Here is a 57,671-nt window from a genome sequence, read left to right on the forward strand (position 1 = left end):
GCTGAAAGCTTGCGGTAGGATAAATGGGATGACAGCGAAACCGGATGATGGTCTGCCTGAAACAGTTCTCCCTCGGGTGCTGTCGTTCCTTGCGTATGCAGCACGGAGCTCAGCAGCTGGTTTAAATCCTGAAGCAGCTGTGCGGACTGGTTTTCCTTCTTGGAATCCGGCTCGATCAAGGCAAGGATTCCTTCGCCCAATCGTTTGAACACGGGAGCGCGTTCTCCCAGCTGTTGAAACTGCGGCAGCAGCCGCTTCAGGCGGAAATCGCCTGCCGCGAGCTCGCTGCCGGCGATATATAAACGCCTAACCTCTTGGTTAAGCTCCTGCAGTAATGCCGTACTCATGTTCGCTTTCCTCCTTCGTTACCCTGCTTAGTACAATAGCCGGATGATTTCGTTCGTCGTAATGATGCTTAGCGGCTGTGCCCAGAGACGGCCCGTCGCAAGGTTGTGCTCAAACATAACCAGCATGGATACGCCGCTCAGCTTCTCCTCCGGCAAATACCGCAGCATCGGCACGGTTGGTTCCATATACACATCGGCCAGCCCGATCGACTGCCCGGATTCATCCGTAATGGCATATTGCCCTTCAGCGTTCCGGCCGATCCCGGATACATGCAGCAGCATGACGGGGTTGCTGTCGCTAAGCGGATTCTTGAGCTGGTTCTTCACCTTTTTAACGGCTTCAGCATAAGAACCCGCCGCATGGTTGCGAATCCATTCCAGATCCTCTTCCGTTACCGGACTTGAGGTCATTTCTTCAAAGCGAACACGCCGGTTCATATCACCCGGGTAGCGATACAGTACAGGGACATGGGCTTTATCAAAGAAGCTGTCTTCTTCCCGCATCAGCTTGGCGGCTTTGTAAGGACGGTACTGGATCGTTCGGTGAATTTCGCCGCTGTCCTTCTGGATCCAGTACCCGGTATCCACATGCTCCAGCCGCGCATCGTCGGCATAACTCAGAAAAGAAAGCTGTACCAGCTCCGCTCCTTCGCTCACTAACCCATAGCTTTGCAGCTCGGTCAGCTGCCATGCATGCCCCAGCCATTCCTCTATCGTCGACTCGTGGTCCAGCCTCATATCCGGATCCTCAAGTTTTGTGGTCAGGTACTGTCTGCCCTTCTTGATCATTGCGTTCATGACGGCAAGCTGCCCCACCGCATATGTATAAGCTTTCTCCTGGTCTTCGGATGACAGAACCAGCGCCAGGCGGCGGAGTTCCGTCTGAGCACCCGATAAGTAATAATTGCCCATCTGCTTCACATGCTCCTGGATCCGCTTATGTTCTTTTTTGTCCAATGTCCCGAGACCGTTCCGGATCAACGAGTGTATAAGCTTTTCCAGTACGTCCAGGCCTTCTAGCTGGGCATGGAGTTTCTTTTTTAACGCCGATTTGTTAACCTTCTTCGGTTTGGGTGCTGCTCCTTCGGCTGCTTCTTTGAGCTTGCGCTCTTCCCGCTTCTCCGCCTTCTCCCGCTTGGCGGCCAAATCCTCCGGCACCTCGGCGGGGGTGAACGACGCTCCGCCCGCATAAGCATATAGCAGTCCAAGCACATGTTTGCACGGAAACTGCCGGCTCGGGCAGGTGCACCGCATGACCGGCTTATCCGGCACCGCAAAATCGGCGGACGGCTGGTAATCGGAACTTCCGCTGCCGGCACAGGTGCCGAACAACACGGCTTGATCCTCGGAATGATGCAGCTTGAGGAATCGTCCTTTTTTTACTAGACCTTGCCCGTTCTTAATGGCCGCGCTATTCGGCGCCTGCGAATCGATCCATGTCTCTGTAATCTCAACCAAACTCATACCCTCCTAAATCAAATCGCTGCGTTCAGAAAACAGCAATAATATCCATTACGTTTAATCATATCGAATCTTCGCCCTGCTCCCTACCCTTCTAAAGACCTATTTAAGAACACCCATTCCTATTTATTCCGTCATCCTCCTCCTTAAATGGAACATATTGTTATACTATGCTGCCGTTAAAATAAAAAAGAGCCGGCTAAGCCGGTTCTTCGAAATTTGCTATCACCCAGGAGTAGACGAACACGCGCAATGCGGACTTAAAGATCGCCTGCGGCGTTCGCTTATCCCTTTTGTCTCCGATGCCGTTAGTCTTTTCGCGCTTGATACCGCCCTGTTCGAATCTCGAGAATATACGATTCAGGGTGGGGCATGCCGGACTCCAACGCATCCTGCACGGCTTGTTCGATCGGATACGGCACACGGATGCATTGAATGTTTAACGGCGCGGGATCTTCGCTTCCATAGACTCCCTCCAGAACGACGTAAGACGCCTCGGGCATTTCAAGTGGATTGCCGACGCTGCCGGTATTAAACAGCGTTCTCCCGTCCAGATGCTGGTGATAGGCATTATGGATATCGCCGTAACCGGCGACGTCCGCGATTCTCGGGCTGCCGCACAGCGGGGAGCTGTGAAACAAGGTAGCCCGCTTCTCCTGGTCATCCCAGGGCTGGATCCGTTCGTACACGCTTCGCGGCGAAGCATGAAACAGCCGGACCCATTTACCGCTCATCATGAATTCTATGACATAAGGGAGGCCGGCAAGATATTGCAGCCTCTCGCTTCCGAGTCTATGCTGATGCCATAGCAGCGACGGATCATCGGTCTCATTGCCAATAAAGTCGTCCCAATTCCCCTTAATGACCTGCTGGCAATGGGTTCGTACCATATCCACCGCCACATCGCCGTGCGGGCCCTTGCCGATCAAGTCGCCCAGGCAATAGATGGTTTCTATTCCGCGGCGTTGGATATCCCTAAGAACTGCCTCCAGTGCAGGGATATTTCCGTGTATGTCGGAGATTAATGCAAATTGCGCCATCAGCCGGCCTCCAAACTTTGTTTATTTCGGTTTGCTATGGTTATGGCGGAGTTGCTTCCGTATATTCATCCTATGTCTCTTTTTAGCCAGGGATGAACCCGTTCAGCGATTCACGCCGTGCCCCAAAATCAGGTCTTTGGATTTACCAATCCAGCACTTCATTTTCCATACAATATTAACTTATAATGAAAATAGTTTGAAGCTATTCTATAAGAAAGTCACAGGAAGGAGGTTATGCCGTTCCATGCATTGCCGTCCGGAAGCGTTCGGGCACGCGATGCGTGTTTCAACTACATCGGCAGTACATAACGTGCATTGGAAGGAGGCAATTATACGCCGGAACGTGCCAAATCCTTATTTTGGATGTTTTAATTTTTAGTCTATTGTATTAAGGTAATCATATATTTTTACTCACGCAAGCTAGGTAACTGAATAAGATTTAAGCATCACCGACTTCACCACGTTAGGAGGCTGACGATAGTGAATACACGCAGGATGGTTAGCTTAGGGTTACTGATTCTTGTCTTGATCATCAGCGGTTGTACGGGAAATGCTTCAACCGAAAAAACGAAAACGCTTACACTTTGGTATTGGAACCGAAGCCTGGACGATGAGCTGATTAAGTCTGTTGAAAAGGAGTTTCCGGGTATCCGCATCGACGCGCAAAAAATCGGAGGCGACTTCAAATCGAAATTAAAAACAACGCTGGCCGCCGGCTCCGGAGGGCCGGACATCGTCGCATTTAACGACTGGGTGGCGGAGCTGTTCACGAGTTCGGATCGCTTCTACGATCTGTATGAGCTTGGCGCCAAAGAAATCGAACCGGATTTCCTGGATTGGAAATGGAAGCTCGGCGTTACGCCGGAAGGCGCCATGATCGCCTTGCCGATCGATACGGGGCCAACGGCTTTATACTACAGAGCGGATTTGTTCGAGGAAGCCGGACTTCCGACCGAACCGGAAGATGTCCACGAGCAGCTCGGCACCTGGGATCAATATTTCGAGGCGGGACAGAAGCTGCAGGAGCATTTTGATCAAAAAGTGAAAATGCTCGATAACATCACGAACATTTATACCCAAATCAATGCCCAATCCGATCGCATCTATTTTGCCGAGGATGGAACGTTCATCGGCGAGTCCGCGGAATCTTCGATGAAAACGGCCTGGGATACGGCGGTAAAGGCCTCCCAAATGAAGCTGAGCGCCAACGTCAACACTTCTTCCTCAGAGTGGAATGCCGCCATGAACAACGGGCGGGTCGCTTCCTTTGTCGGTGCGGTCTGGATGAAGGAAATACTCATGCAGGCGGCGCCGGAGACCACCGGAAAATGGAGGGTAGCCCGTGCACCTGGCGGTGACGGCAACAACGGCGGTTCCTTCCTTGCCATTATGAAGACGAGCAAATATCCGCAGGAAGCATTTGACGTTATGAAATACATTCAGAACCCGGAAAATCAGGTTCAGTCCTTTAAGAAGATCAACCTCTTCCCATCCGCCAAGGACGCGCTGGATGCACCCGTCATGAAGGAACCCGAGGAATTTTTCGGAAATCAGGCGACCGGCGAGGTGTTCTCGGAATCTGCACGAAACGTCAAGCCGGCTTATTTCGGCGGGAAGTTCGCGAATGTCAACGGCATTGTCAATCGAGAGCTGTCCTCGGTTGCCCTCCAGGGCAAAAATCCCGATAAAGCCTGGGCTGACGCGCTGGCCAGGGTCAAAAAAGAGCTGCTGCGCTGACCATGGTTCTTGTTTTGCGATATATGGCTTTTTCGATTGTTAGGAGTACTTAAATACCAACCGCTACAGGAGGTACAGTACGATGGATAATCCAATGCTGAATCGCACGCCCGTGGAACAGAAGCCTGTTCCCAAGCATCCGAAATCCCAAGACCGACTGTCTGCACAGATCTGGAAGCACCGCAAAGAATATTTGGCGATATCCCCTTTTTACATTCTATTTGCCATCTTCGGGCTGTTTCCGATCGCCTTTTCCATGTTCCTGTCCTTTCAAAAATGGGACGGCATCGGCGAGATGACCTATAACGGTCTCAATAACTATCAATTCATGCTGACCGATCCGGAATTTTGGAGAGCCGTCGGCAATACACTGCTGATCTGGATTTACTCCACGATACCGATGCTCTTCATCGCGCTTATCGTGGCTTTCCTGCTAAATGCATCGTTCGTCCGATTCCGCACCTTCTTTCGCATCGGTTATTTCCTGCCCAACGTCACCTCGCTTGTTGCGGTTGCCATCGTGTTCGGCACGGTCTTCTCGAACAACTACGGTCTCCTCAACTATATGTTGTCCTTGCTCGGCCTCAACTCCGTCGAATGGTTGAATACGACGTGGGGCATTCAGTTAGCCATTTCGGTCATGGTTATATGGAGATGGGCGGGATATAACGCCATCATCTATCTTGCCGGGCTGCAGAGCATCCCGACGGTTCTGTACGAGGCAGCCAAGATCGACGGAGCCACCGGCATTCAATCCTTTTTCAGAATCACCATTCCCAATCTAAGGCCCATCATTCTCTTTACGGTCATTACGTCAACCATCGGCGGCATGCAGATCTTCACCGAGCCGCAAGTGCTGGTCGGCAATGACGGCGGCGTAAGCGGCGGCGGGATGACCATCGTCCTCTACCTGTACCGCGAAGCCTTCGTGAACAACTATTTCGGATATGGCGCTGCCGTCGGCTGGGGCATGTTCCTGCTAATCGCCCTCTTTTCCATCGTGAACTGGAAAATGGTGCAGGGCAGTCCTTCCAATGACTGAAAATGGGGGTGAATCGTATGTTCAAATGGAAATCCATTCTGCTGCACATCGGGTTGATCGCCGGACTGATTTTATCCATCTTTCCCTTCTACTGGCTGCTTGTGATGGCGACGCGCACCACTTCGGATATCTACAGCTTTCCTCCGAAACTATGGTTCGGTCCGCACTTGCTGGATAACGTGTCGAGGGTGCTGAGCAGCATCGACTTCTTCGGCGCCTTCTGGAATACCCTGTTCGTCGCTTCCGCTTGTACGCTGCTGGTCTTATTCTTCGATTCCCTGGCCGGATTCACGTTCGCCAAATTCCAGTTCCCGGGCAAAAAATGGCTGTTTGTCCTGCTGCTTGCCACCATGATGGCGCCCGCACAATTATCCTTGGTGCCTTCGTTTGTCATTATGGCAGAATTCGGATGGGTGGGCACCTACAAGGCGCTGATCATTCCGGGAATGGTCAACGCTTTCGGAATCTTCTGGATCAGGCAATATGCACAAGAATCGGTGCCTTCGGAGCTTCTCGATGCCGGTAAAATCGACGGCTGCGGTTTCTTCCGCCTCTATTGGAACATATCGCTGCCGATTCTGCGGCCCGCTTTATCGTTCTTGGCCGCCTTCACGTTCATCGGGGTATGGAACGACTATCTGTGGCCGCTCATCATTCTAAATGATGAGAACAAGTTCACCTTGCAGGTTGCGTTATCATCATTAAACGGAATATATACCACCGACTATTCGATGGTCATTGCCGGCACGCTGCTCGCGGTCATCCCGCTGATCGTCATGTTCTTGTTCATCAGCAAGCAATTCATTTCCGATATCGCCGCAGGCGCGATTAAGAGTTAACGGCAAAGGAGCTGCCTCCAGGTGTTATGCCTGGCAGGCAGCTCCTTTCTATATTCCGGTCCATGACTTACGCGCTACGGCACCATGACCAGCTGTTCATTTTCTTTCGTTCCTGTCTCTTCTGCTGAATCGGCTGTCTCCTCCCTTTTCAATTCTGCCGTTTCATCCAGCTTTTTGCGTCCCATTAAAGTTGCTGCCAGAAGCGCTAACGCTGCAGGAACGATAGCCCAGGCAAACGTAGCCGCGATGGAGGAAGCGAGCGTGTCCGAGATCGGCTTGAGCAGGTCGGACGGAATCCATGATCTCGTCTCCGGTGCCAATAAGATGTGAGGATCCTTAAGATCGAATCCTTCAGGAAGCCCACCGGTGTTCATCACGTCCGATCCCGATGTTAAGGAACCGGTGAAGGATCGGCTCTGGATCAACCCGAACACCGTAATGCCAATGGTCATTCCAAGCGACCGCGTGAAGTTGAAGGTCGAGCTCGCCATCCCGCGCTGTTTATAGGATAAGCCATGCATGACCGCCGTTCCCAGCACGGAGAACGATCCGCCGATGCCAAGCCCGATCAGAACCATGTACAAGGTAACGATGAACCTGCTGGATTCCGCAGTTAACGTCGAAGCGAGCACCATCCCTCCCGTAAACAGGATCAGCGTCGGGATCATGATGCTGCGATACGAGATTTTACTCATCAGAAAACCGCTGACCGTCGCCGTGACGACCGAGCCCACCATCATCGGCAGCAGGACCAGCCCCGAGTTCGTGGCGCTTCCGCCGAGCACGCCTTGAATGAAGATCGGAATGTAAACGGAAGCCACGATGAAGGATCCTCCGCTAAACAAGCCGCACAGCACGCTTGAGGTATAGAGTTTATTCTTGAATAAATGAAACGAGATGATCGGCTCCTCCGCCCTTCTCTCGGCAAGCACGAAGAGCACAAGCATGACGGCGGCAGCGCCAAACAAAGCCAGGATGACCCAGGAATCCCATGCCCATTGCTTCCCTCCAAGCTCAAGCGCGAACATGAAACAGATCACGCCCGCAAGGAGCGTGGTTGCTCCCTTCCAATCGATCGGCTGTTTGGAACGTTCATGCGATTCCTTATAGAATATCGTCACCATCAGGAAGGCCACGATGCCGATCGGCAAATTAATATAGAATATCCATTGCCAGGTAATATGATCCGTAATATAAGCGCCTGCGAGCGGCCCGAAAATGCTGGATAATCCAAAGACGGCTCCGAACAAACCGGTGAGCTTTCCGCGCTTCTCCAGCGGCACGGTGTCGAACATGATCGCGAAAGCGATCGGGATGAGGGCTCCGCCCCCTACGCCTTGCACGGCCCGATACAGCGCCAGCTCCGTGATGGAGCTTGCCGTACCGCACAGCACGGAGCCCAGCATGAATACAATCATCCCGAACACAAAGAATTTTTTGCGTCCATACATATCGGACAGTTTGCCGAAGATCGGCATCCCCGCAAGCTCGGCAACCATATACGCGGAGGTCACCCATACGAAATGATCAAGTCCTCCGAGCTCCCCGACGATGTTTCCCATGGCGGTTGCTACGATCGTATTGTCCATGGAGGCCATCAAGATGCCGAGCAGCAGGCCGGCAAGCACGATGGGCAGTTTGTTTCTGTTGGCTGTTTGTGTCTTCAAGTTCTCATACACTCCTTCTAAGTAGGTTTCCTTAGTACTGCAGTCATTGTAATTCGAAAAGTATGACAGGTGACTGTCACACTTTTGTCCCCGATTCCGTTATTTTTTATCAAACGCTCTTATTCAAGCAGCCTAATGGCTTTATGTTCGCATGCGGGGTAGCGTATAATCGGTTTATCTTAGCTCATGCCAAGGAGGTCAAGTGATATGAAGATCAGTGAATTATCGCAGCGCAGCCAGGTCAGCGCACGCTCGATCCGGCATTATGAACAAAAAGGCCTGCTGGAAGCCGACAGACTCGATAATGATTACCGCCATTTTAACGCGTCCGCCATCGAACGGGTCAAAATGATCCAATTGTACTTAAAGCTGGGCTTGACCACGGATCAAATTCGCGTATTGTTTCGCGGTGAAGTCGCTTCGCCGGACGATTATGAATATTGCGAAGAAATGCTTTCCTTTTATGAGGACAAATTAAGCAGCGTGGACAGTCAGATTGCAGCGCTCCATGAATTGAAACACCTGCTGGAAAGGCAAATCTCCCGGACCCTTGGCAAAAAGAAGAGTCAGCAGCAACCCTCCGCAACGTGATAGAATGAAGTGTACATCTGAAATGGAGGATATCTACATATGGACAATTTCGAGAAAAATCTGGAGAAATACGCGGAGCTGGTCGTTAAGGTAGGCGTAAACGTTCAACCGGGCCAAGTGCTGATCATCAATGCCCCAATTGAGACCGTAGAGCTGACACGCCGCATCGTGGCCAAAGCATATGATGCAGGCGCCAAATATGTGCAAGTCGACTGGGAAGACGAAAAAATCACCCGAATCCGCTATGAGAAGGCACCGGAAGATTCCTTCCATTATTATCCGCAATGGCAGGCCGACGCCATGCAGCAGCTCGCTGAAGGCGGAGGAGCCATTCTGCGCATTAAGGTTCCGGATCCCGAACTGTTCCGCGGCATTGATTCGGTAAAAGTATCTACAGCCGTTAAGGCTGCTGCCGTGGCTAACGAAAAATATCAGGTATACGTCCGCAACAATAAGATCAGCTGGTCGCTGATTAAGGCGCCTACCCGAGCCTGGGCCAATAAAGTATTCCCGGACCTCCCCGAAGAAGAGCGCATCCAAGCGATGTGGGATGCCGTATTCCTGATGAATCGGGTAGGCAGCGAAGATCCGGTAGCCGCGTGGCGGGATCATATCGCCGGACTGAAGCTGCGCCAGAACCACATGAATGCCAAACGCTACAAGAGTTTCCACTATCGTGCGCCGGGAACGGATCTGCGCGTCGACATGCCGGAAGGTTATCTCTGGCTCGGCGGCGGTGACGAGAATGAGGCCGGGGTGTATTTCGTAGCGAATATGCCCACCGAAGAAATCTATACGATGCCTCATCGCACGGGCGTGAACGGGACCGTATCCAGTACCCTTCCGCTGAATCTGAACGGCCGCCTGGTGGAAGGCATAAAGCTCACGTTCAAGGACGGTAAGGTTGTTGCATATGAAGCCGAATCCGGACGGGAGCATCTCACGACGCTGCTGGAAACGGACGAGGGCGCCTCGTATCTTGGAGAGATGGCACTTGTGCCGCATGATTCGCCGATCTCGCAACTAAACCGCGTCTTCTATAACACCGGCATCGATGAGAACGCCTCCTGCCACTTTGCGCTGGGAAGCGCCTATCCCGTGAATATCGAAGGCGGCACCAAGATGAGCAAGGAAGAACTGCTGGCTCGCGGAGCCAATGTCAGTCTGACGCATGTCGATTTCATGATCGGTTCCGCTGAACTGGACATTGACGGCGTGCTGGCGGACGGTACGATTGAACCCGTATTCCGCGGTGGACGGTGGGTCTAAAGTTCGTTTGGGTAAATTGGGGCTCCTTAGCGTGCCGTTTGGCGACATATGACCGGGGGCAGCCCTTTAAGCCTTCAACTGTAAAAAAGGCGGACACTGGAGCAATTGCTCCATGTCCGCCTTTTTCTATGTTCTACATTCGTATGGTTACTTTACTCCGCATGCTCCAGCATCCGAAGTATCATCATGACCGCTTCCGCACGGGTCGCAGATTCCTGAGGAGCAAACCGGTTACCCGAACGGCCGTTCACGATGCCGGCCTCGGCCGCGGCTGCGATTTCCTTCTCTGCCCAAGCCGGAATATTCTGCTGATCGCGGAAGTCCGTTCCGGCACCTGGCTGGGTAAGGCCTAGGTAGCGTGCGATCATCACCGCCATTTCCGCACGGTTAACGGATTCATTCGGTTTGAATGTCCCATCTTGATATCCTTTCACGATGCCTTCGGATACGGCCCATTGAATCGCTTCAAGCGCCCAGGATCCGATGGAGGAGCTGTCTTTGAAGCTCAGTTTCTCAGATCCCGCTTGACCTTTCAGTGCCTTGGCCATCATCACCATAAATTCGGCACGCGTGACCTGACGTTCCGGTTTGAAGGTTTGATCCGGATAGCCGCCAACGATGCCGAGCGAAACCGCCTGCTCAATCGCAGATGAAGCCCAATGTCCGCCGATGTCGGTTAACAGCACCGACTGGGGTTCCGGTTTCGGTTCTTCTGTCACTGCTTTCACCTTACGGTGAATGGTTAATTGATAGGTTTTGGTCGCACCGTTCTCGGCCCGAACCACCAGCTTCAGGACGTTATCCCCTTCCTTCAGCCCGATGACCTGATCATTCTTCAGAGGCTCTCCTTCCAGGAGGACAGCGGCCTTGCCATGCGCCGCCCCAACGCGAAGCTGTACGGATTCCGCATCCGTTTCAAGCCGGTACTCCGTCGTGCTTTCGTTGAACGCAGGGGTTAATGCAGCCGCTACGCCGCCAATGATGACTTCCAGCGCTTTTAATTGATTGTTTCCTGACAATGGGACTCCACCGCCAGAGGATTCCGATCCCGATCCCGATGACGGAGGATTCTCGGATGAAGGGATCACCGAAGCGTTATAGGCGCGGATCGCGGCTTGCAGTGCGGTCATTGCGTCCTTGACATCCTTCGCAGTTGCATGATCCTGCTGCGCTATGGCGCTGGCGTTTGCAATCGCGTCACGGAGCGCTGACCTTGCGCCTGCAGGATACTGCCCTGGCGATGAGCCTTCCCGTGTTTCGTCGAGCCTTTGCTGCGCCGAGGCGATTAATCCGATTAACTCGCTCTTGTCCACTCCTGCAGCCGAAGTCGTGACCGAGTTATGGAGTCCCACGCTCTCACCAGCAGCGTTATAAGCTTTGACGGTAAAATGATAACGCGTATCCGGCGTAAGCCCGGCTGCGGTATGCGAATACACATCGCCGGTTACGGTCACCACCGGTTCCTCCCGGCCTTTCAAATATACGCGATATCCGTCCACGCCATCGCTTGCAGCCGCCTCCGGCCAGCTCATGGTTACACGGCTCGATGTGATCTCCGAAAATTCCAACTCCCCGGGCGTCCATACCGGCGCACCCGGTACGTCTACAGCACTCGTGATCACCGTTAAGATCTCGCTTGGTGGCGATTCCGCTCCATGCTGATCCGAGGCGGTTACTTTGAATTCGTACGGCGTATCCGGCGTAAGCCCTGTCGCTTCGTATACGCTGTCCGTAACGGTAGCCACTTGCTGTCCGTCCTGATACACATGATAGTTCACGACTTGCTGGTCCGGACGGTTCACAGGGTCCCAACCGATTTGAACCGAGGACGACGTGACCTGAAGTGCTTTCAGATTGGTTGGGGCCGCGAGATCCCCTTCATCCGTTGTGAATGTCCATACGTCCGATACCGTTCTTCCCCCGAATTCATCTTGGGCGACGGCATACCAGGAATAGGTTCCGTTGGATAACAGTCCTGCCCACGGCTGAGTAACTTCCGTGCCGCTCGCTGCGTTTTGCGGCGTACCGATGGCCTCTCCTCTCAGATGATTCACCTGGATCGAATCGGTGGCTACCCGCTTCAGTTTCGGCTCAAGATCCAGGTTCATCGTAAATTCATCCACGCCCGGATTCGTATAATAATTGTACTTATCCAAATAAGGAGAGTACGTATTCACGTAAATCTGATTGCTTTCCTTATCAAAATGCAGCAGTCTCAAATATCCGCTGCCGCCGTCCGCATGTCCTTGATAGTCCGCCAGCATCTGATACACGGTTCGGTCCGTATTGCCGTCGCCATCATCGTCCAATTCGTTCTTAAGCAGGCTGGCTCCCGTGTAATGGCCGCTCAGTACGGCAACCACGTTCGGATTAGGGACGACTACTTCCTTGTACAACTTGTTGCCTACGCCGGAACGCGTTCCGTTCGCGAGCATGTAATCATGGAAATTCAGGAATGCCATATAATCCGGATATTCAGCCAAAACCTCGTTCATCCACTTGATATCCTCGTCTTCGATGCCCCATCCCATATACATCATGATGAAGTCGTTGCCTTCGACGGAGACCAGATCGTAATGTCCCCGGTTGTTCTTGTAGGAGCCTCCGTAATAGGGCTGATCCTTATAACGGTCTTCCCCGAAATATTGACCGTAAGTTGTGTAATCCCAATCATAGCTGCCCACGTCATGATTGCCGGCAAGCACGCCGTGCGGCAGCTTGGCATCCTCCAGCATGTTCATGTATGCATCGGCACGTTTCCATTGGTATTCGGCTGTTGGGTCATTCACGATATCACCGGTATGGAACAAATATTTGATGTTCATCTCATCGATGGAATCAACGATCCATTCGAACTGCTTTTGCTGAATACGCGGATAGAGCTCCGTCAAGAACTGCGTATCGGATACCCATACAAAGGTGTAATCATAATCCCCTCGGGAAGGAATTTCATCCTGTACGATCACATCAACTTTGTTGTTCTGTACATAGTCCGCTGCCGTCAGTTCGCCTCGAAGCGTAAAATCATCTTCAGACTGGGCAATATGCTTGGTTATTTCCGTCCATTTGCTCAGCTTGTGGTTCCACGCATACATTGTGACCTTGCGGCCGGACACCGTGTGTCCTTCCCAAGCGACTTCGACGCTGTCGCCAGGCTCAACGGCATGCTCCAGCTCTGCCTCGAACCGGATGTAAGGGAAATGAGACGTTGAATCTACGGTGACATATTCATCGTTGGATTCGGATACCCGCTTCAATTCCTCTTCGGTCAGCACAGTTTCGCCCGCAGGGAATCTATCCTTTGGCGGTTCTTCGTCCGAAGCGTTCTTGGACAATTTCACCCGATACCCGCTTAAAGCATGATACGAATAAGCCTGATGGAAGGAGACCTCGAGCTCGTCATCCGATGGATCGCTGACTTGAACCTTCAGCTCCGGCGACAGCCCGGTGCCGCTCTCCTTATCTGCCGGCGACACCAATACAGGTTTATTCGGATGCTCCTGAGCCGTGTTAAACGTCACGGTTCGTTCCGAGCGGTTGCCGATCTTGTCCACTGCGCGAATTTCCAGCTTATGACCGCCTGGTTCAAGCTCAGCCGAGGAAGTATTGTACGGCAACTGGATGGCGCGTCCATCAAGCGTAACCTCGACCCGGTCTACGCCCGATACGCGATCCGTGGCGGTCACATCGATCGGGATGCCGCCCTTGTAACTCTTGCCCTCTTCAACGGTTGCGCTAATTTCCGGTCCGTTGTTATCTACCAGAACATCGGCAGCTGCTTCAGACTGACCTTTGACCTTCAATTGAATGGAATACGTTCCGTCCGAGACGGCCGAGGTATCCCATGCGTAGGACAATGCATTTACTTTTTCGGCAGGAATGTCGAATTGAAAAGTTACGAAAGGCAGGAAACGTCCATCGTCGCCAAGGTCATGGATCCGTGCGGGATCGCTATATTGCGGATCCCGGATTTCCGTTCCGTCACCCAAGCGCAGCCGCACGTTGCGCGCATTGAAATCATCCATATTGCCCGTCGGCTTGTCGTCTTCGAAGTAGGTCTTCTCGTTATCGCCGGCCCGAAGGGTAATTTCGTTCGATCCGCTTGTCAGCCACTGCGGTTCGATCGGGAGCACGATGGTTTGATAACCGTCAATGTTCGCCTCCGTCTCGAAAAGAACCTCCTTGCCGATGGTTACCGTGTTGATCCCATCGTCAATGCCGTCGCCTTCAAATATAAAATAGGCGGAATGCTCCATGGCGGGATTACCTTGAACCGGCGTTCCGTCCACTTGAAGCTCCAAATCGGAAGGCCCAGCCCCATCAGCTGCACCCCGAATATACGTGATGCCCGTAACCGTTTGTTGATCTTTAACGTTCAGGCTCGCGCTTGCACCGCTGCCCGTGAGATCAACCTCATATTTAGGGCTCTCCGCTTTCTTAAACGTGTTGGACACCGTGAAGAAATACTCCAGCTTGGCATGTCCCAGCAGCTCCAGATAAGGTATCGTATGATGATAGCCTTGCTGTCCTTCCTGAAGCTGTACGACCTTGTAATCGTTCTGTCCGTCGACACGATACGATAACGCGAGCGATGTCACCATGCGGTCATCGTGCGCTTCCGCGGCGATTTCCAGATTGTCTCCCGGCTCCACGTTCGTGGTGGTCGTCCGATTAACAACGGACGGCTCCTTGGTCACGTCGATATGTACCGGCCCGGCGGGCACTTCAGAATGCGCTAGCGAACCCGGCGTAGCCTTATGCTCCAGCTGGGAGATCCGCTGCATTTTAAGGCTGCCGTCTTCAGGATATTTATAGAAGATTCCCTGATCGGGGCCGTTATGAACATCACCGTCGTTGTAAAACGCGGACACGATCGGGCGGCCGGTGTTCGTCACGACCACAAGCTCCCGCATGCGCGAATTGGACATGCCGCCTGAGAATATTTTGACGACATCGGTGTTTTCGTTCAGGTTGGTACCGTAATTATGATTAAAATCAGCAATCGTGGATTTGCTGTTCTGGCCGTTAATGATCCAGAATACCAGCGTGCCTCCGGATGGAATGGTCACCTCGTCGGGTACATGAGCCCACAGGGTGTCGCTCTCCAAGTAACGGTAGCGTATCTTATAATTGCTGAAATCGATGGCTTGATCGGTATTGTTGTAAACCTCGATAAATTCGTAACCGTCGGCGGTTCCTACGTTCGTGGAATCAGGCACAAGCTCGGTGATCAGCAGCTCGGGCACGGGGTTAAGCGCGGTGGATGTCTGGGCGGAAGCTTGTCCTGCGAGAGCAGTAAACGAGGCAGACATAACGATACAAAGAATCAAGAAACAGGAAATACATCGTTTAAGGACGATCTTAGACATGGAAAACCTCCTAGAAATGATTTTTTGAGCAATCAATTCAGTTTCCCAATTCTCCAGGTCTCCATGGGATCTCCAAATGATAATTAAAGCGTTTTCAACATAAAATCCCTCGCGATTTCAACGTAGGCTTTTTCCCCTTGAGGGGTCCTTTTCCTCTTCACCTCCTAAGATCAATAATTGCATATTCCGATCGTTTTTTAAACCACTTTATGTAAAATTTGATAAATGATATAAAGGTCCCGATATTTGCTGAACATCTAGTACAATAGGACAACTTAATGCCGCGTCTTTCTGTCCATAGCATTTGATCACCTGTTTCTCAAGGTACATATTTCAGGATCAAAATAACCTTTATTGTTCGATACTTCAGCACTACGAACGGCTTATTTTCAATTCATCTTTGAGCAACATCTTCCCGCTCCGGCGTATCTTACATCCTGCACCTACTGCTTAATCCGCACAAAAAAAGACCCCGCGAATGATATCGCAGGATCCTTATCAGTGGGAAGCGATTTTATTATTCATTATGCAGCAATTTTCCAATTGCTAGGGTGCCTTACCTGAAAAGAATCGAAGAAACTTCGCTCTCCTTCTCCTTTTGCGAGTGTTCATGGCGAATCAACTGCCTTTCGGAATGACATGATGTTCTTCCGTCCGTCGATTGACAATACCACTTCCCACTTGTTCTATATTTACCCGGTCCACGGGAAGTGAAACACGCCGGCCCAAATTTCCTTCGAAATGGATGCCGCCTATGTCTACTCCGTCACCTTGAATCCATTATCGCGGCTGTTCATTTTGCATCGTTCGGGACAGCTCTACCAGCTTGTTCATGGTTTTCCAATTCCGCATCGTCATCGGTACGCCGAACTTTGCCATTTGCGCCGCCAGCTTGGAATTCCGTACGCTTTCCTTAAACAGTAAATAGATTTCTTCTCCGATCGCTTCAAAAGTTTCTTTATCGTTCACGTAGAGCCTCAATTTCTCAACGTCATCGGGAGCTGGCGCTTCCGGCAGCATGGCAACATAAAGACTCTCAAACTCCGATGCTGCCTCCGCCGCACGTATCGTTTCTTCCGAAAAAGGACAATGTCGGACGATGCCCTCGATTTCCTGCGAGGTTCTGAGTATCACGGTTATCGGGAAGCCGAACGCTTCTTGTATTCCTTGCTCCAGTTGGACCTGCAGCGTTTTCTTGGAGTCCGCAGATTCGAAGAGTACGTTTCCGCTCTGAATGTAGGTCTGTACCCGGGCTAGGCCCATGCCTTCAAGCTTCTTTCTTAAATCGGCCATTTTGATTTTATTGTGTCCGCCGACGTTGATTCCTCGAAGCAAAGCGATATAAATGGTCATTTGAGCATCCTTTCCATAATCATGCCTGCCGTCTTCTCCCCGTTCGCGATGCAGTCCGGGATCCCCACGCCATAATATGAGCAGCCGGCAAGCATCACGTTAGGATAAAGGTCTTCCATTGCGTGCTCCAGCGACTCCACGACCTGCCTGTGCTTCAGATGATAGTTCGGCATATTCTCATGCCATTTGGTAACTTCGCAGGACACGGGTTCAGCCTCTAAACCTAAGCTGTGACGAATATCCTCCATCCCGACATGCTTCAATTCTTTGTCCGACAATCGAATCAATTGGTCATAATGCGGACTGGAGCTTTTGTAGAACAATCGCATCAATAACCGATTATTCTCGGAGGTATGCTCCCATTTCCGGCTCGTCCATGTGCATGCGTCACACTTCAGCTTCGTCCCCTTGGCCGTAATAAACCCCGTACCGTCGTATGGGAGCTCTTCATCTCGAATATCATAGGCCAGATACACGCTGATGAGGGACTTGGTATACAATTGGTCAAAATCCTCATGAAGCCGCGGATCTTCCAGCAGCTCCTTCGCGCTTGATCCCAGCGTGCTTAAAACTACAAAATCCGCTCCCAGCTGTTCGCCGTTCGCCAGCATCAATCGATAGCCGTTAGGCGTTCTCTCCAGCTTCTCTGCGGCAACGCCCTTGCAAATCTTCGCGCCTGCTTCTGTCAGGCTCCGTTCCAGTGCGTCAATCAACACCGAGACACCGTTTTTGAAGGAAAGGAATTTCTTATTGCCGGTGCCTAGGAACTTCTGTTTATTTTCGGCCAAACCGCCCATGATGCTGCCATAGGTATTTTTGTACTCCAGCAAATAAGGGAATGTGGACGCGATGGTCAGGTCATGGAGCTCCCCGGAATAGACGCCCGATATGACCGGAGCGATCTGGTTCTGAACGATTTCCTTCCCTAGAAAGGACTCCAGGAATTCTCCCAGGGAATCATGCTTGGTGAACGTCTCATTCGGCGTATAATAGTCCTTGAGCGCCTCCACCTTCCCCTCCGCGGATACCAGCTCGCTTTCGGCCAAGGATTTCAAGCTAAGCGGTATGCCAAATACGCTCTCCTCGGGGATTTTTTTTAGGCCGTCGGTTGTATATATGAAAGAAGTCCCCGTGGCATTGTACACAACCTGGTCCGTTAACTGAAGCTCCTCCAGAAGCGGCGCCACATTCGTTTTCCGGGATACGATCGAATCCGCTCCGGTTTCCATAATAAATTCACCGTTCTGGACGGTTCGGATTTTGCCTCCCAGCGCCTCGCTTGCCTCAATCAGCACCAAGTCCATGTCCCGTCGATGTTGTTTTAGCTCTTTTTGCAGATAATATAAGGTCGAAAGTCCGGTAATGCCGCCGCCGATGACTACGGTAGTTGTCACTGTACATACACCTCTATTATGTAGGTTTATATCAATAATATATAATGTTACGTTACCATTGTATCCAATTCCTAAGTATATCATAGTGACCGTTCATTCGTTGGGGGCCATTCCCTCAATATTGTGAACAGAACCGTTCACACAGCAACCGGTTTCCCGGACATCACCCCTGAACAATCCATACATTGTGCGCGCTGCACTCATGATCCAGGTGCTGGGATGGTCGTCGACAGCAAAAAACTCCGCGAGATCACTCGCAGAGTTTTTTTCGTGGGAAGCGGTTATATCCATTCTGACGCTATCATTCCATTGCTTTAATAGCTTAAGGTGTACGCCGGAATAATTCAGGCTGTGCCGTCCTTATTCCTTGTTACGTTGTACATGGGTATCAAATCCTTTCGGTAATTCCGACTTAACGTCTTGTTATCCGTCTGGTGTTGATGTGTTTCCACTTCCCACTTAGGATATATATACCCGGTGCATGGGCGATGAAACAGGTCAGGCATTCCTTTTTTGCGCCGCCCGGGTACGTCTTAATTATCCTCGGTCAATACTTCGAGCAAGCCCGCCGGGAGCTCATACTTGCGGTTGTTGATCTGGATGCTTTTTAATTCCTCAAGAAGCGAATCGTCGCTTTCCGAATCCTTAATGGCCTGCACTTCGCGGTGCAATTGCTCCATCTGACGGTCCAGCGCGTTGGCGGTATCCGCCGCCTTCTTAAGCTCTTCGAGCAGGTGCTGGGGAACCGACTTATTATATTTGTAAAAGATTTTATGCTCCAGACTCGCCCAGAAATCCATGGCAATCGTTCGAATCTGGACTTCAACGCATACCTTCTCCACCCGGTCAGAGAAAAAGACGGGCACCTCCACTAACAGATGCAAGCTTTGGTATCCGTTCGGCTTCGGATTCTTGATGTAGTCCTTGACGTTCAGGACCGTTAAATCGCTTTGATTCTGCAGCATGTCGCTGATTTTGTAAATGTCGGTAATGAATGAACAGGTGATTCGTAAACCCGCAATGTCCTTAATGTTATCTTCTATGGAACGGAGCGATATGTTTCCGCCCTTGCGAAGCAGCTTCTTCATGATGCTCTCCGGCGATTTCAAGCGGGATTTCGTGTGCTCGATCGGGCTATAGTCATGAAGAGCCTGAAACTCTTCTTTTAATATCTCCATCTTGGTTTCGATCTCATCTAAGGCGAATTTGTATTTCATCATGAATCGGGTAATTTCGTTCCGAATGATTTTGAGCTGTTCGATTTGCAAAGAATTCATGGGATACTTCCTTTCGATTGTGTGATTCAGAGCCGTGACGACTCGAGTAGTAAATAAAAACAAAACGCGTTGCTAACATTCTAGAAGTTCTGTCCCTCTTTAAATAGTAGTTGATATTGAGGTGCGACTGCAACTTTAGTGCAATAACGTCAAAAAGACGCCGCAACTACAAACGTCGCGGGCGTCTTTATCTTATGCTTATTCATTCCAATCATTGCGGCAAGGATTAAGCCGCTAAACCAACCTGGATTCAGGAGGACAGTGTAGAAAACATCTGGCCCAATTTCGCAGCAGCTTCGATCTCCAAGGCCTTGATCTCCTCTACCAGCGATATGGCTGTTGCTGCTTGTTCTGCCGAATTAGGCTCGCCACCCTTCGGAAATGGAAACATCCCATGCAGGACACTGAACTTCTTGCAGATCTCCGTATACAGCGCGGCGGCATCTTCGAACGATGTCGTCAGATCCGGACCGTCCTCCATGGCTTTCGGCCAAGCGGTCACCAGTTCCTTGAAGAACTCGGCGGCATAGTACCGGGCATCCCGCAGCACTTCGATGTTGTAAGCATGACCATTCGGCTCTATTTCACGACCATGCAGCGATTCAATCCAAGCATCGTAGGCCGCAATTCCCTTCACAGCCGTCGGCACCGCGTTTTCCTTTCCTTCATATAACTCGGTGGCGGTTTCGAGTGCCAGTCGCAGCTGCTGCCGAAGCGTCAAATCCACGGAACCCTCAATCGCCAGGACGAATATTTCTTCCAAGACGCTCTTGCCTAGATTTTCGTAAGGCAGCGTATCAACTCTTCCGCACTCCTCCGCATATAAGGTTCTCGTCTCGTCATCGTACCCGTACAGCGTTCCGAACTCCGGAAAGAAAATATCCCAGGCCAGGACGGGATATCCGCGATCCAATGAGGCATGGATCAAATCAAGGGCTCTTGGCAGCTCTTGATGAATGCTGCGTTTATTCATTGCTCCCTTTTCCATAAGGGCAGGATCCAGCAGATTGGCGTTTGTCCCGATGCCGTCCGACATGCCGTCGACGAATTTGGAATGGAAGCCGATATTATGAAGGCCGCGGGATAAAGATTCGCCGAAAAAATAGGCGGTCGGGCCCGCGATATGGACATCATTCGGTATGATATTGATCCGGAATGCATGCCCTGTCAGCCCCATGACGATCGGCAGCGATAGCTTGCGGTCTGTAAACTGAAGCATTTTGAACGTGGCATCCGCTGCGGATGTCCAGGTTTTGGTTTCTTTCATCGGTCCTTCGTAAGGCAATATGTTCTTCTTCATAATTCCCAGGTCCCTTCTCGTCTTAATATAAGAGTCAACGGTAACGCGGATTTTTTCTTGGATCACTTTTTTCCGTGATCTCGAAATAATCTGATACACATTGGCCGAAGAGAGCTGAAACAAGTCGGCAATTTCCTGCGGGGACAGCTGATCAAAAAAATGGGATTCGAAAACAAGCCTCTCGCGCGGCTTCAGGCATTGAATGATGCCGGTTAAAGCACGCAGCGTTTCCTGCTGCACGATACGCTCCTCCGGTACGTTAGAACCTGAGGCCGATTCGCTTGCGGAATGGTTGAGCCTGCCCAGAATGCTGTCCAGATCGTTCCATTGCTCCAGACTCCCTGAACCGTTGACCCTTCCCTTGCCTTCTAACTCGGTGAATGTCTGCTCTTTGCACGCGGAGCTCCCTTTAAGGCGGGTATAGGCCTGATTCCGGACGATGCGGTGCATCCATGGAAGGAACCGCCGGGCATCCACCAATTTGCCAAGATGCATGAATGCTCGGATCAGGGCATCTTGCACCACGTCTTCTGCTAAGTAGGACTCCCGCGTTATCGCTCTGGCATAGCCATACACCTTGGAGCGATGGCGCCGAACAAGCTCCCCGAATGCTTCCCGTTCCCCTGCCTGCGAGTATTTCACCAGCTCGTCATCTTCCATCTCATCCCATTGAATCGCGCTGTCTGTTGTCGTTTCCAATTGCTCGAACCCTCTTTCGTATCGTTGACTACTTATATGACTTGAGAAGATCGTCATTTCTGACAATATCACCCGAGAAATAGTATAGCTTTTTTTGCATTTGAAGCGACAAAAAAACGTCCCAAGCTGACCTGAACCCTCGGTCGCTTGGAACGTTCCCCGGCTTTTCACGCTTATATGGCATCCGCGGCGGCCTGTTGAACCTCCCGGCGAAAATGTCCCGGTTCAGGACGCGTTAGGCCCAGATGCTCCCTCAGTGTATGGCCGCTGTATTCGGAACGGAACAGGCCCCGTTCTTGCAGCACCGGGATAACCGCATCCACGAACTCGTCCAGATCTCCCGGCAGCACCGGAGGCATGATATTAAATCCGTCGCAGGCATAACCTTCGAACCAATCCTGCATCATGTCGGCCAGCTGCTCGGGCGTCCCGACAAATGGCATATGACCTCTCGAGGTCAGTATCTTTCTTCCTAACTCTAAGATCGACAGATTATCCTGATAAGCCATGTCCATATATAACTGGACCCGGCTTTTCATGCCGTTGGATGCGGCCACGGGGTCCGGGATGTTTCTTGGCAGCGGCTGGTCCGGCGGATAACCGCTCAGGTCGTAATTCAGGAACCCGGACAGAACGGCGATCGCCGAAGCTGGCGGAATCAATTCCAGCAGTTCTTGCGCTTTGCGCCGTGCCTCCTCCTCGGTTGAGCCGATGACAGGCGACAGGCCCGGCATGATTTTCAGGCTTCCGCTCGCTCTTCCATATTGGGACAGCTTCGAGTGCACGCTGGCGTAAAACGCCTGCGCTGCCTTCTTGGACTGCTGTGCCGTAAAGATGACCTCGCCATATTGAGCGGCAAAGTCCTGTCCCGGACCGGAAGAACCGGCCTGTATCAGGACCGGGTAGCCTTGCGGCGGCCTCGGAACGTTCAGCGGGCCTTTCGTGGAATACCATTGCCCGTTAAAGTCCACGGGACGCACCTTCGCTCCATCGGCAAATTTCCCGGACTCCCGATCCAGCACAAGCGCATCGTCTTCCCAGCTGTCCCATAACCGGGTAACCGCTTCAACAAACTCGCGTGCCATTTCGTAACGCAAGCCATGCTCCGGATGCTTCGCCTTGCCGTAATTGTGGGCTTCGATGTCCAGCTGGGACGTCACGATATTCCAGCCCGCTCTTCCCCCGCTGATCCAATCGAGAGAAGCAAATTTCCGTGCCACGTTATACGGCTCATTGTACGTTGTGGAGACCGTGGCGGTCAGCCCCAGTTTGTCCGTCACGGCGGAGAGTGCGGATAACAGCGTTAACGGGTCCAGCATGCCGGAAGCGGAGTTTTCGACCTGGGTCACGTACAGCAAATCGGCAAAAAACATCATGTCGAACTTTCCCCGCTCTGCTGTGGCTGCCAGCTGCTTATACAGCTCAATGCCAAACATGCCCTCCACGTCCGAGGTTGGATGACGCCACCCGGCGTGATGATGTCCTGCATAATAGATAAACGCTCCCAGGTGCATCTGATGATCTCTGCGGTTGGTTGTCCCCATCTTCGTAACCACTCCTGTTCATATAAAATAGTCAGCCAACCATCCTTGATCAGCCCTTATATGTCTCTCTCCAGCCCAGCAGCCTGGATTCCAGCCGGCGTACAACGGAATCGGAGAGCTTGCCCACGACCGCAAAAATAATAATGCCTACAAACACAATGTCCGTTTGGGAATAGGCTCGGGCGTTTTGAATCATGTATCCGATGCCCGCGCTGGTCCCCATCATCTCCGCTACGACCAACACAAGCCAGGAAACGCCGAGCGACAGGCGGATGCCAAGCAAGATGTTCGGCAGTGCAGCCGGTACGATCAAGCGGATCAGCAGCTGCAGCTTGGAATGCTGAAAGATCCTCGATACTTCATAAAGCTTCGCATCCACGCTGCGAATGCCAAGGAAGGTATTCACATAGATCGGGAAAAAGGCTCCGAGGGAAATCATGAGAATCTTCGAGAATTCCCCGATGCCGAACCATAGAATAAACAGCGGAATCAGCGATAATAGCGGCACGGTGCGCAGCATTTGAAATGAAGGGTCCAGCGTGCGCTCTGCCATTTTGCCAAGCCCCGTGGACAATCCCAGAGCCAGCCCCGTCAAGCCGCCCAGCAAAAAGCCCGATAGCGCTCGAAGGAGACTGATCCGAAAATGCTCCCACAGCTCGCCGTTGGCCCCCAAACTCGCGAATTGCTTGGCTATCGTAAGCGGAGTAGGCAGCAGGGACGCCGAAATCCAGCCAAATCCGCCGGCTGCCTGCCATAAAGCCAAGATCGCTGCGGGCACAAGCCAGGCATGGAGGGGCTTTGGAATGGCCTTCAGCCAGTCCCGCCCCCCTGTTTCTGAAGTGTCTGCATGACTTCTCATGACGGGTCGCCTCCCTTATAGCTGTCCTGCCAACGCAGAAGTCTGCCTTCGAGCCCTTTGACGAGGGAATCCGACAGCTTCCCGACGAGCGCAAACACCAAAATTCCGACGAAGACCACCGTGGTCCAGGAGAAGGAACGCGCATCATTGATGATATAACCGATGCCGGAACTGGAACCCATCAGCTCCGCCACAACCAGGCCAAGCCATGCCACCCCGATCGAGAGGCGGATGCCGAGGAAAATATGGGGCAGCGAAGCGGGAACGATCAGCCTGCGGATCATATCCCAACGGCTGAATTGCAGGACGCGGGCTACGTCAAACAGCCTGTTGTCCACGGAGCGAATGCCGAGGAATGTGTTCACGTAGAGCGGAAAGAACGAGCCCTTGGCAATAAGCAGGATTTTCGAGGTTTCCCCGAAACCGAACCATAGGATGAACAGCGGCGCAATGGCCAGATGGGGAAGCGTCCGCAGCATTTGCAAGGAAGGATCGACAAGCCGCTCGGCCTTGTACGAGAAACCAACCCATATCCCCGCGGCCAAACCGAGGCTGCCGCCGAGCAGAAACCCGAGCAGCGCTCGCCAGGATGAAATGCCCAGATGCCGAATCAGCTCGCCGGAGCTTGTTAAATGAACGAATTCCTTCCAGATATCGAGCGGAGTCGGGAGCAGGATCGGATTGAGCCAACCCATGGCCCCAGCCGCCTGCCACACGATGATGATAAAGAGCGGAACAAGCCAGCCGATCCATGCATGGGTAAGTTTAAACAGGAACCTGCGGTCAATCCGCTTATGACGGAGACGGGTTTCGACGGGGTCGGCGGTCACGACAACCGCCCCTTTGCTGATCCCTTCCGGGAGCATAAGCGCTACCTCCTTTCAATTTCAGATGATGTGCCCCCTTATTGGGTTGCAGCCTCAATATACTGATTATCAAACACGTCTTTGACCTGGATTTTTTTGCGGATCGTTTTTTGCTCGAATTGGAAGTCGGCGGTTTTTTGCTGCTCCGCGATGATGTCATCCGTTACGGGAATGTTGATCGACCTTGAACGGTCAAACGTGCCTTGAATGACTTCCTGCGGGATGCCGCGCTCATCGGCGTAACGTTTAATCGCCTCCGCTTCGTTTTCTTTCTCCCAGGCGAGAGTCTTGTTCAGCACGGTCAGATAGAGCGTGACCAAATCCGGATATTGATCGGCAAAATCCTTCCGTACGATATTGAACGAAGGCGACAGGACGCCAAGCTGCTCACCGTCCGCCAGCACGTTGCCTTTGCCTGTCAGCGTGTTCAAGGTAATGTACGGGTCCCAGGTTGCCCAAGCATCGACGCCGCCCGATTCGAATGCAGGCTGGGCTTCGTCAGGCTGAAGCTGAATGATTTCGATGTCGGATACCTTGAGCCCTTGATCCGCCAATCCCCTATACAAAAAGTTAAAGGCATTGCTCCCTTTGGTTACCGCTATCTTCTTTCCCTTCAGATCACTGAGGGTCTGCGCGGTGCTGTCCGGCGGCACGATGATGGCCACATTCTTCTGGCCGTGCAAGCTCTGGGAGATGACCTTAAACGGAATATCGGCCGCCTGGGCGGCGATAATCGGCATATTGCCGAGCCCCGCAAAGTCCAGACGATTCGAAGCCATCGCTTCGGTCATGGGAGGGCCGCTCTGAAATTCTGCCCACTCCACCTTGACGCCTAGCTTGCCGAACTCCTCCTCGAACCATCTCTCCTCGCGAGCTTTGCCAAACAAACCGCCGCTTCCCTGGACCCCGAGCCGTACGGTCAAATCTGTGTATTTGCCGTCTGCTCCCTTCTTAACGGCTCCAGCCGCGGGCTGGCTGTTTGCTCCGGCGCAGCCGGATGCGAAGACGGAAAGGATAAGCAATAGCATAATGGCGACGTTCTTTTTCTTTGTATGCATGATCAGATTCTCTCCCCTGTTCTCTATCGTTCATTTGATTTGAGGCTCGACAACCCTGGACCGATTAAATTCCTGCACCGGTATCGAACTCCGGTTCTTCCACTTTCTCGAACTCTCGCAGCACTTTGGTTCGCAGCTCCTGGAAGGAGGATCCGGTCCGTTTCCGCGGAAACGGCAGATCGATCGGCAGGATGGAACGAATATGGCCCGGTCTCGGGTTCATAATAACGATTCGCTCGCCAAGAAACACAGCCTCATCCAGATCATGAGTAACAAAGAGCATGGTCGTGCGGTTATTTTGCCAGATGTCCAGCAGCACCTCCTGCATATGGGAGCGAGTGAACGCATCCAGCGCGCCAAAAGGTTCATCCAGCAGCAGCACGTCCGGATTCCGCAGCAGCGCCCTGGCGATGGCTACCCGCTGGGCCATCCCTCCCGACAGCTCCCTGGGATATGCCTTCTCGAAGCCTTTCAGCCGAACGAGCTCAATGAATTCATCCACCTTTTTCCGGACGTCCTTCTGCTTCAGCGATAAATTGCCTGCGATATTCTTTTCCACCGTCAGCCATGGAAACAAGCGCGGCTCTTGAAAAATAAACCCCTTCTCGATGCTCGGGCCCGATATCGGCTTGTCATTCAGCAGGACGCTTCCCTCGTACGATGTATCCAGGCCCGCAACGATTTTGAGCAAGGTGCTCTTCCCGCAGCCGCTCGGTCCGATCAATGTGATGAATTCCCCTTTACGAACCCGCAAGTCAATGCCTTTCAGCGCCGTAACATTCCCTGTCGGGGCTTGAAAAATTTTGTTTACCTGTTGAATAATCAATGTGTCTGCTGACATTTTCCTCACCATCCCCTATTATAATTATTCACACCTGTTTACTTGGTTAAGAGGTGAAAAAAAAAAGAGATATCACGCTGATCAAAGTACGCTCAACCGTTGTACTTGTTCCTTCGCGTGATATCTCCAGTTATCTGGTCGATAATCTTGGTATTCATTTGGTATGCCGTTATATTACAACTGCTGGTAATGGTTGTCAAACCTTTTTTTCGTTCCCTGCTAACAGGTTTGTCAGAATATATTCAACACCAGCAATGGACAAATACCGCCCAATAATGCGACAATATACTCTGCATGTCATATCTTATATAGTAAGAATAACGAAATTTGCACCATTACGCTTATAAAAGCAACATTGCACCTATAGGAAGGGAACGAAAGCATGGCTCAATTATTTTTCAAGTACGGCTCCATGAACAGTGGTAAATCCATCGAGATTTTGAAAGTCGCCCATAACTACGAAGAACAGAACAAACCGGTGCTTCTCTTTACGTCCGCTCTCGATGACCGGGATGCCGTCGGTTATGTATCGTCGCGAATCGGCCTGCGCCGTGAAGCGATACCTATATCCGATACGACCGATATCTACGGGATCGTGAAGGATCATCAGCCTAAGCCCTACTGCGTTCTTGTTGACGAATGCCAGTTCCTGTCCAAGGACAGCATCCTCCAGCTCGTTCGAATCGTCGATGAGCTTAACGTGCCTGTCATGGGCTTCGGACTAAAGAACGACTTCCGCAACGAGCTGTTTGAAGGCAGCCGCTGGATGCTGATTTACGCCGATAAAATCGAGGAAATGAAGACGATCTGCTGGTTCTGCGAGCGCAAAGCGATCATGAACCTTCGCGTCATCGACGGCAAGCCCGTCTATGCCGGCGAACAGATCCTGATCGGCGGGAATGATACCTACTTCCCTGTCTGCCGCAAATGCCATACCAATCCCCCTTTAGTATAGGACGTTATCGCAATCAAACCACCTTTTTACGTTAGGAGTTGGTCATCCATGCCGATCGTCAGACCGTTATTGACCGACCAGGACTTTCAGGAAGTCATGGAGCAGCAGATCCGTATACGCATCTTCAAGGATAATCATTTGATTGATTCGGGGAGTCTTGTCATCCGTTTCACCGACGATACCGTCATTACGCAATCCAGCGTCAGTTCGATCGGCTATCACAAGCGGGACGAATGCGAGTTTTTTGAAGTACGGAAGTGATCGGCGGATTGCCGATAACTAAAATAGCGGCCCTCTGCAGAACTTATCTGCAGAGGGCCGCTTCGTTAATCAGCATATCAAGACGATAGCTTAAACGTATCCCTAATGAATATCGGACTTTGCCATGCTTCCGCCCAGCACGTCCGCGACATTTTGAATCGAAATAAATGCGTTCTTGTCTATCTCCTGCACCACGGTCTTCAGCTTCGCAATCTCCAGCCTGGTGATGACGCAATAAATCATCTGCGTGTCCTCTTTCGAATATCCGCCCTTAGCATAGATCATGGTCGTGCTGCGTCCCAGACGCTGCATGATGGCACTCGAAATTTCCTCATATTCGTTGGATATAATCGTAACGGATTTGGACTCGTCCAAGCCCTCTACCACAATATCCATCACTTTTGCCGCTATGTAGTATGAGAAGATCGAATACATCGCCGAATCTGCACCGAATACAAACCCTGCGGTAATGAATATGAAAACGTTGATGATCATGATGATCTGACCGACCGGCATTCGCAGCTTCTTGGACAGCAGGATGGCTACGATCTCCGTCCCGTCAAGCGCACCGCCGTAACGGATGACAAGACCGACCCCGAGGCCCAGAACCAATCCGCCGAATAATACCGCCAAAATCTTCTCGTTCGTGAACGGATCTACATGATGCAGGAAGGTTGTCGCCACCGACAGCACCACGATCCCGTACAGCGTGGAAAACGCAAACGTTTTGCCAATCTGCTTATAACCGATAAACAGAAACGGTAAGTTGATGATAAACAGGAAAACCCCCAATTTGATGGGCGTAATCGATGATAATACGATGGAAATACCGGTAATTCCACCATCGATGATTTCGTTGGGCACCAGGAAGATCTCAAGCGCCACGGCCATCAGAATTGCACCGACGGTGATAAAGATGAACCGTTTCAGAATTTCGCCGACTGTCAGTTTTTTGTGATTTTTGACCATGCCATTCTCCTTTTGTATCATTTTTCACACGATAAAGCCTGTCGAAGAACCATTGTATTAAAAAAAGGAATGGCGTGTCAATGTTGACACACCATGTCACATGGATCTTTCAGACCATGGCCGGGTCCCCTGACATAAGGAGTACTGTCCCGCCCTATAAACCTTTCGATCTATTCCTGACCCATCGCTGCGGGGCAAGACCGAATCGATTGGAACTGGGTAGGGCCAATACTTGCAATTTATAATATTGATTCCGGTTATGCTATAATATATTCCATCCGCGATCGACGAGAAAATACATAATTTTACCCTAGGCAGGGAGAGGATTTACTCATCATGTTGGAATGGCTTCAGAACGTGTGGACCCATATGAAAGAAATTGACATGGATCAAGTGCAGGGATGGCTGCAGCAGTACTCGCAGCTGGGTCCCATTCCGGGTATTTTGCTACCATTTATAGAGGCGTTTCTCCCCTTTCTGCCCCTCATCGTCCTGGTGATGGGAAACTCCGCAGCCTATGGTTTATGGTGGGGATTCCTGCTGTCCTGGATCGGCGTTTGCCTTGGATCCGTCACGGTGTTTTGGATTGTTCGCAAGCTGGGAGGCAAACTGGGATTGCTTATACAAAAAAGAATGCCGGGATCCCAGCGTTTCTTCCATTGGATTGAAGAAAAGGGCTTTACGCCGATCTTCATCCTGTACTGCTTTCCCTTTACGCCTTCCTCGCTGATCAATATCGCATCCGGCATCAGCACGGTATCGGCTACAACGTTCACGATCGCCGTTATGGCAGGCAAATCCGTGATGATCTTCATGGTGGCATTCATCGGACATGACTGGCAGGCCTTTATCCAGCAGCCTTGGCGCATTCTTATCGCGGCCGTCGTCCTCTGGCTGTTGTGGCTGGCCGGCAAAAAGATGGAAAACCGTTACCATCACGATGATCAGCCCGGAAGCGTCGTCATCAGCAGTAAAAAGAAGAAGCGTTAGATGTTTAACAACAAGACCCGCCGGTCCCGATTGCTGGGATGGGCGGGTCTTCTTATTTATGGGCGTGCTATGTTGGAAATCATCATGTTCACTCCAATACGTATGCCGCCAGTTTATGCACCGTCTCAAAGCCCGCACGATGATACAGCTGGAGCGCCCCTGCATTGTCCTGGTCCACGCATAGCGAGATTTCTTCCAGCTGCAGGACCTGGAACAAATAATGGAGCGCTTGATCAAGCAGGATCCGGCCATAGCCTTTGCGCCGGAAATGTTCGGATACCGCGATGTACTCTATATTTCCTTCCTGAAATTCAGGGTCTCCCTCCACATACACATACCCGGCGAAACGGCCTTCTTCCGTAAGTATGAAGAGCCTGTGATCCTCATCCAGCTTCTGCAAAATAGACTCCGAGTTGAGATAGGTATTCGGGAAGGCTTTGCCATGCAGATCCGCGAACTCATCCCAATATTCGGGCGTGATATCCTGCAATCCAGACGCGGCATTCGTTAGCAAGGTGGATTTTTGGATTCTCAGTACATGATGCACGCCTGTCTTTCTTCCCCCTTTGTCCTCCATAAACCTCGCAGCGGACAGATGAGCTGCATTATAAAATCCGAAATAGCGTGATACGCTACCATTCAGCTTCGTTGTTCCTTCAACCCATAGCTCCTTCGCCAATCGATGCCAAAGCTCGCCTTGTCCATCGATAAAAGGTCCCCATATCTCAGCAGTTCCCTCTTCTTCGTCCACATCGAATCCCAACGCGCCTACCATCTGATCTTGATCATAGATCACGGTAAATCGCTGGCTGCTCAGCCGGCCATTTTCCGAAAAATCTTCAAGCAGCGTGCTATAAATCTCCCCTTCCTGTTCGCCGCAATATCCGACATGATGATGACGATCCCCGTTCATTCGGGCAAGAAAGGAAGACAGCTCTCTTAATTTCGTTTGATCTGTATCCAATACCATCTGTACACATTCTCCTTGTTCAGGATCAGCTTTCCTAGCGTGATATCCCATCACTCCGCGAATCCGTTTTGGTCAATTTTACCACGAAATGATATCCGTGAGCCAAGCATGAAACCAGAAATGGGCTTCCCATATGCTTGGAAAGCCCATCTCATCTTCTCGATTATTCATCGGGACCTTGTTTACGGTTTGCGGTCATCCTTTCTCGGAATGTTCGGCCTTCCGGGAATCGCGCATGCGTTCACGTTCGCGCTTGAGAGCAGGCTTCAGGTCATCATGTACGCTTTTCTCCCACATGGAGACGCCAGACCGGTAAGCCGCCCTCCCGTTCAAGTGGCCTGCAACCGGACCCGTAATGAAAACGAACACGATCCCCAGCAGCAGCTTCGCGCTGACATGCTCCAAGTAAAAGGTGAAATATAGAAATGCGCCCGCAAGAATAAAGAGGACGCCAAGGGTAGCGCTCTTCGTGGCTGCGTGGGATCTCATGTACACATCCGGCAGGCGAATCAGGCCGAATGCGCTCAATGCGCCGAGTAAAGCTCCGAGCAGCACCATCAGCGCAATCAGAAACTCACCGATCTGACTCATCGTTTGTGCGCTCAATGACGTCACCCCTTTCGATATATCTGGCGAGTGCGGTCGTTCCGATAAACGTTAGAATTCCGATCAGCAATATGATGTCGAAATAGACCGTTGTGCGGAAGAGCATGCACAACACGGCGATCATGGACAACAGGATGATTCCGATCGTATCCAGCGACATGATCCGGTCGTTCATGGAGGGTCCCTTGATCAAGCGATACAAGCAGCCCAGGATGGCAAGCGACAAAATCACCAGCGAAGCAATCAGCATGCTCTGGATCATGTGCGGGTCACCTCCTTGATCGCCCGTTCGAAGGTACCGCGAATCTGATTCGACAGCTCTTCGACGTCTTCGATATCCATCGCATGAATGTAAAGCGTCTGACCCTCGCGCGACACTTCCAGGGTAAGCGTTCCTGGCGTCAAGCAGATCAGGCACGATAGCACCGTGATCTCCCAATCGGATTTCAGCTCCGTGGAGTAAGCGAAGATGCCGGGACGAACGTTCAGCTTCGGTCTTATGATCTGACCGATGACCGTGACGCTCGATTTAAACAGTTCGCTTAGAAAAAGGAGCAGCAGCATCAGGATGGACCACAGCTTGCGCAAATAGAAGTCGTTCGGCCAGAATCGCCGCAGCATATAAATGAGCAAGATGCCGATCAGGTACCCAACAATGAATTGTTGGGGAGACCAGTTGTTGTTCAGGAACATCCAGACAATGGCAATGATGATATTCAACAGGATTTGATGGCCCATATCCACTACTCCTTTAATACGGCTTGAATGTATAATGACGGATCGGATAATACGGCGCCTGCTTGGGAGGTATAGGTATATACCCATTCTGAACCGACTCCCAGGACAATCACTATGATCGCAAGCCCGATCGCTCCCGCATAAGCGGTCCGATGGATTCTGACCGGCCGCGATTCGTTAGGCCCTGGGAATTCGCCCCAGAATGCTCCCATAAACACTTTGATCAGGGAGTAGAGCACCGCCAGGCTTGATGCCAGCGCCAATCCCGTCAGCGCATAATGCCCCTCGCTCAGTCCGCCGCGAACGATAAGGACCTTGCCAAGAAATCCGCTAAGCGGCGGAATGCCGACCAGCGCCAGCGCCACGATGAAGAACATCCACCCTACCAGGGGATGGCGCTTCATCAGGCCGCCCATATCGCTCAGCTTGCTCGCGCCCGCGCTCGCCATGATGATGCCGCCCAGAATAAAGAGCAGCGCCTTAGCGATCATATCATGCATCAAATAGAACACGGCTCCGTTTAAGGAATCCGAGGAGGCCACTGCTACACCAAAGGCGATGAAGCCCACGCTAATGATGATGTTGTAATTCAGGATGCGTCCGAGATCCTTATACGCAACCGCGCCCAAGCTGCCCAGAACAAGCGTGGCCGCAGCCATCCAGCCGATGACGGCGTGAATGTTGCCGGTATCGTGATGGAAAATCAGCGTAAAGGTTCGGATAATCGCATATAAACCGACCTTCGTCAGCAGGGCGCCGAACAGAGCCGTTACGGCCGCCGGAGGTGCGCTGTAGGAACCGGGCAGCCAGAAGAACAGGAACAAGCCCGCCTTCAGTGCGAATACGATCAGGAACAAAAGGCCAATGACCGACAATATTCCGTCCTGCTGTACTTCTGCCACACGCAGGGACAGATGCGCCATGTTCAGCGTGCCGACCGTGCCGTATAAATAAGCTACGGCTGCAACAAACAAGGTGGATGAAATAATGTTTATAAGCATGTACTTCAAGGTTTCTCTCAGCTGCCGCTTGGTGCCGCCCAGCACGATCAGCGCATAGGAAGCGATCAGCATGACCTCAAAGCAGACAAACAGGTTGAACAGATCCCCCGTCAGAAACGATCCGATCACGCCGGCCAGCAAAAATTGAAAAAAGGGATAGAAGTAATGCTTCTCTCTCTCTTCCCCGATGCTCCGAAAAGCATAGAACAGGCAGGCTGCTGCAACGATCAGCGTCGTAAGCACCAGCAGTGCCGCCAGCATGTCCGCCACGAACACGATCCCGTACGGCGGCTGCCATCCGCCCATATGAAGCGTCTGGATGCCTTCGTTACTCACCTGGTTGACGATGAACAGGGCGCTGAGCAGGTTGATTAGAATACTAACCGCGCTGATCCACCGCTGCGCGCGGACGTATTTGGAACAGAAAATAAGAATGACGGCCGTAACCAAAGGAATCAGGAGCGGAAGCACAATCACGTTATTCATCGTCCATCCCCCTTAACTCCTCCATGTTGTCCGTGCCCAACCGTTGATATGCTTTATAAGCCAGTACGAAAAAGAACGACGTGACGCCAAAGCTGATGACGATGGACGTCAAAATCAATGCTTGCGGAACCGGATCAACGTAAGAGGAAGCCTCTTCGCCAAGCAGCGGCGCAGCCCCGGTCTTCAGCCTTGACATGGTGAGCAGTAGCAGATGGACGCCGTGGGTTAACAGCGAAGTGCCAAGAATGATCCGCAGCAGGCTCTTGGATAAGATCTGGTAGATCCCAACCGCGAAAATAATTCCAATGGCAAGCGACATATATAGTTCCATGGTCAGTTATCCCTCCCGATCGAATTGATGATGGTCATTGTCACGCCGACTACGGCCAAATAAACGCCGAGGTCGAAGAGAACCGCAGTAGCCAGCTCCGTTTTCCCGAGAAGCGGCAGGTTGAAATAACCGAAGGAATGACTTAAGAACGGTGCGTTAAAGGCAAAGGAGCCGATCCCCGTAAGCAGGGCGATGGCAAGCCCCGCCGCCGTAACCTTTCGGAACTCGAAGGGCACGATCTTGCGGGTCATATCCATGCCGAAAGCCATGGATAACAGAACCAGTGCCGCAGAGGTCATCAGTCCTCCGATAAATCCGCCGCCCGGCTCATGGTGTCCCGAGTTGAACAGGAACCAGGAGAAGGTTACCACGATAAAAATAACCACCTTGGATACGGTTCGAAGAATGACATCATTGCTGTTGGGCAGATATGCCCCTTCATAACGATCCCGCTCTCCCAGAATCCCTTCTCCCAAATCGATTTTGATCAAGGCATAAATTCCAAGGGATGCAATGCCCAGAACCGTAATTTCAAGCAGGGTATCAAAGCCGCGGAAATCCACCAGAATGACGTTGACGATATTTTTGCCGCCGGCGGAGCGATAGCTCTCTTGAATGAAGTAATCCGCAATGGAGTCGAAGGTCCTCCCGCTGCTCGCAGCCAGGGCGATCAAGGTCACGACAGCACCGACGCCTGCCGAAATAAGCAGATTTCTCCATTTCAAGCTCATCGGCACCTTCTCCCGCTTCAGCTTCGGCAAATGATAGAAACAGAGCAGGAACAGCATCACGGATACCGTCTCGACGACCATCTGGGTCAGCGCCAAATCCGGCGCCCGGAACAGGACGAAGAACAGAGTCACCATGTAACCGGCAGCACCGGTCAATATGATCGCCATCAGCCGCGTCCGGACGAACGGCAGCGCGATGACCGGAATGACCAGGCCGAGTATGGCGACGGCCTCATAGAAGGACATCGGCGCGTAAGCGGTCCTATCAAACCCGATATTGTCGACCAGCAGAAGCCCCCCGCCAAGAACGGCTATAAAAAACACGAAAATATACATCACGTAATGACGGAGAGAGCCTGTCATATAGGTTGAGGTCAGCGTTTCGCCGCCTCTTTCTAGGACTCTCAATCCCCCGTCATACAGCTTGTTCCATGTCCATCGCTTCATCAGCGATGTATTCAAAATTCGAGCTCTGCCGTGAAGCTTATACAGCACGATACCGAGAACTATGATGCCGATGGTCATGAAAATCTCCGTCGTCCAGCCGTGCCACATTTCGATGTGTACGTGAAAACGATCCTCCGCCCCGAGCAGCCCTGGATGAATCGCGGCCATCGCCGGTTCGATGAGCGTTTGGGACAACAGGTTCGGAAACAAACCGAACACGATGGCGAGCGATGCCAGAATGACCGGTGGAATCAGCATTCCCAGCGGGGCTTCGTGCGGCTTCTTCTCCAGCTTTTCAGGCTGGAAGCGTCCGGTGAAGGTTTTGAAGACCAGGATCATGCTGTACAGGAACGTAAACACGCTGGCAATCCAGGCGACGACCGGGATCAGTATGCCCCAGGTCTCTGCATTCCAGAAATTCATGTCAGAGGCCTGAAGGACTGCCGTAAAGAACATCTCTTTACTCAAGAATCCGTTGAACGGAGGCAAACCGGCCATGGAAAAAGCCCCTATGACCGCCACGGTAAACGTAATCGGCATGAGGGACATCAGCCCGCCGAGCTTCCGCAGATCCCGGGTGCCCGTCTCATGATCCACGATGCCGACGACCATAAACAAGGCGCCTTTGAATATGGCATGATTTATCAGATGAAAGATGGCCGCCGTCGTCGCTTTCGCGTAGAGCAGCGTGTCTACGCCGCCTCCATAATAAGCGGCGGCAGAGCCCAGGCCGAGCAAGCTCATGATCAGCCCCAATTGGCTGATGGTGGAGAATGCCAGGAGCGCTTTTAGATCCGTCTGCTTGATCGCGCGGATCGAAGCATAAATCAGCGTGGTCAAGCCCGTAATCGCTACGATCCAGAACCAGGATGCCTGCCCGGCAAACACCGGACTAAACCTGGCCACCAAATAGATCCCGGCCTTCACCATGGTCGCGGAGTGCAGATAAGCACTTACCGGGGTCGGTGCTTCCATCGCATCCGGCAGCCAGATATGGAACGGAAACTGCGCGGACTTGGTGAAGGCCCCGAGCAGGATCAGAATCATGGCCGGAATAAACATCGCATCTCCGGCAATGCTCCCCACATCGGCGACGATCTCCCGTACGCTAAAGGTGCCCGTCATGACATAAAGCAGGATAAACCCCGCGAACATGGCAAGTCCGCCGAATACGGTGATGAGCATGGATTTTAAGGCTCCGTATCTGGAGCGGTCCCGATGATGCCAGAATGCAATCAGCAGGAAGGACGAGATACTGGTCAGTTCCCAGAAGCCGTACAGCACCATCAAATTATCGGAGAGCACGACGCCCAGCATGGCGCCCATGAACAGTAGCAAGTACACATAGAATCTGTGGACCGCTTCCTTGTTTTTATCCATATAAAAGATAGAGTACAGGACAACGAGTGAACCAATGCCGGATATTAATAGTGCAAAAATCAAGCTTAATCCATCCAAATAAACGGTAAAGTTTATTCCCGCGCTTGGGATCCATTCCAGGACGGCTTGGAGCTGTTCACCTCCCTGAATGGTTGGGATAAGTCCCAAAAAATAGGCGAACAGGACAACCGGGACCGGCAAAACCACCCATCCGGTGTGGACGCGGCCGATGAGCTTGTAGGTCAGCATAACCACAAGCGCTACGATAAAAGGGGCCAAAACGGCGATGTGCAGCAAAGACAAAGTCTACTCCTCCTATAGTCCGATTTTTCCTTCATTAGTAGTATTTCCCCATAATTTAGGCATAAGTCCAAAAAAACACAAAAAGAGCCCGCTGTTGGCAGGCTCCTCCAGGTAAAACCATATGGTATTTTTTCGAATCACACTGAAAATCAGTATATCTTGAGATCAAAGCTTTGTCAAAGGGTATGTCGGGGAATGAAATGGAGGCTCTCGGGAAATTACTGTATGTAAAGGAGTGGTTCCCATGATGATCAAAAAAGCGGCAGTTTGCGCCTTCGTCTTTCTCATGATATTGACGGCGGCCATCGTGATGAATCTACGCACGCAGTCCGCCTACCTACAGGAAAACCCGTCAAACGGCTTATATCAGATGCAGCATTCCCAAGGAGGGGCCCCCTTGTTCTCTCCCCGAGAATACGTGAAAATCATTCGCCATTCACCCGAGACCTTGCCGAATCAGCCTTAAGCTATATCAGAACCCGATCCGTGGGCCTATCCATGAAATTGGATCTCATTATTCTCCTTGCTTCGTTTATTTCTTCGCGTCCACCACGAAATGATCAGGATGACGGCCAGCGCCGCAACGATTCCAGCCGCATAATAACCGTACCGGTTAATCAGCACGCCAATATGATCGACGACCTGATCGCCGACAAACATGCCCAAAGAAAAATAACCGGTGGTCCACACCAAGGACGCGGTATACGAGTAGATCGCAAACCGGCGATACGGCATTCCCTTCATCCCGACCGCATACGGAGTAACATTGCGCAGGATGGGCAAAAAGGCGCTGATGCATATGGCGTAATTGCCATATTGGCGGGTCAAGCGTTCGGATACATCGAGAAACTGGCGAATCTTCGACTTTTCCCCTACGCGGTTTAACAGCTTGCTGGCGGTAAAGCGGCTAAGCATGAAACCGACCGTCGATCCCGAACACACGCCGAGAAAGGTCATGATAAAAGACGGGGCCGGCGATAATATCCCGGATGCCGCCAACGCTCCGCCAGTCATGGCCACGACTTCATTCGGCACGGGTAGCCCGACCAATCCCAGGCATAATACGAGGAATAATGCGTAATGCCCGATTTGTTCAATAAAATTCAATAGCGTATCCACGCCCTGGCCCCCTAATCCGTCCCTGGAATATATATCAGCTTATATGACAACGCGGCTTTCGCAAACGTGCTGTAGACGAGGATATCAACTGGACCTGAGACCAGGTTTGTTTGGGATTATGCTCGTTCAGAGATTTTTAAATGCCGAAATGAAGGACCCCGGATCCTCCTTCACCGTGTACGAATACACCCCTTGCTGGGTATGCAGGTACAAGAAACCTCCGCCGTCTCCCATCGGCCGATAGGACAGGTCAAACACCTGCCGGATCGGAAACTCCCGGTATTTGGTTACGATTCGATCCTCGTACAGGAACATCTCCCGCCCTTGCTCTTCCGTTCGTTGTTCAATGCCGTCCACGATTCGGTTGATTTTGTAGTACGGCTGTACGGCTACCCAATTCACAAGCTCCCTCCTTGCCGTCTTCATATTCTCACTTGGGAGATCGCATGTCTCCCTTCTTCTTCCTGCGGCTCTTTATTCGTTCCAGCAGCTCCAGCGCCCCGATAAAAAGCACGAATACCACGAAGAGTGCGGCGGCACGGCCAGGCTCGATCAGACCGGTAACGGACGCTATAATGCCTGTAATGCCTACAATAATAATACCTAATACAGATAGTTTCCAACCTGTTAACATATGTATGCTCCTATAAGTAAACATAATTGCCGTCCCATATGATCGTAGACCTTCATGATCAACCAACTCTCCGGCACACACGGAATGTATCATAAAGAACACCCTATATTCAAGTTATGGCCGCTATGCCCGAATCCAGAATTTCGATTGCCAACCTGCGATACATTTGCAATAATTTACACATGGAGAGAAATGATAGTCCCGCCTCCGCATACCAAAATAGACAGGAGGAGCATGTATGAACTCAACAACCTGGATACTGCTCATTGTATTCATCGTGGTGGATGTATGGATTATTTCTTTTTTCGTTAAACGCTCGTTACGCAAACAAAATAGCCAGCTGGTCCCTAAGGGAAATAAGCCTCAGCGAGGGAAAATACCGGAGCTGCCGCCGATTGTCAAGGCCGGAAGCCCGGCAAACGAGCTTGTCGGCAGACTGGAAGCTGCGCTGCCCTATACTTATCAGAGCATGCTGAAACAGCGCGTGATGAGTGAGCATCCGGACATGTCCGAACAGGAATATGAATGGAGATGGCAGGAGCTTAAACGTTTCTTTATCATGTGCGCCGTGTTGGACCGCGTACCGATGTTCAGCAAGGACGTCGATGAGGTCTGGCATGAAATGCTGATGTATACATACGAATATCAACAATTCTCGGACCGATTTCTTGGCCGGATGCTTCACCATGCTCCCAACACCGGTACCGAACATGTGCCGATTCCGAATGAACGCGCCTGGTTCGATACCGTATATGTGCAATTGTTCGGCTGGCATGAATACAGTGCCAAGCTATGGGGAGCTTTCTTCCGCGTCCCGCTGCCGCGTAAAGAGCTGGACCTTTGCACCTCCCCCCATTTTGATGTGAATCATGGCCAGAAGCGATTTAATGCCTGGACCTATGAGAAGATTCCTGCAGCACGCATGGCCATTGATGCTATGATCCGGGATCTGCAGGATCGGGTCAGAGCCGCTCAAACCGAGCCGCGGCGTCAAGAGAAGAGGGTCAACTTTCAGAATAGCGATGTGCTCCTGGCAGCGGCCGTCTATTTTGCCTGGAATGCACCGGACCAATTCAATGATCATATGATCCCGGATGAGCGCGAGCTTCATAAAAACAACAGCAGCTCCTCCTGCACCTATGCTTCGGCTTGCGGCTCAGGCGGCTCGGATTCCCATGACGGATCGTCAAACGATGGTTCATCAGGCGGCGGTTCCTCCTGCAGTAGCGGGTCCTCTTGCAGCAGCGGTTCGTCCTGCAGCAGCTGCGGAGGCGGCTGCTGCAGCTAAATACAAACTTAACAAGAATCGCTTGCTTATTCATGAATCGAACAAAAGCATGGACCTGAGAATTCAGGCCCATGCTTTTTGTTATATCCAGCGTTCAAACCCCGCCATATACAACTTGGCCTCGTCTTACCTTGATATCGCCAAGCCAGTTAATATTAAGAGACTTCGTATTAACCCAAAACAAATCCGGATGATCCGACACTTGAAAATGCAAATGCGCTTCGGTTGAGTTGCCGGAATTTCCGCATAGACCTATCAGATCGCCTGCTTCGACCTCAGAGCCTACCTTCACGCATACCGATCCCTGCTTTAAATGTGCATATAGGCTATATTCTGAATGTCCATGATCGATGATGACATAGTTGCCGACGGGCTTGGTTTCGTTGGTCTCACCCACAGGCTCATTGTCCCTGATGTTATTCTCGATACCCGCCACCTTCCCGCGGGCACCAGCAAGAATCTCCTCTCCAAACGCGAAGTAACTCTCATTCTTGGCTGGATCTCCTTCATAGGACATGGCGTTCTCCGTCTTGATGACGTCTATTGCGTACCGCTGGCTTTCCTCTGCGTAATGGTAATTATCCGTAACATTCTCGCCGCCCCAGAACACATACCATTTTCCCTTAAACGGAGCTCGGAAAACCGTGACGGTTTGCTTGGCATCCGATTCAGGAAATCTCTCAATAGGCGATAGCATAAGCCCTACAATGGTACCCGTTTCATCGATCATCGCCTGAATGCCTTTTTCCCCGCTATCATCCATCCAGTTTATCAGTCGGATTTTGTTGAGCGTGTCGTCCAACGTGATATGGAACGTTTTTACGCCTGCCGTATACTCCACTGCCATCGCTTCAAATTGTTCGATCGTTGCAAGTGAACGCAATTCCTCTCCGAACAGCTCGTACAGCTTGCGATGTTCCCCATTCAACAGGAATCTAGAAACATCTACCATATTCAAACCTCCTTAATATTCAAACCCAATGTTATAAATAGTATATCTGACGAAATGAACCTGCATTGAAACAGAATCTTAACATTGGTTAAACTTTCAGTTCCCGTAGGTACAGATGCCCGGAAAAACACCTTTCCTCTACAACTAAAACAAAGAAGCACCCGAACCCATTCGTCAAGGTTCGGATGCTTCTATTCTTAATATATATACAGCCTATTAATGGTTAGATGTGAGTACCAAGCCAGAACGGGTTTGCGGTCCGACCTTGCGCACGGAAACCTGATTTCGCTCGGCCCAACGCGTGAGACTCCGAATGCCTTCACAATTCTTCTCTTCAAATTTAAAGCAGCAGTACATCGGATTTACGGTCTTATCCTTGAGGCTAATTTGAAAAGCGGCTTTATGGCAACCGGAAACCTTGATTTCGCGGATCTGTTCAGCACGAATCTCTACGCCGTTGATCGAAATCGTCTCCGAATCCTCCTGAATATTCACTTCCCGCTTCACCAATCTCGCATAACCTTCAATAGCCAGTGCCGCAACGACAACGACATTCACGGCCATCTGCATATAGAAGAAGAAAGGATAGGAATATTCGGTCAAGGTGGCTACCTGAAACAGGATAATGCTAAGGACAAAGGAAAACAAAATAACGTCTTTCATTCTGGTAGAGTAATGGATCGCATATTTCATGATTAATCAGCTCCGTTCATTCTGTAAGGGTTTTCATTCAGCTCTTACCTTATTATAACACCATTGTACATAATTTTGACACATATCATTCACATTTTTGTCAAAAAAATATTCGCCTCGCTCTTTATCCTATGCTTATCCATTTCGCGTCGTGTCGTTCATGGTCCAACCAACCATATAAATACACGGTTTGTTTCCTGACCACAAAAAAAGAGCATCCCGCCAGATCCAAGATCCGTTGGGACACCCTTTGCTTCAACACTTTTGTCTTTATTTCGTTAACGCCGTATTGCCTTCCTTTCTCCGAAACCATTTCATTACGACAGATACGGTATCAATAAAGGTAATGATCACAATGACGTAAATGAGGCCATCCCTGGATCGATCCCAAATTGATTTTACGGTCTCATACGCTTCATCCCCCGGTGTTACGAAACCCGCGTGAACGAGCTGATCCATGAATGTTGGATTCCAAATCGTCATATCGGAGAACAGGATCACCGCAACGATAACGGAAGCAACGTTAAATATGACGTGCATGACGGCAATCTGCGCCGTCCACTTTCTTGTGATTAATTTCCTGGCTTCATTGAATATGCTGAAGGCGGTAAGAAGCCATATCAGCGGTAAATACTTGGCGAAGGCAGCCTGTTCAAACACCGGAATGGCGATCGAGTTTTCATCGAATCGATGAACACCGATCAGGTTAATGGAAAACGTGAACAGGACGAAGAACAGCACGGAGAACAGGATGCCGAGCACCGGCTCAATCGGTTTAATCCGAGCGGCTGGTTCCGGAATTGCAGGCAATTCCGAGGGTTTCCATGGATCATTGGGGACTTGGCGAGCCCCGCGGTATTCGATAAAGGCAAAAATAACGGTAACCCATGCAAATCCGTGGATTCCCACGCTAAGCAGCGAAACAAGAAATTCCAGCAGCTTCTCGGCAGTGGGTTCCGTGCTTGTAAAGAAATCAATGATGTAGACGATGCCAAGAGCAACGGCTATCGAATACAGTACGATCTTCAGGACGGACCAATAGCTGTTAATCAAACCCGGACCTATGAGATACCTTTCCCTTCCTCTGTATCTGGCTGCCATTTCCCCGGGCGGCCCTAGCTCAAGCAGCACCTGCTCCACCTCTTCCAAACTTGCGGTCTCTACGCCGACTCCCCGGTCTTCCAGCATGTCTTCGACGAGTCCTTGAAGCTCCTTCTCAATATCCGCCCGCTGCGATTCGGGCAGCTTCTGGGTCACCGCATAAATATACCTGTTAATAAGATCCATCACCTTAGTCCCCCTTGTCATTCACAAGTCCCTCCAGACTTGTCATCATATCCTTCCATTCATGGTAGAGCTGCCGATATATATCCTTGCCTGTCTGACTTATGATGTAATATTTTCTGGGCCGGGCTTCATTCGTATCCCACTCGCTGTTAAGCAAGCCTTGTTTCTCCAGCCGACGCAGCAACGGATAGAGCGTACCCGCTTCCACGTTAATCCCCCTCTCCTGCAATATGGTCACCAATGAATATCCATACTGCGGTTCGGACAACTGACTGAGAACACCAAGGATGATCGTACCCCGCCGAAGTTCCTGCACCATACTGTTTAAAATATCCTGCTCCTCTGGCATATCATCATCTCCTGGAAATTATTATACTGTACGTCACACACTAATGTAAACAAACAATTAATGAACTTTTAAAATTATTTTAGATAACCTTATGTTAACGGCTGCCAAGCTTGATGGCTACCATAATTCGAGCATTTCCTTGTACGCAATAAAAGGTTACCCTACGGCCGTGACGGTCCGTAAGATAACCTTCTCTAATTACGATCACCCATTACCGGGTTCCTGATAATGTTCACTTGCAGGGAATGATACGCCAATCTCCATATTTCGTTGGCAGCTATATGTTCAGCCGCCTATCTATCTCGATTTTCTGGGAAAACCGTTCTGGTATTGTGCCGGAATCGCGATCTCCTTCTGAAGCACCGTTGCTGCTTCTAATGCCCAGTACGGATTGCGCAGCATTCCTCTTCCAACAGCGACGAGATCAGCGTCTTCGTTGCCTATTACCGCATTTGCCCGTTACTTAATCTCCTGCGGCTCCTTGCCTAGCAAACCAAGCATGCGAAGTCCGTATTGTATTCCGTCTTGGCCGACATCGCGGGTGACATGCCTGGCCGCCTGCTTCACGATCTCCGGCGCATTGCCCATTGCCACGCCGTGGCCCACGTACGACAGCATCTCCAGATCATTCAGATAATCGCCAAACGCGACGGTATCCTCCAGATCGATGCGCAGCAGCTGAATCAATTGTTTGATTCCTTCGGCTTTGGAGCCCCCTGCCGGTAACACGTCAATTCCATAGGGGCCCCAGCGCACGAAATCGAACCGCCCTTCGAATCTTTTTACGTAATCGGCCTCCTCATCCTCGGTACAGAATACAATGGCTTGATATATATCGCGGCCCAAGTAATATTCCGGATCGTATTCCGGAATCGTCAGTTTCAGCTCCCCCCAGCTGGAATCGATATGGACATGCTCGGTTACGTTCATCTTCATCGCTTCGCTGCCGGCATAGATAATCGGATGATCCAGCCGAACGGCTTGTTCCGTCAGCTCCTGCAAGGCATCCTCCGCCAGAGGATGACCGTAGATCGGTTTGCCTTCATAAACCACATATTGACCGTTCAAGCAAACATAAGAATCGATGCCGAGCTCTTCCCGCAGCTCTTCAAAATGATAGGGGGCGCGTCCCGTAGCAATAGCAACGATATGGCCGGCTTCCTTTAACTGGCGAATGGACTCCTTCGTTGTCGCCGGAACCTGCTTCTCATGATCCAGCAGCGTACCGTCAATATCAAAAAATAGGATCTTCTTCATCAATAACGCTCGCCTCTCTTTACGTATATTCAAGCTTGTAACTGTATTGTAAATGATGAAAAGCATTTCAGAGCAAGCCATAATTTTACCAAGCCCTCTGGGACCATGTCCAGCTAACGCCAAAAACGGCAGGGGAGCACTCTTTTCAAGATATCCATTTTAATGAACAAGAAAGCCGGTCAGCCAGACGATTTACCAGCATCCGGACCAAAAAAGGCCCGCCTGTTCAGGGCGGACCTTTCTCTTATGCTTTATTTCGCTTCCGAGCGGACCTCTTCAAGCATCTTATCATTGAATCCGAACATCCAGGTCAGCACGAACGTAATCGCCATCGCCGTCAGGTTGCACAAAATATAAAGAGGAAGCTGGCTGTTCAAGTACAACAGCGTGCCCGGGATGACGGTAATGGCCATGCCTGTGGCCTCAAGCTGAAAGATGGAAGCCATGAAACCGCCCACGCCGCCGCCGATCAAGGCGATAACAAACGGTCTGACGTAACGGAGGTTAACCCCGAAGATCGCCGGCTCGGAGATTCCCAGCAAGGCGGAGAATGCCGATGGCAGGGATAATGCCTTGAGCTTTTTATTTCTCGTCTTGAGTCCGACAGCCAGACAAGCTGCACCCTGCGCTGCCATGGCGCTGGTCACGATCGCATTGAACGGATTGCTCCCTGTCTTCTCAAGGAGTTGGATCTCCAGGAAGTTGAAAATATGATGCACGCCGGTGACCACAATGATCTGGTTAAAGAAACCGATGACCAGACCCGCGATACCGAACGGCAGCTCCAGCAAGAAGGTCGTCGCGTTCAGAACCACCTCTTCCAGGGAGTGGAACACGGGGCCGATCGCAAAGAGGCCGAGGGTTATCATAACAAGCAAGGTCAGAAACGGGGTAACGATCAGATCAATGGCGTCAGGAATGCGTTTTCGCAAAAATCTCTCGAATTTCGCGCCCAGCAGTCCAATGAAGAATGCCGGCAGGACCGAGCCCTGATACCCGACAACCGGAATGAAATCAAAAATCATGAGTGCCTCAGCCGACCCGTTCGCCACGCTGTACGCGTTGGGAAGAGCCGGGTTAACCAGCATCAATCCCAGGACGATACCCAGCACGGGGCTGCCTCCGAACACCCTGAATGCGGACCATGCCACCAAGGCCGGCAAGAAAGCGAAAGCCGTATCCGTCAGTACCTGGGTGAAGAGCAGAAAATTAGCCGAGATATCATCCGGTGTCGCACCGAACCAGGCAAGCACGGTATCCTGGGTCAGCAGCCCCCGTAATCCCATGAACAAGCCAGTGGCGACCAATACCGGGATAATCGGCACAAACACGTCACCGAATGTACGAATCGCCCGCTGAAACGGATTCCCCGACTTTTTCGCCTGTGATTTCAGTTCTTCCTTGCTTGTGCTCTCCATTCCAAGGGATTCGACCGCTTCGAAAATCTGATTGACGGTCCCTGTTCCGAAAATGATCTGGTATTGCCCGGAATTGAAAAAGGCTCCTTTGACCTTATCGATCTGCTCGACCTTCTTCTGGTCGATCTTCTTCTGATCATGAACCATGATTCTAAGTCTGGTCGCACAATGGGCAAAGGAAGCGATGTTCTCCCTGCCGCCAATGGCTTCCACTACCTGCCTTGCGATTTCCCGGTTATCCGCTGCCATGTTCATTCAGCCCCTTCTTTATCTTTTACGGCTTCGGTCAGATCCCATTTCTCGACCTTCAAGCCGGCACTGCCGTTCTGTACGAAAAATCGAATGTTTCGGCTGTTCCACTTCGGAAAAATTCTGCTTGTAAACACCTCTTCGCCATCGTTGATGAACAGCTCGACCGAAGAAATGTCCACGAACAGATGAAATTTGATCGAATTTCTTTCGGTTCGCAGCATGCAGGATCGTTCCGCTCCGTAATCACTGACAATCGTTGCACCCGAAGAGGAGCGATCCAGCGTAACCTTCCGTTGGCCGGATTCATATCGAATAACGGTTCGTTCCCCTTCGCCAGCCCGAAATTCAATGCCAACGACGTCCGCCTCGATGGCTTGGAACTCGCATATCATTTCGAATGCGGTTCCTTGAACCCCCTCGTAACTCTTCACTTCGCTGTGAAGCGTATCCTCTGCCTCAACGGCATGATCGCGGAGCGCTTGAAGCTCGGGAACCGGCTGTTGAATCAGCCTGCCTTCACGGAACGTAAGCATACGCGGAAGCGTCAAACAATGGGCCCAGCCATGCGAATCGGTGGGATACCCGATATCCGGCAAACCCATCCAGCCCACCATGATGCGCCGGTCTTTCTCATCCAGCATGGTCTGCGGCGCATAGAAATCAAAACCTCTGTCCAGCTCGCAAAAAGGACCGTGATCAAACTCCAGCGTATCCCTATTGAGCGGCTTGCCTGAAATATAGCCGGATTGGTAAATGTTTCGAAAATGGTCGGCCTCCGGAAGCAGCCCTTGCGGGGAAAACAGTAGCACACCCTGGCCTTCCAATTCAAAATAGTCCGGGCATTCCCACATATAGCCGAAATGCTGAAGTCGGGTTTGTATCTCCCCCTTGAATTCCCAAACCAACAGATCCGAAGATTCATAGACGACAGCCGCACCTGTCTGATTAACCCTTTGGGCACCGATGACGAACCGGTACTTGTCTTTGTCTTGCCATACTTTCGGATCCCGGAAGTGTTCGGTATATCCGTCCGGCACATGGTCAATCAACGGCTTATCGAACTTGGTGATGGATCCGTCGCGGTCCATCACAGCCATGCATTGATAAGATTGCCTGTTCCATTTCTTATCCCGGGCATTCCCGGTATACATTAGGCATAGTTTGCCGTCTTTCACGATACCGCTGCCCGAATAAGCGCCATAAGCATCATGCGGGTGACCGGGTTCAATAGCGATGCCTTGGTTCTGCCAAAACACCAGGTCTTTCGAGGAAGTATGGTACCAGTATTTCAAGCCGTGAAACGTGCCCAGAGGAAACCATTGGTAAAACAAGTGATACTCTCCGTTGTAATAAGAAAATCCATTGGGATCATTCATCAGGCCCATGATGGGCTGTACGTGAAATTTCTGCCTCCATTCGCTTAATCGCACTTTCTTCCTTAAGGAGGAAAGCTCTTCGGGAGAAGCCTGATCCAGGCGTCGGTATTTCAGTTCTCTGTCCATATCTCTTCTCCTTATAAATGGTCTTGCCGAAAAATCAAACAGATCATGCTGCGCGTGCACGCGAATAAATTCAACTGCGGTGGAACCGGTTCCAATCAAAGGTAAAAATAATGAACTCAGTTCCAATACCAAGCAAACACTCGGATTGGAACCGGTTCCGTTATTTGAAGTATAAAATACCTAATTCAGATTGTCAACGCTTTCCCGATGAATCATCTCGCAATTCATGACCGTCAGGAAATCCACCGGCTCGTCGTTGACCAGCTTCATAATATGCTGTGCCGCGAGGTGGCCCGCTTGGAAATATCCATATTTCACCGTTGTTAACCCGGGATGAATCACCTCGGTTACGTCGTATCCGCCAAATCCGGTAACGGAAAGTTGGTCGGGAATAGGGATGCCTTTCATGTGCGCCGCTTTCATCACGCCCAGCGCAATGTTGTCCGTGGCGCAGACCACGGCCGTTGGCAGCGTTCGGTTTAGCTCAAACATGGAGCATGCCGTCTTCACACCATCCGACATCTTGAATCCACTCTCATAGAGAACCGCTTCCGCCTCTTCATACTCGCTTACCGCTTTGAGGAACCCTTCCTTCCGCTTGACTCCGACGGCTACGTCCTTTTCCGTCACCCCGATATAGGCAATTTGACGATGTCCCATCGACAGCACGTACCGGCCCATGTCATAACCTGCAGCATAATCGTTATAGATCATGCTGTGGACATGGTCATGCTGTTGTCCGAGCAGAATGACCGGAATGCCGATCTCTTGAATTGCGGCAAGATGGGTTTCCGTCACCTGCGTGGCGAACAGAATAATGCCTGATATTTTTTGTCTGGCGAGATCATACAGCGCTTCGATCTCCCTGGATAAATCCTGGCTTGCGTTGATGATCAGAAGCTGATATCCGTGTTTTCTTAATTCTTCGTCCATGCCGGCGACAGTCTGCGATGCGGAGAAGGAGTCCAGACGCGGCATAATGGTGCCGATCATGCTCGTTTTTTTCGCTTTCAGGCTTTGCGCAAAAGAATTCGGGATATAGCCGGTTTCCTGAATAACCTGCTCAATCTTGCGGCGTGTCGCATGACTGACGGATCCTCCGTTCAAGAAACGGGAGACCGTGCTTTTGGCAACTCCGGCTTTGTGGGCAATATCGGCGATCGTGTTTTTCATGCCAAGATCTCCGGAGCCGTTAGCAGCGCAGCGTCGAACGGATCATTCTCTGCAGCTACCTGTTGTCCCGCACAACAGGCCATGATTCGTATAAACATGAATCTCTCCCCTTCGTAATTCGCTTATTCCTAACTATACCATGACGTCCAGGGGTCCGTGAAATGCGAGCTCCAAGCCTAGCATTGCATCGTCCATATTTGCTTCTATGTTCCAGGCTCTGGCATGAAATGAAGGATTCGAAGGGATGATTCAGTGAGCGCAGTGCACCCTTACTTCACATGTTAATGGTCAAGTGCATTCCCTTTGCCTTAGACGGTTCGCTCGGCCGATTCGACGGTATGCTTCAGCAATGTCGCAATCGTCACGGGGCCGACGCCCGCCGGTACCGGCGTGATTGCGGATGCCGCCTTGGCGCAGGCTTCGTAATCGCAGTCCCCGATATTTCCTTTATTGTAACCGGCGTCCAACACGACGGCACCCGGCTTGATCCAGTCCCCTTGAATGAAATTAGGCTTGCCTACGGCCGCAACCACAATATCCGCTTGGGACACAATCTCCCCAAGGTTCTTCGTTCTCGAATGGCAGATCGTAACCGTGGCGTTGCGATTGAGCAGCATCATCGATACCGGCTTGCCCAGAATCGGACTGCGTCCGACCACCACCGCATGCTTCCCTTCGATCGGCAGGCTGTAATAGTCCATAATCGCGATAATCGCCGCCGGCGTACATGACGGGTAATCGGCGAAACCAAACGCATTTTGCGAGAACCCGAGCGTGGTTACTCCATCCACGTCTTTTTTAATGTCGATGGCATCAAAAGCCGCCCGCTCATCGATATGGTGCGGTACCGGGTGCTGAAGCAGAATACCGTGGACGTTCGGATCCTCGTTCAGTGCTTGAATCGCGGCGATCAGCTCCTCCGTCGTTGTCGATGTCTCCAGCACTACTTTCTTGGATATGATGCCAAGCCGCTCGCACGCATTTCCCTTCATCCGCACATAGGTCGCCGAAGCAGGATCATCGCCAACCAGAATCGTTGCCAGACAAGGGGTTACCCCTTGCTGTTTCAATTCTTGTACCTTCACCGCCAGCTTTGCCTTGATATCATCGGATACTTTTTTTCCATCCAAAATTACGGGTTCCTTACTCATGCTAATCCGCTCCTTCGCCATTGTATTAAAAAACATAAAGAGGCAAGGCGACTCGAACGTCTCCTTACCTCTTGCCCAGGCGTACGGCATATGATCCCATGTGCTCCCTCTTGGTAACCCAAGCTACGCCAGTAACACATGGATAACTTTTTTTAATATATCACGACTTTGGACTTCGCGCCACCGGCTATGCGGCTGCTCTTTAATCGTAAAGTTTTTGATTTATTCCATGAAATCACGTATGTTGCCGATGGTACAAGCATAGAATGTCTTAAGAACAATTCGCTCCAGGAGGCCTTGATGAGATATCCGGCGATCTTCAAAATGCTGCCCTTTATACTGCCGCTTGTGTTCGTGATTCCGGTCTTGACGATATGGCTGCAGAGGGACTTCAACCCCATATCCAGCCAAGACCTACAGCAGATTAAAACCGTCTTCACGGGCATCTTCCTTGAGGCACTTCCTTTTATTTTGCTTGGAGTGCTGCTGTCGTCCCTTCTGCAGCTGTTCGTACAAGAGCAATGGGTGCGGCGTCTCACGCCGAAGAATCCGGTGGTTGGCGTCCTGTTCGCTTCCATGCTCGGCATCCTGTTTCCCATCTGCGAATGCGGGATGATCCCGGTCGTTCGCAGGTTGATGCTGAAAGGTATGCCCGCCTATATCGCCGTCACCTTTATCCTCAGCGGTCCTATTCTGAATCCCATTGTATTCGCATCAACGATCATGGCCTTCCGTTCGCATCCCGAAGTGACGATCGGACGAATGGGACTGGCTTTTGCAGTCGCGGTGACGACGGGTTTGCTCGTCTATGTTTTTTCAAAAAGCAGCCCCCTGAAGCGTTCTCTTCAAGAGTTCGCCGAACAGGGCTCCAGCAAGGGGGAACGTTTGTTGCATGAGCATCCCAAAACCTGGAGAAGCATGTTTGTCCACGCCGGAGACGAGCTGATCGAGATGTGCAAATATTTAGTCCTGGGTGCTTTCCTGACGGCCTGCATCCAATCCTTCATTCCGAGGGAGGAGCTGCTGGCTCTGGGGAACGGTCCTGCCGCCTCCTATCTGTTCATGATGGGATTTGCCTTCATCCTGTCCCTCTGCTCAACTTCGGACGCCTTCGTGGCATCGGCATTCACGCACACCTTTACCGTCGGCCCGCTGGTTTCCTTCCTGGTTCTCGGCCCGATGCTGGATTTCAAAAGCCTGCTCATGCTGTCGGCTACCTTCAAGACCAAATTCGTGATCGGTTTAAGCCTGCTGGTGATTACGCTTGTCTTTATCGGCTCTGTAGCCGTGAACACGCTATTCGGCGGTTAGGTGTAGTAAACAAACTAGAGTGGCAATACACGAAAACGGTTGGAATAACGGCACCTTCAGGCTGTTATGCCTTCGGATATCCACTTGAGATTGGAGGTGTTCGGGACGTGAAGCCCAGTCTGAGCCTGCGAAGCCACTATATACTGCGATCGCTGCTTATCGCAGCTCTGGCCGCCTATATCATGCATTTGAACGCATCAAATTCGCTGGACTATTACTTGGCTCCCCATATGCAGACCCTGCTTCTGCTCTGTCCCGTGCCGCTGTTGTTCATAGCTTTCGGCATGCTGTGGCACGCCATTGCGGGAGTTTCCGGCGAGGTGTGCGATTGCGAGCACCCCCTGCCCAGCGGACTGATCAAAAACATATCGGTTTACGGGTTATTCTCGGTGCCGCTGCTGTTCGGCCTGCTCCTGCCGGACCAAGCCCTCGGCAGCGATATGGCGGCCAAAAAAGGCATGATCTACACCTATCCGAACCCCGATGTTCGCCGTAAAACCGAGGAGCGGAATGCTCCCGCCGTATCGGGCATGGAGAAGCATGGAACGAATGATGACCTGGCGGCAGCGGAGGACATCGCACTGAACGAGCGTTTTGTTCCCAAAGACATCTACAGCGTGGAGTTCGCGGAGCTGGCCAAGCGCTTATATACCTTACCCGTCATCCGAGTGGAGCCGGACATTTTCTCGGAGACCGTTGGGGCCATGGATATGTACAAACAGCATTTTCAAGGAAAGGCCATCACCGTCCAAGGATTTGTTTTCCGCGATGGACATATGAACGAAGACGCCTTCGCCGTCAGCCGCTTCCTCGTGATGTGCTGCACGGCAGACGCCGTCCCGTTCGGGGTCATGGTGCGCGACGCGAATGCTTCGTCGTTCGCGAATGACGCGTGGGTTCAGATCGATGGCACGATCCAGGTCACCACCGTGGACGGTAAGGAATCGCTGCAGATTCAAGCGGAACGGATTCAGCCGATCGAGCAGCCGTCATCCCCTTACATTTTCACGAATCCGGACTCTGTCGCGGAGTTTGATGAACTGTATTCGAATGATATAAAGACCAAGGAGGAATTCAATAAATGAACAAGATACCCGTCATACTGATTAGCGGATTTTTGGGGAGCGGCAAAACGACGCTGCTCCTCAGGCTGCTGGCCTATGCCGCTAAACGGCAGTGGAGAACCGCCGTGCTGATGAATGAGATGGGCGAACAAGACGTGGATGGCGATATCCTATCCGGTGAAATGCCGGATCTTCCGATCGAGAAGCTGCTTGACGGCTGCATCTGCTGCACCAAACGCGACGAGCTGGGGCAAGCCCTGAAAAGCCTGTTAGATCAAAAGCCCGATCTCGTCTTCATCGAGACGACCGGAGTGGCGAATCCTGAACAGATTCTTGAGGATTTGCAGGATCCGTCACTGGTGGATCGAATATCGATCCGTGGCAAAATCGCCTTGGCCGACTGCAGCAAATTTCTCGAGTACAACAGCTTCTTTGCATCCAGTCGCGAGCTGGTCCGTACCCTGCGGGGACAAATCAGCTTCGCGGACCGGATCATCCTGAACAAGGCGGGAGAATGCGAAGAGAAACAGATCCATAAAGTCATTACCTCCATTAGAAAAATCAATACGACGGCAAGCCTGTCCGTAACCGACTACAGCCGTTTGGATGAGCATGAAATGTTTGCGGCCCTTCAGCTAGAGCCAACGGAGAATCATAGCCATTCATCTCATTCTTCGAACCGGCAAGGGAGTCCTGCGGACCGCCTGCAAGGCAGCGCTTGGACCGGCGAAGAAGATCGGAGCAAGCTGGGTCGCCGCAACCATGAAGGAGCTTTCATTCATCATGAGCATCGCCATGGTCATGAAGAGGAGGCCGGACACGGCAGCCATTCCTATACCGGCCTGGATACCTTGACTCTATCTGCACCGACCCCTTTCCCGCTTGAGATCAGCCTCATCGAAACCTTTCTCGCTGCACGCGGTTCCGGCCTGCTACGGGCCAAAGGATATATTCAGCTCTCCACGGGTCCCTCCCTGGTTCAGTGGGCAGGTTCACAGCTTGCCATCGAGCCCAGCACGCTGAAGCTGCAGCGCGGCTATCTTACGTTAATCGGCCATCGCCTGGATAAAACGCGCATTGTCCAGCAGTGGGAGGATTTGCTCAGCGGCGTGGTGCAGTGACATTTGAATGCATGCAGGGATATGAAAAAAAGATAAGGAGATCCTCAGGGATCTCCTTTTTTTCGGTTCGCTTATGTTTAGTCCCTGGGATAATTCACTTCCATAATATCCATAAAAGGAACCTTCGTAATGACGCCGTTCTGTTTCATATGCACCTTCCCTGTGCGGGAGTCCATTTGATCGATTTGTCCGCGGACCGCCTCTTCCCATCCCCAGACCGTCAGTACGATGATCGATTCCTCCTGATAAGCTTCCGTAAGCTGATTTCCGAGCTCTTCCAGTACAAACTCATCCCTGGTGGGTCGCTTTGGAACTTTTGCTTTTGCCATAATCTTGTCCTCCTGATTTATGTTGTTCATGCGTCAGCATTACATTTTCAATGAAAACGAATCTTTCATCCATTCTATGAATTAGGAATCTACTATCTATTATACATCAAATGCGATTCAGAATTCTCGGGCTCTCCCAGGATTCAGATTATCTGAAGGAACTATGGACTCGATTCGCTTTTTTATACAAAAGACTTGATTTTCAGAAAATAAACATATATGATTGACCCATCAACCATTGACGAGTCAATGAATTGAAGGAGGTCTTTATCATCTCTACATGCCATACACAAGACCTGCTGTACTTGCTCATGCATCTGAATAAGCACATTGCGACTCGGTTTGAACGATGTGCCGGTGTTAGTCCCAATCGGCTGGAACTCCTCTGCAAACTGACCGGCGGCGAAATTAGCCAGTCGGATCTCCAGAAGGCAGTGTCTATCGATCCAGCTGCGGTGACCCGTCATGTTCAACAGCTGGAAGCGGAAGGATTGCTTCTGCGGACGAGATGCGAGAATGACAACCGGATTACGTTGGTTCAGCTAACTGAAGTGGGCAAAAGTAAAGTCGCAGCGTTTAAGGCGGAGAAAGATCGATTTATGGAGGAACTGCAGGCAGACCTCACGGAATCAGAACGACTTGCGCTTGTTCATGCTTTACAGAAACTGAACAGCCAGATTCAACGGATGAAACACCCAAGCAAAACCGATTAACTTATAGAGACTAAAGGAGAGAATACCATGTCTGTAACGACCCTAAACAATGATTATAAAGAAATTATTACTTCCCGCCGCTCTGTGCGGGTATACGACCCATCGGTCAAAATCAGCCGTGAAGAGATGACTGAAATTTTGGAAGAAGCGACTTTGGCTCCGTCATCCGTTAATCTTCAGCCTTGGAGATTTCTTGTCGTTGATAGCCCGGAAGGAAAAGCGACGCTTGAAGAGCTGGCACCAGGGAACAAAACACAAGTTTCAACTTCTTCGGCAGTCATTGCGGTATTTGGAGATATGAACGCATTCGACAATGCAGATGAGATTATGAGCACTGCTGTGGAACGCGGTTATCTGCCGCAAGAGATAAAAGATCAGATGATGGCGAACTATACCGATCTATTCGGACGTATTCCGGCACAGGCTTTCCGCGAAATGATCCTTATCGATAGCGGCTTGGTTTCCATGCAGCTTATGCTTGCTGCCCGTGCCCGTGGATATGACACGAACCCCATCGGCGGATACGACAAATCCCGAATTGCAGAAGCATTTGGTATGGAGAAAGAACGTTATGTGCCGGTCATGCTCATCTCGGTAGGTAAAGCTGCCAAAGAAGCGCGTTTGACGACTCGTCTTCCTATTGACCGTATTGCAGAGTGGAAGTGAGGCATAGCGATGATTATTATTCATGCAGAAATGAAAGTAAACGGCGAACGAGAGGCTGAATTTCTGGAATCCGTAAAAGAACTTATTGAAGCATCCCGTGCGGAACAAGGAAATGAATCTTATAAGCTGCTCAAAGATACGGAGCAGGATAACACGTATCTCATGGTTGAACAGTGGAAAGACCAGGAAGCTGTGGGGCTCCACAATGCGAGCAGCCATTTTCAGGCGTTTGTGGCTAAAGCTCCAAAATACCTGACAGCTCCGCTAAACGTGCAGGCCTATGCAGGCCAACTGATCAACAAATAATGAAGCAAACTATATTCCGTATTAAAAAGCCAACTCGTTTAGACGAGTTGGCTTTTTTTATGCTATTACTCCATTCCATATCGGATCGAACAGATAAGCAGCCTTACAGCGATAGCTCTTCGATGACCATCCATGGCAGCGGATTGTGAAACGTTGACCAGTCCAGCTGCATTTCCCGGTCGGTCAACAAACACTCGTCCAGCTCCCGCTCGATTTGTTCCTGTTCCATCCCAATCCCGATCATCACGAGCTCGGTCATCCGATCTCCCCAGACGTTATCCCATTTCCTTCGCACATCCGGCTCACTTCGTAACAGCTCCTGCTGCTCCTGCTCGGTTAAAGCCGCGACCCAGTATCCTGCAGGCCCAAATTGAATCGAAGGTCCGGCCTGGCTCACACTTGCCGCAACATCCTCGCGCACGGCCAGCCAAGCGATCCCTTTCGCACGTACGACTTCTTCCGGCCAATCACCCATGAATGCCGCCAGCCGCTCCGGATGAAACGGTCTTCTTCTCCGATAGACAAAAGAGCTGATGCCGTATTCATCCGTTTCCGGCACGTGCTCCTCCTTCTGAAGCTCCTGGATCCAGCCGGGGGACTGACTGGCTTTTTCAAAATCGAATAAGCCGGTATTCAGAATTTCCGCAGGTGCCACTTGTCCCTTCACGGTGCGGATGATTTTGGCGCTTGGCTGAAGTTTTCGCAGTATGCCCTCAACCTTGGCCAATTCGTCCTCGCTTACCAGATCGCATTTGTTCAACAGCAGCACATCGCAAGTCTCTACCTGGTCGATTAACAAATCCACCACTTCCCGCGTATCCTCTTCGCTCAGCGCTTCCTTCCGATCAAGCAGGCTTTGCCCCGAAGAGAAATCTTTCCAGAATCGGTTCGCGTCCACCACCGTTACCATGCAATCCAGCCGGGCGAGATCGGACAGCTGTACGCCGGACACCTCGTCCGGGTAAACAAAGGTCTGCGCAACGGGCACGGGCTCGCTGATTCCCGTCGATTCGATCAGTATGTAATCAAAACGCTTCTCTTGAGCCAGCTTCTGAACTTCCTGCACCAAATCTTCCCGGAGCGTGCAGCAGATGCAGCCATTGGACATTTCGACCAGCTTCTCATCCGTTCGGGACAGGCTTCCTTCCCCTCTCACCAAATCCGCATCGATGTTCACTTCGCTCATGTCGTTCACGATGACCGCAACCTTCAATCCTTCCCGATTATGAAGCACATGATTCAGAACCGTCGTTTTGCCTGAGCCGAGGTAGCCGCTAAGGACAGTAACCGGAATTCTACTGTTGTTATTCATCTAATGAACTTCCTCCATTCCTTAATCGTAATAATTACGATTTATACGGTATGATGATATATCTCCTCCATTCAATTGTCAATCCTTCACGCTAAAAAACATTTCTTCAAGCAAAAAAATCTCCGGCAATCAATTTCATAATATTCCTTTACAGGAATATTCTCATGATGGTATATTATAATTAGTCATTGGTTAATCTTTACAAATAAGGAGGATAAGTTATGAGCCAAGAAGTCATTTCGTTCATTGAAAACCTGAGTTTGCCTTGGCAAGTTGAAGTCGGCAAAAAGCTTCGACTCATGGTCCATGAAGCCATTCCGGAGGTAGAAGAACGAATTCAGTACAAAAAACCGCATTTTCTCAAAAACGGACACTATGCAGCCGTGATTTCGCCATCCAAAGATGCAATCGCCTTTATGATCATGAACACAACCAACCTAGAAGTCCCTCCAACTTTCGATGGTCCACCCGAACGGAAATGGCTCAAAATTCGAAAAGACGATACTCCTGACTATGAACAGCTATCCGAATTATTAGTTCAAGCATCAAGTTCGTTGTAATAACCAGATCGGGGGTAAGGTCCCATGAAACAGACAACGTTGCACGCGCTAGCCGAACCTAACCGATTACAGATGGTCGAACTGTTACGAGAAGGTCCTTTAACCGTCAATCAGATTGCTGAACGTCTTCAAATCCGGCAACCTCAGACTTCCAAACATTTAAAAATATTGCATGAAGCTGGACTGGTAGAAGTCCAAGCGGAGGCTAATCGACGAATTTATAAACTACGTCCTGAACCGCTTCAAGAAATGGACGAATGGTTGGACTCGTTCCGCAGTATTTGGGAAAAGCGCTTAGATCAACTTGAGGATTATTTGGAAAAAATACAAAAGAAAAGGTAGCTGCCGCTGCCTTCTTCTAAGGAGGAATTCAAATGACCGAGCAAAGCAAACCAGGCTTACTTCTGTCACGTGTTTTCAATGCCCCCCGGGAACTGGTTTTTAAAGTTTGGACCGACCCTGAACACTTCGGCAAATGGTGGGGTCCTCAAGG

At 51.1% G+C, this 57,671-nt stretch carries 55 protein-coding genes, 1 pseudogene and 1 riboswitch (2 of these 57 only partly in view); of the genes and pseudogenes, 19 read left to right on the forward strand and 37 right to left on the reverse strand.

The window, feature by feature from the left end; translation table 11 throughout:
- The 3 genes from MHH82_RS19395 to MHH82_RS19405 form a co-directional block, all read right to left on the reverse strand.
- Positions 1-347, reverse strand: the 5' end (the start) of a protein-coding gene (locus tag MHH82_RS19395; RefSeq protein ID WP_340967496.1) for a HEAT repeat domain-containing protein. It extends 1,510 nt beyond the left edge of the window; 347 of the gene's 1,857 nt are visible here — the first part of the coding sequence; its start codon is at positions 345-347; its stop codon lies off the left edge, out of view.
- A 27-nt stretch (positions 348-374) separates the two neighbouring features.
- Positions 375-1,805, reverse strand: coding sequence for an SWIM zinc finger family protein (locus MHH82_RS19400; RefSeq protein ID WP_036661229.1), 1,431 nt, complete (start codon positions 1,803-1,805; stop codon positions 375-377).
- Between the two features lie 311 nt (positions 1,806-2,116).
- Positions 2,117-2,848 (reverse strand): metallophosphoesterase family protein, encoded by a 732-nt coding sequence (locus tag MHH82_RS19405; protein WP_036661230.1) that lies wholly within the window; start codon positions 2,846-2,848, stop codon positions 2,117-2,119.
- Positions 2,849-3,328: 480 nt separating this feature from the next.
- Here MHH82_RS19405 and MHH82_RS19410 point away from each other — a divergent pair, with 480 nt between their 5' ends.
- From MHH82_RS19410 to MHH82_RS19420, 3 genes are all read left to right on the forward strand, one after another.
- Positions 3,329-4,585 carry an extracellular solute-binding protein gene (locus MHH82_RS19410; protein ID WP_251496992.1) on the forward strand — a complete coding sequence of 419 codons (1,257 nt, stop codon included), beginning with the start codon at positions 3,329-3,331 and terminating at the stop codon, positions 4,583-4,585.
- 82 nt (positions 4,586-4,667) lie between these two features.
- The gene (locus tag MHH82_RS19415; RefSeq protein WP_340967500.1) at positions 4,668-5,627 is read left to right on the forward strand and encodes a carbohydrate ABC transporter permease; all 960 of its coding nucleotides are present in this window, start codon (positions 4,668-4,670) and stop codon (positions 5,625-5,627) included.
- 17 nt (positions 5,628-5,644) lie between these two features.
- Entirely contained in the window at positions 5,645-6,466 is an 822-nt protein-coding gene (locus MHH82_RS19420) for a carbohydrate ABC transporter permease (protein WP_009591051.1), read from the forward strand.
- 74 nt (positions 6,467-6,540) lie between these two features.
- On the opposite strand, the gene MHH82_RS19425 is transcribed toward MHH82_RS19420, so the two are convergent.
- Positions 6,541-8,133 (reverse strand): MDR family MFS transporter, encoded by a 1,593-nt coding sequence (locus tag MHH82_RS19425; protein ID WP_285857317.1) that lies wholly within the window; start codon positions 8,131-8,133, stop codon positions 6,541-6,543.
- A gap of 207 nt (positions 8,134-8,340) precedes the next feature.
- On the opposite strand from MHH82_RS19425, the gene MHH82_RS19430 reads away from it, so the two are divergent.
- Both MHH82_RS19430 and MHH82_RS19435 read left to right on the forward strand, forming a co-directional pair.
- The gene (locus MHH82_RS19430) at positions 8,341-8,724 is read left to right on the forward strand and encodes a MerR family transcriptional regulator (protein WP_009591074.1); all 384 of its coding nucleotides are present in this window, start codon (positions 8,341-8,343) and stop codon (positions 8,722-8,724) included.
- Between the two features lie 39 nt (positions 8,725-8,763).
- Positions 8,764-9,993: an aminopeptidase gene (locus MHH82_RS19435; protein ID WP_036661236.1), complete on the forward strand. Its 1,230-nt coding sequence runs from the start codon at positions 8,764-8,766 to the stop codon at positions 9,991-9,993.
- Positions 9,994-10,145: 152 nt separating this feature from the next.
- Here the strand turns inward: MHH82_RS19435 and MHH82_RS19440 are convergent, their stop codons facing one another.
- The 10 genes from MHH82_RS19440 to MHH82_RS19485 form a co-directional block, all read right to left on the reverse strand.
- Positions 10,146-15,362 carry an S-layer homology domain-containing protein gene (locus tag MHH82_RS19440; protein ID WP_340967506.1) on the reverse strand — a complete coding sequence of 1,739 codons (5,217 nt, stop codon included), beginning with the start codon at positions 15,360-15,362 and terminating at the stop codon, positions 10,146-10,148.
- A gap of 780 nt (positions 15,363-16,142) precedes the next feature.
- Positions 16,143-16,715: a DUF1697 domain-containing protein gene (locus tag MHH82_RS19445; RefSeq protein WP_251497002.1), complete on the reverse strand. Its 573-nt coding sequence runs from the start codon at positions 16,713-16,715 to the stop codon at positions 16,143-16,145.
- Positions 16,712-18,109 (reverse strand): protoporphyrinogen oxidase, encoded by a 1,398-nt coding sequence (locus MHH82_RS19450; protein ID WP_340967508.1) that lies wholly within the window; start codon positions 18,107-18,109, stop codon positions 16,712-16,714. The genes MHH82_RS19445 and MHH82_RS19450 overlap by 4 nt, the downstream gene beginning before the upstream one ends.
- A 533-nt stretch (positions 18,110-18,642) precedes the next feature.
- Positions 18,643-19,386 (reverse strand): GTP pyrophosphokinase, encoded by a 744-nt coding sequence (locus MHH82_RS19455; protein WP_015736042.1) that lies wholly within the window; start codon positions 19,384-19,386, stop codon positions 18,643-18,645.
- 250 nt (positions 19,387-19,636) lie between these two features.
- The gene (locus tag MHH82_RS19460; RefSeq protein ID WP_145037860.1) at positions 19,637-21,385 is read right to left on the reverse strand and encodes an RNA polymerase sigma factor; all 1,749 of its coding nucleotides are present in this window, start codon (positions 21,383-21,385) and stop codon (positions 19,637-19,639) included.
- Positions 21,386-21,558: 173 nt separating this feature from the next.
- The gene (locus MHH82_RS19465) at positions 21,559-22,929 is read right to left on the reverse strand and encodes an LLM class flavin-dependent oxidoreductase (RefSeq protein WP_145037858.1); all 1,371 of its coding nucleotides are present in this window, start codon (positions 22,927-22,929) and stop codon (positions 21,559-21,561) included.
- Between the two features lie 49 nt (positions 22,930-22,978).
- Positions 22,979-23,788, reverse strand: a complete 810-nt coding sequence (locus MHH82_RS19470; RefSeq protein WP_340967513.1) for an ABC transporter permease — start codon at positions 23,786-23,788, stop codon at positions 22,979-22,981.
- A complete protein-coding gene (locus MHH82_RS19475) occupies positions 23,785-24,654 on the reverse strand; it encodes an ABC transporter permease (RefSeq protein ID WP_340967515.1) in 870 nt (289 codons plus the stop codon). Before MHH82_RS19475 ends, MHH82_RS19470 begins: the two co-directional genes overlap by 4 nt.
- Positions 24,655-24,692: 38 nt before the next feature.
- Positions 24,693-25,712, reverse strand: a complete 1,020-nt coding sequence (locus MHH82_RS19480) for an aliphatic sulfonate ABC transporter substrate-binding protein (RefSeq protein WP_340967518.1) — start codon at positions 25,710-25,712, stop codon at positions 24,693-24,695.
- A gap of 64 nt (positions 25,713-25,776) precedes the next feature.
- The gene (locus MHH82_RS19485) at positions 25,777-26,553 is read right to left on the reverse strand and encodes an ABC transporter ATP-binding protein (RefSeq protein WP_090908465.1); all 777 of its coding nucleotides are present in this window, start codon (positions 26,551-26,553) and stop codon (positions 25,777-25,779) included.
- A gap of 382 nt (positions 26,554-26,935) precedes the next feature.
- Between MHH82_RS19485 and MHH82_RS19490 the strand changes: the two genes are divergently transcribed.
- A complete protein-coding gene (locus MHH82_RS19490) occupies positions 26,936-27,508 on the forward strand; it encodes a thymidine kinase (RefSeq protein WP_015736049.1) in 573 nt (190 codons plus the stop codon).
- Positions 27,509-27,556: 48 nt separating this feature from the next.
- The gene (locus tag MHH82_RS19495) at positions 27,557-27,769 is read left to right on the forward strand and encodes a hypothetical protein (RefSeq protein WP_036661247.1); all 213 of its coding nucleotides are present in this window, start codon (positions 27,557-27,559) and stop codon (positions 27,767-27,769) included.
- Positions 27,770-27,871: 102 nt separating this feature from the next.
- Here the strand turns inward: MHH82_RS19495 and MHH82_RS19500 are convergent, their stop codons facing one another.
- Complete coding sequence (locus tag MHH82_RS19500) at positions 27,872-28,738, reverse strand: YitT family protein (protein WP_009592439.1); 867 nt, start codon at positions 28,736-28,738, stop codon at positions 27,872-27,874.
- Positions 28,739-29,074: 336 nt separating this feature from the next.
- Between MHH82_RS19500 and MHH82_RS19505 the strand changes: the two genes are divergently transcribed.
- Positions 29,075-29,728, forward strand: a complete 654-nt coding sequence (locus MHH82_RS19505) for a TVP38/TMEM64 family protein (protein ID WP_340967525.1) — start codon at positions 29,075-29,077, stop codon at positions 29,726-29,728.
- An 88-nt stretch (positions 29,729-29,816) separates the two neighbouring features.
- Here the strand turns inward: MHH82_RS19505 and MHH82_RS19510 are convergent, their stop codons facing one another.
- The 7 genes from MHH82_RS19510 to MHH82_RS19540 form a co-directional block, all read right to left on the reverse strand.
- Entirely contained in the window at positions 29,817-30,698 is an 882-nt protein-coding gene (locus MHH82_RS19510) for a GNAT family N-acetyltransferase (RefSeq protein ID WP_015736052.1), read from the reverse strand.
- 195 nt (positions 30,699-30,893) lie between these two features.
- Complete coding sequence (gene mnhG / locus MHH82_RS19515) at positions 30,894-31,289, reverse strand: monovalent cation/H(+) antiporter subunit G (protein ID WP_015736053.1); 396 nt, start codon at positions 31,287-31,289, stop codon at positions 30,894-30,896.
- Entirely contained in the window at positions 31,273-31,566 is a 294-nt protein-coding gene (locus tag MHH82_RS19520) for a Na(+)/H(+) antiporter subunit F1 (RefSeq protein ID WP_009592424.1), read from the reverse strand. Before MHH82_RS19520 ends, mnhG begins: the two co-directional genes overlap by 17 nt.
- Positions 31,563-32,042, reverse strand: a complete 480-nt coding sequence (locus MHH82_RS19525) for a Na+/H+ antiporter subunit E (protein WP_015736054.1) — start codon at positions 32,040-32,042, stop codon at positions 31,563-31,565. Before MHH82_RS19525 ends, MHH82_RS19520 begins: the two co-directional genes overlap by 4 nt.
- A gap of 5 nt (positions 32,043-32,047) precedes the next feature.
- A complete protein-coding gene (locus MHH82_RS19530; RefSeq protein WP_251497012.1) occupies positions 32,048-33,529 on the reverse strand; it encodes a Na+/H+ antiporter subunit D in 1,482 nt (493 codons plus the stop codon).
- Positions 33,522-33,860: a Na(+)/H(+) antiporter subunit C gene (locus MHH82_RS19535; RefSeq protein ID WP_096774307.1), complete on the reverse strand. Its 339-nt coding sequence runs from the start codon at positions 33,858-33,860 to the stop codon at positions 33,522-33,524. Before MHH82_RS19535 ends, MHH82_RS19530 begins: the two co-directional genes overlap by 8 nt.
- A gap of 2 nt (positions 33,861-33,862) precedes the next feature.
- On the reverse strand, positions 33,863-36,721 hold the full coding sequence (locus tag MHH82_RS19540; protein WP_340967527.1) for a Na+/H+ antiporter subunit A: 2,859 nt from the start codon (positions 36,719-36,721) through the stop codon (positions 33,863-33,865).
- A gap of 244 nt (positions 36,722-36,965) precedes the next feature.
- Between MHH82_RS19540 and MHH82_RS19545 the strand changes: the two genes are divergently transcribed.
- Positions 36,966-37,187, forward strand: coding sequence for a hypothetical protein (locus MHH82_RS19545; RefSeq protein WP_036661258.1), 222 nt, complete (start codon positions 36,966-36,968; stop codon positions 37,185-37,187).
- Positions 37,188-37,213: 26 nt separating this feature from the next.
- Here the strand turns inward: MHH82_RS19545 and MHH82_RS19550 are convergent, their stop codons facing one another.
- The 3 genes from MHH82_RS19550 to MHH82_RS19560 form a co-directional block, all read right to left on the reverse strand.
- Positions 37,214-37,840, reverse strand: coding sequence for a DedA family protein (locus tag MHH82_RS19550; protein WP_036661260.1), 627 nt, complete (start codon positions 37,838-37,840; stop codon positions 37,214-37,216).
- A 126-nt stretch (positions 37,841-37,966) separates the two neighbouring features.
- Complete coding sequence (locus MHH82_RS19555; protein ID WP_015736058.1) at positions 37,967-38,242, reverse strand: hypothetical protein; 276 nt, start codon at positions 38,240-38,242, stop codon at positions 37,967-37,969.
- A gap of 28 nt (positions 38,243-38,270) precedes the next feature.
- Complete coding sequence (locus MHH82_RS19560; protein WP_015736059.1) at positions 38,271-38,474, reverse strand: hypothetical protein; 204 nt, start codon at positions 38,472-38,474, stop codon at positions 38,271-38,273.
- A 238-nt stretch (positions 38,475-38,712) separates the two neighbouring features.
- Between MHH82_RS19560 and MHH82_RS19565 the strand changes: the two genes are divergently transcribed.
- Entirely contained in the window at positions 38,713-39,762 is a 1,050-nt protein-coding gene (locus tag MHH82_RS19565; RefSeq protein ID WP_340967532.1) for a hypothetical protein, read from the forward strand.
- A 94-nt stretch (positions 39,763-39,856) separates the two neighbouring features.
- Here the strand turns inward: MHH82_RS19565 and MHH82_RS19570 are convergent, their stop codons facing one another.
- The 10 genes and pseudogenes from MHH82_RS19570 to MHH82_RS19615 form a co-directional block, all read right to left on the reverse strand.
- Positions 39,857-40,714 (reverse strand): M23 family metallopeptidase, encoded by an 858-nt coding sequence (locus MHH82_RS19570; protein ID WP_340967534.1) that lies wholly within the window; start codon positions 40,712-40,714, stop codon positions 39,857-39,859.
- A 216-nt stretch (positions 40,715-40,930) separates the two neighbouring features.
- Entirely contained in the window at positions 40,931-41,407 is a 477-nt protein-coding gene (locus tag MHH82_RS19575; protein ID WP_015736061.1) for a hypothetical protein, read from the reverse strand.
- A 270-nt stretch (positions 41,408-41,677) separates the two neighbouring features.
- Positions 41,678-42,694, reverse strand: coding sequence for a hypothetical protein (locus MHH82_RS19580; RefSeq protein WP_340967536.1), 1,017 nt, complete (start codon positions 42,692-42,694; stop codon positions 41,678-41,680).
- A 4-nt stretch (positions 42,695-42,698) separates the two neighbouring features.
- A complete protein-coding gene (locus MHH82_RS19585) occupies positions 42,699-43,043 on the reverse strand; it encodes a PadR family transcriptional regulator (RefSeq protein ID WP_145037839.1) in 345 nt (114 codons plus the stop codon).
- 297 nt (positions 43,044-43,340) lie between these two features.
- Positions 43,341-43,499, reverse strand: a pseudogene (locus tag MHH82_RS19590) (NADPH dehydrogenase); the annotation flags it as partial.
- A 3-nt stretch (positions 43,500-43,502) separates the two neighbouring features.
- Positions 43,503-44,303 (reverse strand): Cof-type HAD-IIB family hydrolase, encoded by an 801-nt coding sequence (locus MHH82_RS19595; protein WP_340967538.1) that lies wholly within the window; start codon positions 44,301-44,303, stop codon positions 43,503-43,505.
- A 248-nt stretch (positions 44,304-44,551) separates the two neighbouring features.
- On the reverse strand, positions 44,552-45,973 hold the full coding sequence (locus MHH82_RS19600; RefSeq protein WP_009592374.1) for a sucrose-specific PTS transporter subunit IIBC: 1,422 nt from the start codon (positions 45,971-45,973) through the stop codon (positions 44,552-44,554).
- The gene (locus tag MHH82_RS19605) at positions 45,970-47,472 is read right to left on the reverse strand and encodes a glycoside hydrolase family 32 protein (protein ID WP_340967541.1); all 1,503 of its coding nucleotides are present in this window, start codon (positions 47,470-47,472) and stop codon (positions 45,970-45,972) included. The genes MHH82_RS19600 and MHH82_RS19605 overlap by 4 nt, the downstream gene beginning before the upstream one ends.
- 180 nt (positions 47,473-47,652) lie before the next feature.
- On the reverse strand, positions 47,653-48,645 hold the full coding sequence (locus MHH82_RS19610) for a LacI family DNA-binding transcriptional regulator (protein WP_036661270.1): 993 nt from the start codon (positions 48,643-48,645) through the stop codon (positions 47,653-47,655).
- A gap of 308 nt (positions 48,646-48,953) precedes the next feature.
- The gene (locus tag MHH82_RS19615; RefSeq protein ID WP_145037831.1) at positions 48,954-49,796 is read right to left on the reverse strand and encodes a bifunctional 5,10-methylenetetrahydrofolate dehydrogenase/5,10-methenyltetrahydrofolate cyclohydrolase; all 843 of its coding nucleotides are present in this window, start codon (positions 49,794-49,796) and stop codon (positions 48,954-48,956) included.
- A 66-nt stretch (positions 49,797-49,862) separates the two neighbouring features.
- A riboswitch (ZMP/ZTP riboswitch) is annotated at positions 49,863-49,942 on the reverse strand.
- 154 nt (positions 49,943-50,096) lie between these two features.
- Between MHH82_RS19615 and MHH82_RS19620 the strand changes: the two genes are divergently transcribed.
- The 3 genes from MHH82_RS19620 (at position 50,097) to MHH82_RS19630 (ending at position 53,292) form a co-directional block, all read left to right on the forward strand.
- Complete coding sequence (locus MHH82_RS19620; protein ID WP_251497032.1) at positions 50,097-51,107, forward strand: permease; 1,011 nt, start codon at positions 50,097-50,099, stop codon at positions 51,105-51,107.
- Between the two features lie 107 nt (positions 51,108-51,214).
- The gene (locus MHH82_RS19625) at positions 51,215-52,192 is read left to right on the forward strand and encodes a TIGR03943 family putative permease subunit (protein WP_251497035.1); all 978 of its coding nucleotides are present in this window, start codon (positions 51,215-51,217) and stop codon (positions 52,190-52,192) included.
- Complete coding sequence (locus MHH82_RS19630) at positions 52,189-53,292, forward strand: CobW family GTP-binding protein (RefSeq protein ID WP_340967547.1); 1,104 nt, start codon at positions 52,189-52,191, stop codon at positions 53,290-53,292. The genes MHH82_RS19625 and MHH82_RS19630 overlap by 4 nt, the downstream gene beginning before the upstream one ends.
- Before the next feature lie 77 nt (positions 53,293-53,369).
- Here the strand turns inward: MHH82_RS19630 and MHH82_RS19635 are convergent, their stop codons facing one another.
- Complete coding sequence (locus MHH82_RS19635; protein WP_015736072.1) at positions 53,370-53,621, reverse strand: YolD-like family protein; 252 nt, start codon at positions 53,619-53,621, stop codon at positions 53,370-53,372.
- Positions 53,622-53,875: 254 nt separating this feature from the next.
- On the opposite strand from MHH82_RS19635, the gene MHH82_RS19640 reads away from it, so the two are divergent.
- From MHH82_RS19640 to MHH82_RS19650, 3 genes are read left to right on the forward strand one after another with little or no spacing between them, the layout of a single operon-like run.
- On the forward strand, positions 53,876-54,334 hold the full coding sequence (locus MHH82_RS19640) for a MarR family winged helix-turn-helix transcriptional regulator (protein ID WP_015736073.1): 459 nt from the start codon (positions 53,876-53,878) through the stop codon (positions 54,332-54,334).
- 27 nt (positions 54,335-54,361) lie between these two features.
- Positions 54,362-55,000 carry a nitroreductase family protein gene (locus MHH82_RS19645; protein ID WP_015736074.1) on the forward strand — a complete coding sequence of 213 codons (639 nt, stop codon included), beginning with the start codon at positions 54,362-54,364 and terminating at the stop codon, positions 54,998-55,000.
- Positions 55,001-55,009: 9 nt separating this feature from the next.
- Positions 55,010-55,306: a putative quinol monooxygenase gene (locus MHH82_RS19650; protein WP_015736075.1), complete on the forward strand. Its 297-nt coding sequence runs from the start codon at positions 55,010-55,012 to the stop codon at positions 55,304-55,306.
- Between the two features lie 103 nt (positions 55,307-55,409).
- On the opposite strand, the gene MHH82_RS19655 is transcribed toward MHH82_RS19650, so the two are convergent.
- Positions 55,410-56,618 (reverse strand): GTP-binding protein, encoded by a 1,209-nt coding sequence (locus MHH82_RS19655; protein WP_340967549.1) that lies wholly within the window; start codon positions 56,616-56,618, stop codon positions 55,410-55,412.
- A 221-nt stretch (positions 56,619-56,839) separates the two neighbouring features.
- Here MHH82_RS19655 and MHH82_RS19660 point away from each other — a divergent pair, with 221 nt between their 5' ends.
- The 3 genes in view from MHH82_RS19660 to MHH82_RS19670 are tightly spaced (at most 32 nt apart) and all read left to right on the forward strand, a layout consistent with a single transcriptional unit that may run on beyond the window.
- Positions 56,840-57,178, forward strand: coding sequence for a DUF1801 domain-containing protein (locus MHH82_RS19660; RefSeq protein WP_340967550.1), 339 nt, complete (start codon positions 56,840-56,842; stop codon positions 57,176-57,178).
- Between the two features lie 24 nt (positions 57,179-57,202).
- Positions 57,203-57,520 (forward strand): ArsR/SmtB family transcription factor, encoded by a 318-nt coding sequence (locus MHH82_RS19665; RefSeq protein WP_096774332.1) that lies wholly within the window; start codon positions 57,203-57,205, stop codon positions 57,518-57,520.
- A gap of 32 nt (positions 57,521-57,552) precedes the next feature.
- On the forward strand, positions 57,553-57,671 hold the beginning of the coding sequence (locus MHH82_RS19670; protein WP_340967553.1) for an SRPBCC family protein. It continues 388 nt past the right edge of the window; only the first 119 of its 507 coding nucleotides appear in the window; the start codon lies at positions 57,553-57,555; the stop codon falls past the right edge of the window.

This window comes from Bacillus sp. FSL K6-6540 (assembly GCF_038007545.1).

Excerpts from the sequence above, each read along its gene's own strand:
- MHH82_RS19525 (WP_015736054.1), bottom strand. The coding sequence starts at position 32,042 with ATGGGCCATCAAATCCTGTTGAATATCATCATTGCCATTGTCTGGATG.
- mnhG (WP_015736053.1), bottom strand. The coding sequence starts at position 31,289 with ATGAGTCAGATCGGTGAGTTTCTGATTGCGCTGATGGTGCTGCTCGGA.
- MHH82_RS19560 (WP_015736059.1), bottom strand. The coding sequence starts at position 38,474 with ATGTTAACAGGTTGGAAACTATCTGTATTAGGTATTATTATTGTAGGC.
- MHH82_RS19615 (WP_145037831.1), bottom strand. The coding sequence starts at position 49,796 with ATGAGTAAGGAACCCGTAATTTTGGATGGAAAAAAAGTATCCGATGAT.
- MHH82_RS19485 (WP_090908465.1), bottom strand. The coding sequence starts at position 26,553 with ATGTCAGCAGACACATTGATTATTCAACAGGTAAACAAAATTTTTCAA.
- MHH82_RS19490 (WP_015736049.1), top strand. The coding sequence starts at position 26,936 with ATGGCTCAATTATTTTTCAAGTACGGCTCCATGAACAGTGGTAAATCC.
- MHH82_RS19520 (WP_009592424.1), bottom strand. The coding sequence starts at position 31,566 with ATGATCCAGAGCATGCTGATTGCTTCGCTGGTGATTTTGTCGCTTGCC.
- MHH82_RS19545 (WP_036661258.1), top strand. The coding sequence starts at position 36,966 with ATGATGATCAAAAAAGCGGCAGTTTGCGCCTTCGTCTTTCTCATGATA.
- MHH82_RS19495 (WP_036661247.1), top strand. The coding sequence starts at position 27,557 with ATGCCGATCGTCAGACCGTTATTGACCGACCAGGACTTTCAGGAAGTC.
- MHH82_RS19585 (WP_145037839.1), bottom strand. The coding sequence starts at position 43,043 with ATGCCAGAGGAGCAGGATATTTTAAACAGTATGGTGCAGGAACTTCGG.
- MHH82_RS19430 (WP_009591074.1), top strand. The coding sequence starts at position 8,341 with ATGAAGATCAGTGAATTATCGCAGCGCAGCCAGGTCAGCGCACGCTCG.
- MHH82_RS19610 (WP_036661270.1), bottom strand. The coding sequence starts at position 48,645 with ATGAAAAACACGATCGCCGATATTGCCCACAAAGCCGGAGTTGCCAAA.
- MHH82_RS19500 (WP_009592439.1), bottom strand. The coding sequence starts at position 28,738 with ATGGTCAAAAATCACAAAAAACTGACAGTCGGCGAAATTCTGAAACGG.
- MHH82_RS19655 (WP_340967549.1), bottom strand. The coding sequence starts at position 56,618 with ATGAATAACAACAGTAGAATTCCGGTTACTGTCCTTAGCGGCTACCTC.
- MHH82_RS19605 (WP_340967541.1), bottom strand. The coding sequence starts at position 47,472 with ATGGACAGAGAACTGAAATACCGACGCCTGGATCAGGCTTCTCCCGAA.
- MHH82_RS19630 (WP_340967547.1), top strand. The coding sequence starts at position 52,189 with ATGAACAAGATACCCGTCATACTGATTAGCGGATTTTTGGGGAGCGGC.
- MHH82_RS19575 (WP_015736061.1), bottom strand. The coding sequence starts at position 41,407 with ATGAAATATGCGATCCATTACTCTACCAGAATGAAAGACGTTATTTTG.
- MHH82_RS19565 (WP_340967532.1), top strand. The coding sequence starts at position 38,713 with ATGAACTCAACAACCTGGATACTGCTCATTGTATTCATCGTGGTGGAT.
- MHH82_RS19600 (WP_009592374.1), bottom strand. The coding sequence starts at position 45,973 with ATGAACATGGCAGCGGATAACCGGGAAATCGCAAGGCAGGTAGTGGAA.
- MHH82_RS19570 (WP_340967534.1), bottom strand. The coding sequence starts at position 40,714 with ATGGTAGATGTTTCTAGATTCCTGTTGAATGGGGAACATCGCAAGCTG.
- MHH82_RS19580 (WP_340967536.1), bottom strand. The coding sequence starts at position 42,694 with ATGGATCTTATTAACAGGTATATTTATGCGGTGACCCAGAAGCTGCCC.
- MHH82_RS19420 (WP_009591051.1), top strand. The coding sequence starts at position 5,645 with ATGTTCAAATGGAAATCCATTCTGCTGCACATCGGGTTGATCGCCGGA.
- MHH82_RS19440 (WP_340967506.1), bottom strand. The coding sequence starts at position 15,362 with ATGTCTAAGATCGTCCTTAAACGATGTATTTCCTGTTTCTTGATTCTT.
- MHH82_RS19480 (WP_340967518.1), bottom strand. The coding sequence starts at position 25,712 with ATGCATACAAAGAAAAAGAACGTCGCCATTATGCTATTGCTTATCCTT.
- MHH82_RS19530 (WP_251497012.1), bottom strand. The coding sequence starts at position 33,529 with ATGAATAACGTGATTGTGCTTCCGCTCCTGATTCCTTTGGTTACGGCC.
- MHH82_RS19445 (WP_251497002.1), bottom strand. The coding sequence starts at position 16,715 with ATGACCATTTATATCGCTTTGCTTCGAGGAATCAACGTCGGCGGACAC.
- MHH82_RS19665 (WP_096774332.1), top strand. The coding sequence starts at position 57,203 with ATGAAACAGACAACGTTGCACGCGCTAGCCGAACCTAACCGATTACAG.
- MHH82_RS19415 (WP_340967500.1), top strand. The coding sequence starts at position 4,668 with ATGGATAATCCAATGCTGAATCGCACGCCCGTGGAACAGAAGCCTGTT.
- MHH82_RS19650 (WP_015736075.1), top strand. The coding sequence starts at position 55,010 with ATGATTATTATTCATGCAGAAATGAAAGTAAACGGCGAACGAGAGGCT.
- MHH82_RS19475 (WP_340967515.1), bottom strand. The coding sequence starts at position 24,654 with ATGCTCCCGGAAGGGATCAGCAAAGGGGCGGTTGTCGTGACCGCCGAC.
- MHH82_RS19510 (WP_015736052.1), bottom strand. The coding sequence starts at position 30,698 with ATGGTATTGGATACAGATCAAACGAAATTAAGAGAGCTGTCTTCCTTT.
- MHH82_RS19455 (WP_015736042.1), bottom strand. The coding sequence starts at position 19,386 with ATGAATTCTTTGCAAATCGAACAGCTCAAAATCATTCGGAACGAAATT.
- MHH82_RS19645 (WP_015736074.1), top strand. The coding sequence starts at position 54,362 with ATGTCTGTAACGACCCTAAACAATGATTATAAAGAAATTATTACTTCC.
- MHH82_RS19660 (WP_340967550.1), top strand. The coding sequence starts at position 56,840 with ATGAGCCAAGAAGTCATTTCGTTCATTGAAAACCTGAGTTTGCCTTGG.
- MHH82_RS19620 (WP_251497032.1), top strand. The coding sequence starts at position 50,097 with ATGAGATATCCGGCGATCTTCAAAATGCTGCCCTTTATACTGCCGCTT.
- MHH82_RS19465 (WP_145037858.1), bottom strand. The coding sequence starts at position 22,929 with ATGGGGACAACCAACCGCAGAGATCATCAGATGCACCTGGGAGCGTTT.
- MHH82_RS19405 (WP_036661230.1), bottom strand. The coding sequence starts at position 2,848 with ATGGCGCAATTTGCATTAATCTCCGACATACACGGAAATATCCCTGCA.
- MHH82_RS19635 (WP_015736072.1), bottom strand. The coding sequence starts at position 53,621 with ATGGCAAAAGCAAAAGTTCCAAAGCGACCCACCAGGGATGAGTTTGTA.
- MHH82_RS19470 (WP_340967513.1), bottom strand. The coding sequence starts at position 23,788 with ATGAGAAGTCATGCAGACACTTCAGAAACAGGGGGGCGGGACTGGCTG.
- MHH82_RS19505 (WP_340967525.1), top strand. The coding sequence starts at position 29,075 with ATGTTGGAATGGCTTCAGAACGTGTGGACCCATATGAAAGAAATTGAC.
- MHH82_RS19435 (WP_036661236.1), top strand. The coding sequence starts at position 8,764 with ATGGACAATTTCGAGAAAAATCTGGAGAAATACGCGGAGCTGGTCGTT.
- MHH82_RS19535 (WP_096774307.1), bottom strand. The coding sequence starts at position 33,860 with ATGGAACTATATATGTCGCTTGCCATTGGAATTATTTTCGCGGTTGGG.